Raw genomic sequence first — 57671 nt, forward strand, 5'->3', positions numbered from 1 at the left:
AGTTTTCAAAGGTCTACATTGTTTGTCGCGTTGTTTCAGCAACTTTTATATCTTAACAGGTTACTGAGTGAATGTCAACAACTTTTTTGAAGTTTTTTTCGAAGAAGTTGTCGCCATCGCTTTATGCGACTTTGATAGAATAACTGAAAGACCGTTATCTGTCAACAACAATTTTAGGTGTTCCGAAATATTTTTTTCTGTTTCAGAACATAAAATAATATAGCAGTTTTAAAGGATTTGGTCAACGAAAAAATGACGATTTGATCTACTTTTTTTAAACCCGATGGATAAAACTAATTATCTCGTTTTCGTTCGTTTTTTTGTTTTCAAAAATCCAATTACTACCTATCTTGAAATATTAACTTTCGTCATTTTATTTTTGATTTTTCCTTAACTCATAGTTCTGTCTTTCGCCTTCCTTTGATTTCTTTGGTAAAATGAGGATGTAATCATTTTTATGGACGGAGGAACATTTAATGAAAGTATTAGTTGCAGATGATGATAAAGAAATTGTAGAACTATTAAGTATTTATTTGCACAATGAAGGTTATGAAGTCGTAAAAGCATACGATGGTAAAGAAGCATTGAGTAAACTCAGAACTACAAATGATATTGATTTATTACTATTAGATATTATGATGCCTGTTATGGATGGCATGCAGGTTGTAAAAGAATTGAGAAAGGAATCGCAAATACCGATCATCATGTTAACGGCTAAAACAACGGATATGGATAAGATAAAAGGATTGGTTGCTGGTGCTGATGACTATGTCACAAAACCCTTCAATCCTTTAGAAGTGATGGCACGTGTCAAATCACTATTGCGCCGCACTAAGATGCATGTTGCAGAAGATCAGCCTGATATTCTCGAAATTCAGTCTTTGATTATTAACAAGGATTCCCATGAAGTAAAAACTGTTGACGGAAAAGAAATTCAATTAACGGCACTAGAATTCGGTATTCTTTATCTATTAGCAAGTCATCCAAATCGTGTTTTCAGCGCAGACGAAATTTTCGAACGAGTCTGGAAACAAGAAAGTATCGTCTCAGCGAAAACGGTCATGGTTCATGTCAGCCACTTACGTGATAAGATCGAAGAAGCGACTGATGGTGAAAAAGTGATCCAAACCGTTTGGGGTGTGGGTTATAAAATAGATGCAAAATAACTTAGAAAAGAAAAAAAGAATTACTCTTACTTCAAAGGAAGTCAGCGAATTAATTGCTGAAGGAATCGTTACAGTCATTTTATTACTTCTATTGAATGTAGCGATTATGGTCCTTTTCACTCAGATGCTTAGCAACTCACCAGATTTAAGTGATGCTATTTATCGATCAAAAGATATTTTTGCGAACAATTTTGACAGTGATATTTTTTGGAGTGGTCGCAATTTCGTTATTCCATTCTTCATTATTATTGATTTGCTTGTTGTCTTTTGGCGTTTGATTCGTCGTTATCGACAAATGCAGCTGCGTCATATCATTAACGAACTACATTATATCGCTAACGGGAATTATAATTATCGTATCCCTTTTGAGCTGCGTGGAGATCTCAGCAAAGTCGTGGACAGCATCAACGGTTTAGTCGATAGTACCGTTGCGGCTATCGAAGATGAACGTGAGATTGAGAAGTCCAAAGATGAGTTGATTACCAATGTCAGCCATGATATTCGAACACCATTAACCTCGATCATTGGCTATCTTGGTCTAATCGAGGACGGTCAATATCAAAATCCCGATGAAATTCTCAAATATACTAGTATTGCCTATAAAAAGGCCAAACAGATGAAATCCTTGGTAGAGGACCTGTTTGAGTATTCTAAAGTTCGACAACCTTCTGTTCCAGTTAATAATGTTTCATTTGACATGGTACAATTATTAGAGCAATTGGCCGCTGATTTTGAATTGGAAGCAAGGAAGAAAAGCATTCAGATTCAAGTCGATACAAAAGAGAATCAATTGATTATGGATGGAGATACGGAAAAACTTGTACGTGTCTTCAACAATCTGATTACCAATGCACTAAAATACGGAACTGAAGCGGATAAAATAGTTATCGAAATTGAAAAAGCGAAAAACGAAGCTGTTGTTACAGTGAAAAATAATGGGACACCAATTCCTAGAGAAGCTTTGGATCAATTATTTGATCGTTTTTATCGAGTTGATGGATCACGTTCGCAAGAAATCAGCGGGACTGGACTTGGTCTGGCAATCGCTCAAAATATTGTCAATCTTCATGGGGGGTACATCTACGCCCAATCTAATGAAGATTGGACCTCGTTCATTATTCACTTGCCTCTCTATAAGAATCAGGTAAAGACTATCTCGGATAATCATTGACTTTAAATTTTTGATTGCTTATACTGGTGTCAATAAGATATGCAGGAAACCAAGTACTTATGTGTGTTTTTTTAGAGAGTTGATGGCTGGTGAAAATCAACAAAGCAGCTTAAGGAAATCCAGTTTCATGATCTGCGTTTTTTGAAAGAAAAACCGAGTGACGTCGATATCCGTCAAACAAGTGCAGCTTAGGCTGAATTTGGGTGGTACCGCGAAATTCAACATCGTTTCGTCCCTGTTATTGGGATGAAACGGTGTTTTTTTATTTTAAAGGAGGAAAAACAATGCTAGATGTAAAAATGATTCGTAACAACTTTGCTGAAGTTAATGAAAGATTAGCAACTCGAGGCGTAAAAGAAGAAGTTTTGAAACGTTTCTTAGACCTAGATGAACAACGACGCCAATTATTAGTTAAAACAGAAGAGTTAAAAAAATATCGAAATGACGTTTCAACCGAAATTGCTAAACTAAAACGTGAAAAAAATGAGGCCGCTGATAAAATCGCTGAAATGAAAGAAGTTGGCGTAAAAATCAAAGAATTCGATACACAAGTAGCTGACATTGATGCTCAATTAACTGAAATTGCTACAACTCTACCAAACTTACCACATGATTCTGTACCGATCGGTGAAGATGAAGATGACAACGTAGAAGTTCGTCGCTGGAGCGCCCCACGTCAATTTTCTTTTGAACCAAAAAACCATTGGGATATCGCTGAAAATCTAGATATCTTGGACTTCGAACGAGGTGCGAAAGTTGCTGGAAGTCGTTTTGTCTATTACAAAGGCTTAGCTGCTCGTTTGGAGCGCGCTGTCTATAACTTTATGTTAGATGAACATGTCTATGAACAAGGCTATACTGAAATGATTACTCCTTACTTAGTGAACAGTAAAGCAATGTTCGGTACGGGACAATTTCCTAAGTTCAAGGAAGATGTGTTCCAAGTTGAAGATCGTGATCTAACCTTGATCCCAACCGCTGAAGTTCCTTTGACAAATTACTATGCTGACGAAATCTTAGATGGCAAAGATTTGCCGATCTATTTCACTGCTCTATCTCCTTCTTTCAGATCTGAAGCAGGTAGTGCTGGTCGTGACACCCGTGGATTGATCCGTTTGCACCAATTCCATAAAGTAGAAATGGTCAAATTCAGTGATAAAGAAAATTCTTACGATGAACTAGAAAAAATGACTCAAAATGCCGAAATTATTTTACAAAAATTAAACTTGCCATATCGTGTTATTACTTTATGTACTGGTGATATGGGCTTCTCAGCTGCAAAAACTTACGACATTGAAGTTTGGGTTCCTGCTCAAAATACCTATCGTGAAATTAGTTCTTGCTCTAATTGTGAAGATTTCCAAGCTCGACGTGCGATGATTCGTTACCGCGATGAAGATGGTAAAGTCCAATACGCCCATACTTTGAATGGTTCAGGGTTAGCTGTTGGACGGACTGTGACCGCCATTTTAGAAAACTATCAAAATGAAGATGGTTCTGTTACTATCCCAGAAGTTTTGGTTCCGTACATGGGCAATGTGAAGGTCATCAAAAAAGAAAATTAAATACAAAAACAGCGGCTACGCTTATGCGAAGTCGCTGTTTTTATCTATCAAGAAATTTTTTTATTGTTCTACTGAATAGTTTGGTGCTTCTTTGGTGATTTGAACATCATGTGGATGTGATTCTTTCAGTCCATTCCCACTCATTTGAACAAATTGTGCATTCTCACGTAAGTGTTTTAGATCTCCTGCACCGACATATCCCATACCAGCCTTCAGTCCGCCGATCATTTGGAAAATAATATCCGCTGCGGTTCCTTTGTAGGCGACACGCCCTTCGATACCTTCTGGGACTAATTTATTCGCTTCGTTAACACCACTTTGGAAATAGCGATCACTTGAACCCTTCTCCATCGCACCTAATGAACCCATTCCGCGATACGTTTTGAAACGACGACCTTGATAAATTTCAAATTCACCAGGAGATTCGTCTGTTCCGGCCAACATCGAGCCAAGCATCACTGCGTGTCCACCAGCCGCTAATGCTTTTACGATATCGCCAGAATATTTGATTCCACCATCTGCGATGATTGCTTTGCCATATTGACGCGCAACAGAGGCTGCATCATAAATCGCAGTTAGTTGCGGCACACCAACACCAGCGACAACACGAGTTGTACAAATTGAGCCAGGGCCAATTCCGACTTTTACGACATCCACACCAGCATCATATAGTGCTTTTGCCCCTTCAGCAGTTGCGATGTTTCCAGCAATTAAAGTCGCTTCTGGGAATGTTTCACGAATTTCTCGAATTTTGCGTAAGACACCCGCACTATGTCCGTGAGCTGTGTCAATTACAATAGCATCTGCTCCTGCTTTCAATAAAGCTTCAGCACGTTCAAAGGTATCACTTGTTACGCCTACCGCTGCAGCAACCAACAGACGCCCATGTTCATCTTTCGCTGCATTTGGGAATTCGATGACTTTTTCGATGTCTTTAATAGTAATTAGTCCACTTAGACGACCTTCATCATCGACAATTGGTAATTTTTCAATTTTATGTTTTTGCAGTGTTTTTTCTGCATCTTGTAATTTTGTTCCAACGGGAGCAGTCACAAGGCTCTCTTTCGTCATAACATCATTGATCAACATATCATAATCCGTCACAAACCGCATATCCCGATTAGTGATGATACCGACCAACTTGCGATTTTCTAATGTTTCAACGATTGGCACCCCGCTAATACGGTAGCGACTCATTAAATCTTCAGCATCTTGTACTTTGTGTTCTGGTGTTAAGAAAAACGGGTCAATAATTACACCGCTCTCTGAACGTTTTACTTTTCGAACCTCATCTGCTTGGGCAGCAACACTCATATTTTTATGGATAACCCCCAACCCGCCTTGCCGAGCCATAGCGATCGCCATTTTGCTATCTGTCACAGTATCCATACTTGCACTCATTAACGGAATGTTCAATTTAATATTTTTCGCCAATTGTACGCTCATATCCACTTCATTTGGCAATACATGACTCTCCGCCGGAATCAACAAAACATCATCAAAAGTCAGACCTTTTTTTGCAAATTTCGTTTCCCAATTAGACATTGTTCGTTACCACTCCCCAGAATTATTTTTAATAAAAAAACTAACAGAATGAGCGAGTGAAGTCAACAACTAGTGTCAAAATCCTCATCTAACCTTTATTTTTCTCAGTTTCCAAACCATTTTTCTAGTAATTCCGTAGTGATTTCGCTCTCATCCCCGAACATTTGATAAGTCGCTTGGTTCGTATCATTGTCTCGAATCAAATAGAAGCCATTCTTATTGATAAAATCGTCTAAACGTATCACTGTGTAGCGGTCTCCAACCTGTTGAATTCCTTTGAATACATCGCGCAGCAATATTTTTGCTTGATGAATGTTTTCTTGCCGTTCACAAGCCTTATCAACTGCAGCAATCAACGTGTAGCCCTCATCCAAAAAATGTTTGATAATCTCTACTTTGATCACCATCGGCAACTTAAATTTTCGATTACCGCTCTTTTCACCTGTTGATTCAATGTAGCCTTTTTGTTCCCAATAACGAATTTGTCGTGGTGAAACACCGGTTACTTTACTTAATTCACTGATACCTACTAGTAAGTCATCACTTTCTAGGAGCTGCTTGACTGTATTATTCTTCACACCGCATCCCTCTCTTCACCTACTGATTATACTTTCGATAACAATAGTGTCAAGTAAGTTGACAAAGGAATCGAATAGCAGTAAAGTAACAAACGAACATTTATTGTTTCTGAAAATTTTCAAAAAGAGAGAAGGCGTTAGATCGTGAGTAATAATCAAACGATCGATATTTATGGAAAACCCTACAATCGTTCTTTATTAGTCGTTGTACTATTGATAGGAACATTTTGTACGGTGTTAAACCAAACATTATTAACAACAGCTTTTCCAGCACTAATGAAAGCTTTCGATATATCTGCTTCTAGTGTTCAATGGCTAACAACTGGCTTCTTGCTGGTAAATGGGATCATGATCCCCATCAGCGCTTGGCTGATCAATAAATTCAGTTCGAAGAGATTGTACATAACAGCAATGACAATCTTTTTGATCGGTACAATTACTTGTTTTGTCTCACCAAATTTTTCTACATTATTGATCGGACGTTTAGTCCAGGCTGCTGGTGTCGGAATTTCGATGCCATTACTGCAAAACATTATGTTGTCGATTTTCCCACCAGAAAAACGCGGATCCGCAATGGGGATGGCTGGTATAGTTATTGGTCTTGCACCAGCTTTAGGCCCTACCCTTTCCGGTTGGATTATTGATCACTACACTTGGCGAGATCTGTTCGGAATGGTGATTCCGATTGTCGTTTTAGTTTTAGTATTGGCAATCTTCTTAATGAAGAGTGTTATCCAATTATCTAATCCAAGTATCGATGTACTATCAGCTTTATTATCAACTATCGGTTTTGGTAGCTTGCTATACGGCTTCTCTTCCGTTGGTAATGATGGTTGGGGTAGCGCAAAAGTTATTAGCTTTTTAGTCGTCGGAGTAGTCGTTATCGGATTATTCGTTTGGCGCCAACTGCATTTGGAGCATCCATTCCTAGAACTACGGGTATTTAAGTCACCAACTTTTACAATCGCTGCTATCTTGAGTGGTGTAGTAAATATGGCAATGGTAGGAGCCGAAATGGTACTTCCACTATATATTCAAAATATCCGAGGCGAATCAGCCTTCCATTCAGGTTTGATGTTGTTGCCAGGAGCTTTGATTATGGGACTGATGATGCCGATTACAGGGGCGATTTTTGATAAGCATGGAGCGAAACGTTTAGCGATCGGCGGTATGCTGATTCTTACAGCCGCTACTTTACCATTTGCTTTCTTAACGCAAGAAACACCGATAGCAATGATCGTGATCCTATATGCTTTACGAATGTTCGGTATCTCAATGGTTATGATGCCAGTCACAACTTCCGGCATGAACGCATTACCTATGAATCTGATCAGTCATGGTACAGCAGTAAACAATACCTTCCGTCAAGTGGCTAGTTCGATTGGGACAGCTATCTTAATCAGCATCCTAACGAATGTCACAAAAGATAATCTACCATCAGCGCATTTATTAAAAACCTTGCCGTTATCATATAAAAATCAAGCAATCAGCGCTACTTTGTCTGGATACCATGCAGCGTTCTTTGTCGCTGTCGTGTTTGGGTTCGTAGGTTTCATCATTACCTTCTTCCTGAGAGCTAATAAAAAAGTTGAAGGGAGTGCAGCAAAATGATCTTCGTTGTAACCATCATTAGCGTATTAGCATTTGCGTTAACAAATATATTTGCTAAAAAGACTTGGCAAACAATTCTTTCCGTTGCTTTCGCGGCAATCTTCTTAATCAGTCTAGGTTTTATTACTGCCAATGATCATTACCATTATGGTATGAAGAAAGTTACGGAAACAACGACACAAACGTTAACCTCTACAGCTGATAATAAAGCTATGAAGATGTTGATTTACCAACCACTTGGTAATGGGAAAGAGAAAATTTATTTGTATAAAACCAATGAGTCACAGAAAAAGCCAAAACCAACAGGAACAGATCATGTCAGCAATATTGTGAAAAAGGATCAAGCAAAATCTCAATTACAGACAACAAAAACCTATTGGGTTTATAAAAATGACACGATAAAATTCTGGTTTGGACTTTCCAGCAAGAATCACCAATTGATTAAGGAAAAAAACACCTTCGATGTTCAAAAAGATTGGTTGGTTCTGAGTACCGATCAAGCGAAAAAATTAGCGAAATTAGTGCAAGAAAATAAGACGACTATGCAAACTGCTGCTCAGTCTTTCGTTCAAGAAAAAGTCAAAGCTGCCATGATGCAAAACCCATCAATGGATCAAACAGCACAACAAAAAGTCATTCAACAAGCAACTGCTGAATACCAACAACAAGCAATGAAAAAACTAATTGCTGAAGCAACAAAATAAAAAGAAGCAAAGTTCGTCTGAACTTTGCTTCTTTTGTTTTTATCTACGTGGTGCAGTAGCTAAACTGCTGACAATGCCAAAACGTTTTTTTAAGTAGTAACGCAGCGCTAAAGCAAGTCCTGATAGTACGACCATAACCATCGGATCAAGAATAGGATTCAATGCTGGCGGTAATAGTGCCGCTCCATTGAAGACTAAGAACCATACAATCGTAACCGAAACCAACATTAAAATTGTCTTCCAGGTTTTAGGTTTCTTCGATTTATCAGCTCCTGGTTGTTCATATTGATAAACAAATAGATACATCATATAGAATACTAAACCACCGACTGCTGAAGCTACAAGTAACGTTGTTAAACCATAAGTAACCGTTTGTGTTCCACGTGAAACAAACAATCCCATGATTCCGGCAACAATTCCTAAAAGACCGAATAATAGTAAGAAATTATCCAACCACATCAATGAAGCAGTGGTTGATTTTTTCTGTTCAGCAGGTTTATTCACGATCGCGTCTAAACGTTCGGACACAGTTCCGAACAATTGTCGAGCCGTTTTCCCTGTTTTTTGTTCTTCAACTAAAGTTGGCAGCATCTCATTTAAGGCAACGATCGTCTGTTCATCCGTTAAGTTCGCTGCTTTTAAAGCTTTCTTCAAGTCAAAAATGTATTGTTCGTTACGCTTAGTCAACTTTTCTTCAAGTTGAACATTCTCAGTTTGCAACGTTTGCAACTTCTCTGGTTCCATTGTTTCTTTCCTCCCTAAACGTTGAAACGGAACAACATTACATCGCCGTCTTGCACAACATAATCTTTTCCTTCTAATCTAACACGACCCGCTTCTTTTGCCGCATGCATATTGCCATATTTATCTAGGTCTTCAAAAGATACTGTTTCAGCCCGAATGAATCCACGTTCGAAATCAGTATGGATAATACCTGCTGCTTGAGGCGCTTTCGTTCCCTTTTTGAAGGTCCAAGCACGAACTTCTTGTTCACCAGCAGTAAAATACGTTGCTAGACCTAGTAAATCATACGCTGTACGAATCAATTGATCTAACCCAGATTCTTCAACGCCCATTGCTTCTAAGAATTCAGCTTTATCTTCATCGTCCAACTCCGCAATTTGTTCTTCGGCTTCAGCACAAACAACAATCACTTCTGAATGTTCACTGGCAGCAAAATTACGAACGGTTTGTACATATTCATTGTCATCTGGATCGGCCACGGTATCTTCATCGACATTTGCTACATACAGAACTGGTTTACTAGTCAACAAGAATAAACCTTTGACTATCTTTTGTTCTTCTTCGGTAAATTCGATTGTACGAGCAGATTGCCCTTCTTCTAAAACGGGTTTTAATTTATCTAGAACAGCTAATTCTGCTACTGCATTTTTTTCTTTTGTTTTAGCAACTTTTGCCACTCGAGCATAGCGTTTATTAACAGAATCTAAGTCTGCTAAAACCAGTTCCAAGTTGATCGTTTCAATATCCTCTAATGGATCCACTCGACCTTCTACGTGTGTAATGTTTTCATTGTCAAAACAACGTACCACGTGACATATCGCATCGACTTGTCGGATATGACTCAAGAATTGATTTCCCAACCCCTCACCCTTGCTTGCACCTTTGACGATCCCAGCAATGTCAGTGAATTCAAATGTGGTCGGTACTGTTTTTTTCGGATGAACCAATTCAGTCAAACGTTCTAAACGCCAATCAGGTACTTCCACCATCCCTACGTTTGGATCAATTGTTGCAAAAGGATAGTTGGCAGCTTCTGCTCCTGCTTTCGTAATTGCATTAAATAAGGTAGATTTACCAACATTCGGCAAACCTACGATTCCGGCTGTTAAGGCCATGGTCTACTTCACTCTTTCTCTACTAAGGAATTATTCTTGAACTGTATCGCTTTTCTTTTCAAGGATTTTTTTCATTTTCTTTTCAAAATCACGTCGCGTCATCATAACGATATGTCCGCAGTTGACACACTTGATTTTGATATCCGCACCCATCCGAATGATCTCCCAACGATTTGTCTGGCATGCGTGCGGTTTCTTCATTTCAACAATATCACCTAAATCATACATCTGGCAATCCTCCTATTCCATATACATTCTTACGATTCATCAAAATGAATATTCAAAATGTCTAAGATTCGTGTCAGATCAGATGGAGACAGATACTCGATCGATATCTTTCCTTTACCGTCTTTCTCAACGATCTCGACCCCTGTTCCGAATTTGTCCATCAAACGATCTTCACTTTCTCGTAAATAGTATGGTTTTTCTTTGGTCAAACGAGGTCCTTTTTTCTTATCTTTCGCTTTACCTTCATTGTATTCATTAACAATTTGTTCTAATTGACGTACTGTCAAATTCTCTTTTACCGCACGATTTGCTAATTTTAAGATTTGATCCTTTTTCTTTAGACCTAACAAGGTGCGGGCTTGACCCATTGACAAACGCTCATCTTGCACCATTTCCTTAACCAGTTTAGGCAAAGTTAAAAGTCGAAGATAATTCGCGATATATGGGCGGCTCTTTCCAAGACGATTGGCCACATCAGCTTGCGTCAATTTTAGGTTTTTCATCAGCATCTCATAAGCCTCAGCTTCTTCAAGCGGATTTAGGTCTTCACGCTGCAAGTTCTCCAATACCGCGATCTGCATCATCGCTTCTTCATCAAACTCACGAATAATTGCAGGAATCGTTTCTTTTCCAGCTAGTTTAGACGCTCGAAAACGACGCTCGCCAGCAATCAGCTCATAGCCTTTAACAGCTGATTTTCTGACGATAATCGGTTGGAACACACCCGATTGTTCGATCGAATTAGCCAATTCTTGCAAAGTCGTTTCATCAAATGATTTTCGCGGTTGATAAGGGTTGGGACGTAGATCACTCAAGGGAATCTCAATTACTTGATCGTTTTTTATGTCGACCTCCTCGATTTCAGAAAGATCTTGAAATAGGGCATCGATTCCGCGGCCTAATCCTTTATTTTTGCTCACGAACTAACACTTCCTTTGCTAGAGCTTGATACACTTCAGCACCTTTTGAGCGAGGATCATAATCAATGATCGGCTTGCCGTGGCTAGGCGCTTCAGATAAACGGACATTTCTCGGAATAATCGTATCGTAAACTTTCTCTTGGAAATAACGACGGACTTCCTCAACTACTTCAGCACCCAAATTGGTACGAGCGTCATACATCGTCAACAGTACGCCTTCAATCGCTAAACCTGGATTGAAATGTTTTTGAACCAAACGAACTGTATTCAATAGTTGACTCAATCCCTCTAGTGCATAATATTCGCATTGGACGGGGATTAAAATCGCATCACTGGCTGTGAAAGCATTGATTGTCAAATGACCCAATGACGGTGGACAGTCCACCAAAATAAAGTCATACTCATCGCTGACTTCTGCTAAAGCACTCTTTAAACGTGATTCGCGTGCCATCATAGAAGTCAATTCAATCTCTGCACCTGCTAATTGTAAAGTAGCAGGAACAATCGATAAATTTTCACGCGGTGTCTTAATAATTGTTTCTTTGATTGAAACCTCATTGACTAAAACATCATAGATATCTTGTTTCACATCAGGTTTACGCACACCTAAACCGCTTGTAGCATTTCCTTGTGCGTCACTATCAATCAATAAAACTTTCTTGCCATCCTGAGCTAAGCACGCACCCAAATTGACAGTCGTCGTCGTTTTTCCGACTCCGCCTTTTTGGTTTGCAACAGATATGATCCGTGCCATCTAATTTCCTCCTAGTTCATACTAAAGAATTTATTTCCTGCTAAGAAAATAAGTCGAAACATCCCTTTGAAAATAATTATTTCAATGGCTGCTTATTAGGCATACCAGGTTTACGTGGATATTTTTTTGATGTTTCTTTCTTTTTTTGCACTGTAATAATATGTCGTGTATCGCCATTTGGCAATGAAACATCTTCGGCTTGGATCAGCTTACCGCCCAATAAGGCAATTGCTGGTCTTGCTTCCGTCAGTTCTTCCTCGCTTTTCGCTGCTTTTAAGGCAAAGAAGTAGCCGTCCTTTTTCACTAACGGCAGACAAAGCTCCGTCAAAACATTCAATCGCGCCACTGCGCGAGCAGTCACAAAATCAAACGCCTCACGAAATTTAGGATTCTGTCCAAAAGTCTCCGCCCGATCATGATAAAGATACACATTATCTAATTGTAAAGCCTCTACCAGTGTTGTCAAAAAAGTGATTCTTTTGTTCAAAGAATCCACGATCGTAATCTCTAATTCAGGAAAAACAATTTTTAACGGTAAACTAGGAAAACCTGCTCCCGACCCGACATCACATAGCTTCCCTTCTGGTTTGAAAGTGTCCGAGAAAGCCAATGTTATAGAATCATAAAAATGTTTCAAATAAACTTCTTGATGATCGGTAATCGCGGTAAGATTCATCTTTTGGTTCCATTCAACCAATAATTGAAAATAGGTCGCAAATTGATCCATCTGTTTCGTTGATAAATCGATTCCTTGCCTGCTTAATTCCGCTTGAAATTCTTCTGGTGTCATAAAAATTCCTCTCATTTTCGTGAAACAGCAAAATGTTTCACAGACTATCCTCTACTTTAACGCATTCTAGCTTTACATGCAATGGTTTACGCATGTTTCACAGGGAGATTAAGAAAGCTTTAATTCCATTTTTCATTAATGTTTTCCAGACAAAAATCATAGAATTTTTTTAAAACCGGAATTTCTAAATTATTCTTTTTCACTGCCAAATAAATATTGCGATCTTCCAAAATATCTGTGATTGTGATTTTTTTTACTGGAAAAGAATTTATCGATGGGATATTGGGCATGATAGCGATCCCGTATTCCTGCCCAACAAACCCTAAAACACTATGATCTTCTTCCAGCTCACATTGGATTTTCAAAGTTACGCCTAATTTCTTTAATTGACGATCCAAATACGGTCGTAAGCCACTTTGTTTCCCATAATAAACATACGGATAGTTTAATGTTTCTTCAATTTGAATCGTCTTTCGCTTAGCCAAAGGATGGTTTAGCGGAACTACCAATACTAACTCTTCTTGTGTCAAAATCTGAAAAATCAGGTCATTATCTTCGCTAATTTTCGAACAGATACCTATATCAATCGTATCTTCCAACAACATTTGAATAATTTTATTCGAGTTGCCTTGATGGAATGCGAAATGAATCTCCTCATTTTCTTTTTTTTGCTGAAAAGTTTGAGTTAATCGTGGCACAAGTGTTGACCCCATTGTGTAAATGAAACCAAATTCAATTTCACCAGAATTGGGGTTGATTATTTCTTGTAATCTTTGTTGTCCTTGCTCAATTTTCTGCAGCGCAGGCTGGACATACTCATAAAATATTTTACCATGGCGTGTTAATCGAATATTGCGCCCTTTTTTTTCAAACAGCGCTATACCCAATTCTTGTTCTAGAATTGTCATCGAATGACTCACATTTGGTTGGGATGTATTAGCTAACTCGGCCGCTTTAGTCATGTGTTCGCTTTCCGCTAATAAAACGAAAAACTCTAGCTGTCTTAAGTTCATATTTCTCACCTCATTCAATAAACAGATTTTATCAATTTTATTAAAATAAATCATTAGTTTTAATGATACAATTACCATACTATTAATGTATAATCAAGTGAAAACAATCACATAAAGAGGGATTACTTATGAAACCTACAAAATATCGTTTACTGATTGGCAGTCTTTACTTTAATTACATTTTTCAAGGTATGGCCGCCATTATACTTTCACAAAATATGACTGCTTTAAAAAACCAATGGCAAGCTAGTACTACTCAAGTCACCTTAGTAATGAGTGCAATTGGTCTGGGAAGAATAATCAGTCTCTATTTTTCAGGTTATTTTTCAGACACTTTTGGTCGCCGAAAAACAGTGATTATCGCCATTATATCTTATGCACTTTTCTTTTTCGGTGTTTTATATAGTCCGAATTATCAAATAGCCTTTTTCTTTGCCTTATTCGGAGGTGTCAGTAATGCTTTTTTAGATACTAGCACTTACCCTACCTTAGTAGAAGCCTACCCGGATGAGAAAACCAACAGTTCTCTTAGCGTTCTTAATAAAGCGTTTATTTCTCTAGGCCAATTTATTTTGCCATTTATTACGCGTTATCTGCTCAAAGAAGGATTATTTTTTGGTTGGCCGTTTATCTTGTGTGCGGTTTGTTTGTTAGCTAATTTAGGTTATCTTGTTTTTGCTAAATTCCCTCCATTAAGTTCGTTGCCTGTAGAAACAGTTGATGAGCCTGTACACACACCAAAAAAGATCATTAACAAAGGCGATTTTAAAATTGATGGGGTCGCTTTGCTGGTTTTCTCTTTTGTTTCTGTATCAATTTTTAATATCTTTATTCTCTGGATTCCGCAATATACCGAAGCAATGCGAATTGTTTCTCATGAGAATAGCTTGATATTTGTCAGCCTTTATAGTGTCGGTTCTTTTGCATCTGTCTTTTTTACTTCTGGCATTGTGAAAAAAGGTGTAAACATTCCAAAATTAATTAGTTTTTGTGTTGCTATTTCTGGATTATCATTACTTTGGATGCTGCTTTCCCCAAGTTTTATTTCTACAGTCGTTGCAGCATTGATCATCGGAATTTTCGCTGCAGGAGGCATTTGGCAACTAGGATTAGCCTTGATGCTAGAACTGTTTCCAAGCAGAAAAGGAAGATATACCAGTTACTATTCATTAGCTACTTCAACCTCTGTTATGGTAACCCCTTATATCACGGGCATTATAAGCAAAAATGGAATGGAATATGTTTTTTGGTTTGATGTTTTCTTAATTTTATTAGGCTTTATCGCTTCTTTAGTCATTCAGCAGCGTTACAAAAAACACCTCCCCGCAAAAATCATTGAAAGCTAAAAGATAAATTATATTTATGTTTTATATCAAAATAAAGCATTAGATTTTATAGTTATCCTTTCGTAGAATAAGAGATGAAATATTGTGAATGTTCTCATTATCTGTGAAAGGATGAACTTAATGAAAAAATATCAAATGCTTTTTGAACCCCTGACAATTAAACGACTAACTCTTAAAAACAGAGTAATCATGCCGCCAATGGGAACAAATTTTGCAAATCAAGATGGTACCTTCAACGAACAACACTATTCCTATTATGAACAACGAGCAAAAGGCGGCACAGGGTTGATCACTTTAGAAAATATCTGCATCGATTATCCTTTAGGAACAAATGGAACAACGCAATTAAGGATGGATAATGACCAATTCATTCCTGGCCTATGGCAGTTTAATGAACGTATGCATGCCTATGGCGCGGCTACTTCTGTCCAAATTAATCATGCAGGTGCATCTGCCTACCAACAACGCTTACAAGGCATGCAAGCAGTTTCTTCATCAGATGTCCCTAGTAAAACTGGAAATCCGGCACCTCGCCCTTTAGAAAAAGCAGAAATAGAACAAATTGTTCAAAAATATGCAGATGGAGCGGCAAGAGCTCAAAAAGCTGGATTTGATTGTGTTGAAATACACGCAGGACACTCTTATTTGATCAGTCAGTTTTTATCTCCTATTTACAATAAACGTACTGATGAGTTTGGAGGAACGCCTGAAAATCGTGCGCGCTTTGCTCGCATGGTAATCCAAGCAGTGCGTCAAGCAGTAGGCCCATTTTTTCCAATCTCTTTACGTATTAGCGCAGATGAACTTCTACAGGATGGTAATACATTAGATGATACCTTGAATCTTCTTTCTTATTTTGTGGATGAAGTGGATATTCTTAACGTTTCTTCTGCTCTAAATGATAATTTACAATATCAAATCGATAAAATGAATTTAAAAGATGGCTGGCGCAGTTACATGGCAAAATCAGTCAAAAATAAATATCCTGAAAAAGTAATCGTGACTTCTGGAAATATTCGTAGTCCTCAGCGTGCCGAAGAGATTTTACTAAATGGAGATGCTGATCTACTTGCTATGGGACGTGGTCTAATCGCAGAACCAAATTGGGTTAATAAAGTCGCCAATGGACAAGAAGAACTTTTGCGTAAGTGTATCTCCTGTAATATTGGCTGTGCTGATCATCGCATCGCTAAATCGCGTCCTATTCGCTGTACAGTTAATCCTGATCTTTACTACGAAGATTCCCATAAAAAAACACCGGTCATCACACCATTAAAAATGGTCGTAATCGGAGGTGGAACAGCTGGACTAGAAGCGGCAGCTAGTGCTGCAGAAATGGGTGTAGATGTTACACTTTACGAAGAAAAGTCGTATCTTGGTGGTTTAGCTCATGAGATTGCTCGGTTTCCTGATAAACGTCGAATCGACGATCTTGTTACCTATTTAACTAACAGATCAGAAAAAATTCAGAACTTAACTATTAAATTAAATCATCGTTTCACAATATCAGATTTAAAAGAAACACCTGACTTAATTGTAAACACTACAGGAGCAACTCCCTTATTACCACCGATAAAAGGATTGCATGATGAGTTAGCAAAATCTGAACGACAAGTGTTTTCCATTTTTGATCTTTTAGAAAACATGGAGAAGTTTAAAGATTTCGTCGGCAAAGAAGTCGTAGTTATCGGCGGTGGCGCAGTCGGTTTAGACGTTGTTGAATACTATGCCGAAAACGGAGCCAAAAAAGTCCATATTGTTGAGATGGTCGATCAATTAGGAAAAGACTTAGATGTCATTACTAAATTAGGAATGATGGAGATTGTCCGCGATTATAATGTTGAGGTTCATACTTCTACCAAATTAATGGAAGTCCAAAAAGATCATTTTATTGTAGAAAATTCTGAAGGAAAACAATTGGAATTACCTTTTGATTTAGGTTTTATTTGTTTAGGAATGAGAGCTAATGCCCCGTTAATCGCAAAACTAACCGCCTATGCTAATCATCACGACGTAGCACTGCTTAATATTGGTGATAGCAAAGTAGCTAGAAGGATCATGGAAGGCACCCGAGAAGCACGTGATGTGACAAAAGTCATTAATAATTTGACTGCTCATCGAAAAGCATCTTTCACTGCTTACGCTTGATCTTAAATCCACAATAAAAAATAAACAATAAGTGAGGAATTGAACAATGACAGAAAGATTAAATGGACACACTTTATTAATCAGCTTAATCGCTACCCCTATTCGTCACAGCATGTCTCCTACAATGCATAACGAAGCCTTTGCTAAACTAGGTTTAGATTATGCTTACTTGGCATTTGAAGTGGACAATTCGACATTGAAGGACGCAGTAGAAGGGATACGCGCTTTAGGCATTCGTGGCTCTAATGTTTCTATGCCCAATAAGCAAGCGATCATCCCCTACTTAGATGAAATTTCTCACGAGGCTCAATTGATCGGAGCTGTAAATACCGTTACAAACAAGGACGGTCAAGGTCATTTAGTTGGTTATAACACTGATGGGATCGGAGCAATGAAAGCCTTGATGGATGAAGGTGTTTCAGTAAAAGATCAAATTGTTACTTTAACTGGTGCAGGTGGTGCAGGAACAGCTATTGCTATCCAAGCTGCTTTCGATGGTGCCAAAGAATTGCGCATTTTCAATATCAAAGACGACGTATATGAAAATGCGGTAGAAACAGTTAAAAAAATCAATGAGCATACTAGCTGTCAAGCGACTTTAACCGATTTGGCAGATCAAGAGGCGTTTAAACAATCTGTTCAGGAGAGCAGTATTTACATCGATGCAACAGGGGTTGGTATGAAACCTTTACAAGATCAAAGCTTAATTAACGATCCTGAAATGATTCGTCCTGACTTAGTCGTCTTTGACGTAGTCTATGCACCACGGGAAACGAAACTCTTACGTTTCGCAAAAGAACACGGGGCAAAAAAAGCCATTAACGGATTAGGTATGATGCTTTATCAAGGGGCTGCAGCCTTCAAACTTTTTACTGGCGAGGAGATGCCAGTCACATATATTAAAGAATTACTATTTGATGAATAGGCGGAGTGTTAGAGATGAAAAATAAATACTTACCAACAGCGATCGGTCTTTATATTAACTACATTATTCACGGGATGGGTGTCATCATCATCTCACAAAATCAAAAGGCTCTGATGGGGCAATGGGATACCGATTTAATGGGTGTGGCAAAAGTTATCTCCATGTTAGGTATTGGTCGGTTGATTGCTATTCTAATTTCTGGTCGGTTATCCGATAAGTTTGGAAGGAAGCCTTTTATTTATCTGGGAATCGTTACTTATTCTCTGTATTTTTTCGGTATTTTGTATAGTCAGAGTGTTACGATGGCCATGATCTTTGCAGTGATTGCCGGAGTTTCAAATTCCTTCTTAGACTCCGGTACGTATCCAGCATTGATGGAATCTTTTCCAAAAAAAGCTGGTACAGCAAACGTCTTAATCAAGGCTTTTGTGCAGATTGGACAATTCACATTACCAATTATGTTAAAGATTATTAATACCAATCAGTTATGGTACGGCTGGTCGTTTATCATTCCAGTTATCGTTTTTGTCTTAAATGGCTTATTCTTGTTGAAACGACCATTTCCTGACCAAGATGCAAAAGAAAATGATCAGACTGAGATCCAAGCAGTTACTTTTAAAAGCCAACCGAAAATCGCCATTGAAGGAGTCTGCTTCATTATTTACGGCTTTATTTCTCAAACGACCTTCTATTTGATTTCTCAATTTATCGGTATTTATGGGGAAGAAGTCGCTCGCATGACGACTGACAATGCAAACTTATTGATTTCCTATTATTCTACCGGTTCTCTAGTTTGTGTCGCCGTTACAGCTGTTCTGGCAACAAAGATACGCCCTGTTTACTTAGTAGTACTCTATACGTTGGTCTCTTTTGTGACGATTTTAGTGATGTGGTTATTCCCAACACCAACCGTCATGATGATAGGTGCAGCATTCGTCGGTTTCTTTGCAGCTGGTGGTGTGATGCAGCTAGGATTAACAGTGATGGGAGAGATGTTTCCTGCTGGTAAAGGTACCATCACAGGCATCTTTTATACCTTTGGTAGTATTGCATCTTTCCTTATTCCGATTATTGCAGCAGCCATCGCTAAAACCAACGTTCGTGGTATTATGCTATTTGATACCATTATCGCAGGAATCGGCTTCTTATTAGCGGTAATTATTTTCATTCGTTATCGCAGAACAGTCGACTTGTCAGCTTAAGGAGGAAACTATATGAAAAATGTAATGATTGATCAAATTATAATCGGTGAGGGCAAGCCTAAAATAATCGTTCCTCTGGTAGACAGAACTGAATCAGCGTTATTGGCTTCGGCTGAACATATTCAACAGCTTGATTGTGACATCGTTGAATGGCGGATTGATTTTTTTCAAGATGTAGAGCAGACAAAAATAGTGGCTGATCTTTCGCATAAATTAAGAAAAGTACTCAATAAACCGCTACTCATTACTTTTCGTACCTACAAAGAAGGTGGCGAACTATCTTTGAGCGATGAAAAATACTTTGAAATTTATGATACGTTGATCGAGCATGGCCGTCTTGATTTGATTGATTTAGAGTTATTTATGCCTGAAGAACGTGTTACACAGACGTTAGAAGCTGCCCAAAAAAAGGGAATTAAAGTAATTATGTGTAATCATGATTTTGATAAAACACCGCCTAAGGAAGAAATTCTTTCCCGGTTGCAGCAGATGCAGAAAAAAGGCGCTGATATATGCAAAATTGCCGTGATGCCGCAAAATAGCGAAGATGTTTTAACTTTACTAGAGGCAACACGTGAGATGTACGAAAATTATTCCGATCAACCGTTAATCACCATGTCAATGGGAGCATTAGGTATGATCAGCCGAATCTCAGGTCAGGTATTTGGATCGGCAGCAACTTTCGGCTCTGCGGGAACAGCCTCAGCCCCTGGACAAATCTCCGTGACTGAGTTACGTAAAATCATTGATACTTTACAAGTTTAAAGCGACGATTCTGTCGCTTTTTTTATTTCTTAAAATGAGTTATTCAAGTGTTTTTTATCATCTGTATGGTGGAGAAAATAAAAAGACAGCTTAAAACTAAGCTGTCTCATTTCCTACTTTGGCAATCTTGCCTTGTTCTACGTATACCATCAAGATACTAATATCAGCGGGATTTACACCACTGATGCGGCTAGCTTGGGCAATCGTTTCTGGTTGAATCTTTTGCAATTTTTGTTTTGCTTCAGTAGCTAAACCGTTAATGGCTTCATAATCGATCCGATCTGGAATATGTTTGGCTTCCATTCGCTTCAATTTCTCTACTTTTTCCATCGCTTTTTTAATATAGCCTTCATACTTGATTTGAATCTCAACTTGTTCGATTTCTTTTTCGGTTAATTCATCGTTAGCTGGGATGAATTGCAAGATCTCATGATAAGAAATCTCAGGACGTTTCAAGAAATCACTCGCCAAAACCCCATCTTTCAATTCTGCGCTTTTTTTAGCCCGTAAGAAGCTTTGAACCTCGTCGTTGGGTTTTAGTCGAATAGATTGTAAACGATCCATCTCCGCTTCGATATGCGCCTTCTTAACTAAATAAGCTTGAAAGACTTCTTCATCCACCAAACCTATCTCATGTCCGATCTCCGTCAAGCGCAAATCAGCATTGTCGTGGCGTAAAATCAAGCGATATTCTGCTCGCGAAGTCAATAACCGGTATGGCTCATTCGTTCCCTTAGTTACTAAGTCATCAATCATAACACCGATATATCCATCGCTGCGTTTCATGATGAAAGGTTCTTTTCCCTGGATCTTCAAAGCAGCATTGATTCCAGCCATTAATCCTTGACCAGCTGCTTCTTCATAGCCGCTGGTTCCATTGGTTTGTCCAGCAGTATATAGATTTTCGATTACTTTCGTTTCTAGGGTTGGGCGAAGCTGATGAGGTGCCACCATGTCGTATTCAATAGCATATCCAGTCCGCATCATTTCCGCATTTTCTAAACCTTCGATTGAGTGTAGCACTTCATTTTGAACATCCTCTGGTAATGACGTGGACAACCCTTGAACATAAACTTCTTCAGTATTCCGTCCCTCTGGTTCTAAAAATAATTGATGGCGTTCCTTGTCCGCAAAACGGACAATTTTATCCTCGATTGACGGGCAATAGCGTGCCCCTACTCCATCCACAATCCCTGTAAACATTGGCGCACGATGAAGGTTAGTTTGGATGATTTTATGACTTTTTAGATTCGTATAGGTCAACCAGCAAGGGATTTGTTCCGTTAAATATTGGCTATCTGGTGTTTGATAACTAAAGTGATTCGGTTTTTCATCACCTGGTTGAATTTCTGTTTTACTGTAATCAATGGAGCCTGATTTCACTCGTGGCGGAGTTCCTGTTTTGAAGCGATGGATCTCTAAACCTAATTCTTGTAAATGATCCGCTAACTTGATTGATGGTTGTGAATTATTAGGGCCTGACGAATACTTTAATTCGCCGATAATAATTTCGCCCCGTAAAGCTGTACCCGCTGTAATGATTACTGCTTTTGCTGAATAAACAGCACCAGTTGAGGTCACAACACCTTTGCATATACCATTTTCAACAACTAAACGATCAACTACACCTTGCTTTAAGGTCAGATTTTCTTCTTTTTCAATCGTATGCTTCATTTCTTCCGCATACGTATGTTTGTCCGCTTGAGCCCGCAAAGCACGCACTGCTGGACCTTTTCCTGTGTTTAACATTCGCATTTGAATGTATGTCTTATCAATATTACGTCCCATCTCTCCACCGAGTGCGTCGATTTCTCGTACGACAACGCCTTTAGCGGGGCCGCCGATAGATGGATTACATGGCATAAATGCCACCATATCTAAATTGATCGTAATCAATAAGGTCTTTTGGCCCATGCGAGCTGCTGCTAAAGCTGCTTCAGAACCGGCGTGTCCCGCGCCAACGACGATCACATCATAATTTCCTGCTTGATATTCCATGTAGTTGCTCCTTCTCTATTTTCCTAAACAAAATTGGCTAAATAATTGTGTAATTAATTCATCCTGTACGCTATCGCCAACAATCTCACCTAAATAATCCCAACAACGCGTCATATCGATTTGGACTAGATCTACTGGCATGCCCGCCATAATCCCATTACGAACCTCACTCAGTGATTGTCCCGCTTTTTCTAACAAAGCAATGTGACGAGTGTTTGAGACATAAGTAGCATCTTTTTCTCCAGTTTGACCTCCGAAAAAGAGCTTCGCGATGGCTTCTTCTAGTTGATCCAATCCAGCTTTTTCTAAAACTGAAATTGAAAAAACTTCCTCTTCACTTAGATAGGTTTCAATATCCGCTTGCGTTAACTGACTAGGCAAATCCGTTTTATTCAATAGAATAATCCGTTTTAACCCTTGTGTTGCTTCTAGTAATTCCTTGTCCTCCGCAGTTAGCATTTCACTTTGATTCAAAACTAATAGAATCAAATCTGCCTCGCCTAAAGCTTTACGGCTACGTTCTACTCCAATGCGTTCTACCACGTCATCCGTTTCACGAATCCCGGCTGTATCAATCAATTTCAATGGAACTCCACGAACATTGACGTATTCTTCTATCACATCACGCGTCGTTCCAGCAATTTCTGTTACGATAGCTTTTTCTTCATGTAATAAATAGTTCAATAAACTTGATTTTCCAACATTAGGACGACCGATGATTGCCGTACTTAGTCCTTCTCGTAGTATCTTTCCCTGCTTGGCATTCAGTAATAATGCATCAATTTGCTGCCCAACTTGTTGTGCTTTTTCTAACAGTAATTGCGTTGTTAATTCCTCAACATCATCGTATTCCGGATAGTCAATATTCACTTCAACCTGCGCCAATGTTTCCAAAATTTCCTGACGCAATTGGCGAATCAAATGAGACAAATTACCATCTAATTGATTGATCGCGACATTCATTGCCCGATCCGTTTTTGCGCGAATCAGATCCATCACTGCTTCAGCTTGAGAGAGGTCCACTCGTCCATTCAAAAAGGCTCTTTTGGTGAACTCGCCCGGTTCTGCTAACCGTGCCCCTGAACGTAAAATTAGTTGTAGTAGTTGATTGACCACCACGATACCGCCATGACAATTGATTTCAACAATGTCTTCTCGTGTAAATGTTTTTGGCGCGCGCATTACGCTAACCATCACTTCATCGACTACCTGTTGTTTTTCCGGATCGATGATATGCCCGTAATGAATCGTATGTGACGGTACATCCAGTAAACACTTCTTCCCGCTACGATAGACCTTGTCTGCAATCGTTACTGCTTGATCGCCGCTTAAACGTACAATACTGATCGCACCTTCACCTGGCGGGGTCGAAATCGCTGCAATCGTGTCAAATTCTAAGGTAATCTCTGCCACTTTTTTTCCTCCTATTAATTAAGAACATAAAAAAAGTGCCTACTCCACCCCTTGATAAAGGAGTAGATTGAGCACTTTGACTGCTTTTTTCTACAAAAATTCTGGTGCTAGATTAGCATATATCTTTCAACAATTCAAGCTTTCGCATTAAAAACAAACGGTTTCTCAATTTTTGTAAAAAAGTTCGCCACACTAAACAGAGTTAAACAAGTAACCGGTCACGTTTCTTATCCCAATCGCGATCTCTTCAATATCGATATCACAAAATTAAATCGTTGAGATTCCTCTGTCTTTGAATTTCTTCAGTTTGACTAAATACGACAAGAAAAAAGTGTTAAGCAAACAGGCTGCTTAACACTTTTTCAAAGATTTAAAAATATTTTTTTGCTGGTTCAACAACTAAATAGCGATAAGGATCTTCCCCTTCAGAATGCGTTTTGATGTATTCATCTTTACTTAAAGCTGAATGAATCATTTTGCGTTCAAAAGCCGGCATCGGTTCTAAAAAGACCGGACGCCCCGTTTCTTTTACTTTCTCTGCAGTACGTTGCGCCAAACGAGTTAAGACCTCTTCACGCTTTTGGCGATAGTTGCCGACATTTACGACTACCGACAATTTTTCTTTCGCGACACGATGCAGGAAGACCTGTGCAAGATATTGCAAGGCATTCAATATCTTACCGTGCTTGCCAATCAGCATTCCTTGTTTACTGGTCTCTAGATTCATAACAATCAGTCCGTTCGTTTCATGCTGAATCTTGACTAACGCTGGCACACCCATATCACTCGTAATATTAGTTAAGTAAAGTGCCAATTCTTTGATAGCTTCATCTTCATCCAATTCAACTAATTGACTAGCGGAATCAACTGGGTCAGCAGCTTCCTTTGCTTTTGCTTCTAGTTCTGGTTTGACTGGCTGTTCTTTAGCTGGTTCTTTTACCGGTTCAGGAGTAGCTTCGGCTTCTTCAACCTTGATTGGTTCGATGGAAACACGAGCATCTTTTTTCCCCATTCCTAGGAAACCTTTTTTCGCATCCATTAAAATTTCAATTTCGACAGCTTCTTTTTTCAACCCTAAAGCGTGCAATCCGTTTGAGATTGCTTCGTCGATGGTTGGACCTTCATAAACAGGCATTTTCTAAACCTCCTTATTTTGCATTTAATTTTTAAAAGAAAATAGAAATCTCTATTTTTTACGTTTTTTCTTAGGGTGCTTAGCTTTTTCAAGTGCGCGTTCTCGTTCACGAATCTGGCGTGCTACTTCTTCTCGTTCACGACGAATCTTGAACGGATTATTGATCAACAATGTTTGAAGTACTTGGAAAGCATTTGAGATTACCCAGTACAATGATAACCCACTAGCTAAATTCAAAGCCATAACAAAGATCATCACGGGCATTGCGAAGTTCATTATTTTCAATGAAGCATTAGATTCAAGCTGACTCATACTTGATAGATAGCTACTTGCAAAAGTAAAGACTGCAGCAAGGATCGGTAAGATAAAGTATGGATCGGATTGACTTAAGTTCAACCATAGAAAATGTCCGGACCGCAACTCAGGAATTCGTAAAATCGCTTGATACAAAGCCATCATCACGGGCATTTGTACTAACAACGGCAAACAGCCGGCGTAAGGGCTCACATTATTTTCTGCATAAAGCTTTTTCGTTTCCTCTTGTAGCTTTTGTTGTGTTTCCTGATCACGACTACTGTATTTTTCTTGAAGCGCTTTGATCTTAGGCTGTAAATCTTGCGTCTTCCGCATGCTTTTCGTTTGATAGTGCATCAACGGCAACAAGATAATCCGAATCACGATTGTGAATAAAATGATCCCAATCCCGACATTGCCAAAAGATAACCCTTTGATCGCTTGTCCGAAATAATAGACGACATAACGATCCCACACGCCGCTACTGTTTGCACTGACTTCTCCAGTTCCACAGGCAGATAACAAGAATACCAGACTCAATAATCCTGTCATTAATAGTATTTTTTTATATTTCTTCACTTACATCTGTTTCCTTCCTAACTTAATATTTTTGCTAACTTTAAGACGTGTATAAGATTCGAACGCATTTCATCATGAGGCAGATCTTTTGTAGCTGGCCGCGCGATCACGATAAAGTCTATAGGAGGCAATTCTGTCTTCAATTCTTGCAAAACTGCTCGAATTTGTCTTTTCACTTGATTTCGTGCCACAGCGTTCCCAACTTTTTTACCGACTGATAAGCCTACTCGAAAATGTTTTTGGTCAGAAGGCTCTAGACGATAAACTACGAATTTTCGATTCGCAAAAGAAGCACCTTCTTCAAACACTTTTTGAAATTCTCGTTCTTTTTTGACCCGATATTTTTTCTGCATCTAGTTTCCTTCGTTTCTTTTAAATCTATACCTGACAATAATACCATACTTCAAATTAAGGAATCATCCCTATTTACCACAAAAATTCCTTAAGAAGCTCATTTTAGGTACAAAAAAAACCACTGACCGGCAGTGGCTTAAGCAGCAAGTACTTTTCTTCCTTTACGACGACGGCTTGCTAATACGCGACGGCCGTTTTTAGTGCTCATGCGTTTACGGAATCCATGAACTTTTTGACGTTTACGTTTATTTGGTTGATAAGTTCTTTTCATTTAAATACACCTCCATAGCTAACATTACATAGACATACCCGAATATTATAACGACTCAGCCCCTAGTTTGTCAATCATGAAATGAAAAACACCGAAAAACTCTGTTTACTTTTTTCTTTTATCAAACTTTTCTGAATATCTACATGCTAAAAAATCTATTCTAATCCACAGAACGAATCTAAACTTTTCAGAGATATTCTATTAGTTACTAGTAGTTGCCAGTTAGCTGAGCGACATTTCAGACAAGATTTTTAGTAATAAGTCTTTTTCAATAATTCACATTAATTTATTTTCCACTCACAAATGATTAAGCAAAAAGTTTATCCACAAAATCTGGGGATAATTTCACTCCAACTGTGCAAAACATTTTTTCGTTAAAAAACTTGCATAGATTTTTCAAACGATTTTTCCACAAGATTTTCACTTTTTGATAACTTATCCACAAGGTGGATAAGTGCTGTGAATAACTCTCCTATCACCTGTGTTATCAAGTGCCATATTTTACCAGAAATGTGAAAGTTTTCGTGGATAAAGAGAAATTTCCACAATTTTCAAGAGAAATGTGCATATGTTTTTGCCTATCAGTGGATAACGATTTTGTATTTTTATACATTTTGTGGAAAAAGATAAAAAGCCTGTTAATTCATCTCTGGTTGTGGAAAACTTTTGAAAAAAATGCTAAAGTAAGTCTATCTGAATTTTATTAAAATAGGAGGCGACTTATTTGACCTCATTGGACACTTTCTGGCAGGAATTGAAGGACAGTTACAAAAATGACCTCAATCCTGCCAGTTATGATGCCTGGGTAGGGACAGCTAAACCCTTAGCTTTAACACACAATCAACTAACGATCGAAGTCACGAGTGATTTGCATAAGCGCTATTGGGAGAAACATTTGGCCGCAAAAATCGTCGAGATCGGTTTTAAAGTGACAGGGGATGAGATCATGCCGCTGTTCGTTACACCAGACGAAGCACCGCCTGTCAGCATTGTCGAAAAAGAGGAAACACCCAAAGTAGGCACAACAAAACGTGCGATGCTCAATCCAAAATATACTTTTGATACGTTTGTTATCGGGAAGGGTAACCAAATGGCGCACGCAGCTGCTTTAGTTGTAGCTGAAGAACCTGGATCAATCTACAACCCGCTCTTCTTTTATGGAGGCGTTGGTCTAGGGAAAACTCACTTGATGCACGCTATTGGGCATCAAATGCTGGCAATCAATCCGCAAGCGAAAGTCAAATATGTATCTAGTGAAACGTTCGCAAACGACTTTATCAACTCAATCAAGAATAAGACCTCTGAAGAATTTCGGCAGGAGTATCGAAAAGTAGACTTGCTGTTAGTTGATGATATTCAGTTTTTTGCTGATAAAGAAGCGACTCAAGAAGAATTTTTCCACACTTTTGAGAATCTTTATAATGATAATAAGCAAATTGTTCTAACCAGTGACCGTCTGCCAAACGAGATTCCAAAGCTGCAAGAACGCCTTGTTTCACGCTTTGCTTGGGGCTTATCAGTGGATATAACTCCACCCGATCTTGAAACGAGAACAGCAATTTTACGTAAAAAGGCACAAGCAGAAAACCTAGAGATTCCTGATGATACCTTAAGTTATATCGCAGGGCAGATCGATTCGAATATTCGTGAATTGGAAGGGGCTCTAGTACGCGTTCAAGCATTCGCTACTATGAACAGCGCGGATATTACAACTAGCATTGCAGCTGATGCCTTAAAAAGTTTGAAGGGAACCAGCAACTCGCAGCTATCCATCAGCAAGATCCAGGATGAAGTCGCAAAATTCTATCATATCCAAATAAAAGACTTAAAAGGGAAGAAACGAGTGAAAACAATTGTGGTCCCGCGTCAGATCGCTATGTATCTAGCTCGAGAAATGACGGAAAGCTCCTTGCCAAAAATTGGTGCTGAGTTTGGTGGAAAAGATCACACAACTGTTATCCATGCTCATGAAAAGATCAGTCAATTAATGAAGAATGACAGCAGCATTCAACAAGAAATAGCAGAAATTAAAAATCTACTGTTAGGTTAGACTGTGGACAACGGTTGAAAAACCAGCTTATTTATCCACACCTTTTCCACAAGTGGAAAACTTGCTGTTTCAAGCTTTTGTCTTGTTTTTCCACATGATCAACAGGCCCTACTACTTTTATTACTTAATTACTTAAATAAATAAAAAAAGTCTTACAGCTAACAACACTTCAGAACAAACTTAGCAAAAAAGACAATAGCCATCTTCGTTAAAAAAATCAAAATGAAAAAAGGAGTTCCATTATGAAATTTACGATTAATCGCGCCCGTTTCATCCAAGAATTACAAACTGTTCAACGTGCGATCTCAACTAAAACAACGATCCCAATCTTAACAGGTGTAAAAATCGAGTTGAACAATGAAGGATTAACCTTAACAGGTAGCAATGCTGATATCTCGATTGAAACTTTTTTGGCTGCAGATGATGAAAAGGCTGAGTTACTGATCACTGAGACAGGAACAATCGTTTTACAAGCACGTTTCTTCAGTGAGATTATTCGTCGGTTACCAGAAACGACCTTTACTTTGGAAGTACAAGAAAACCACCAAGTACTGATTACATCTGGAGCGGCTCATTTTACAGTCAATGGTTTAGATGCAGATAATTATCCACACTTACCAGTAGTAGAGGAGCAAAATCAATTAAACTTACCTGTCCACATGTTGACAAAATTGATTGGTGAGACAGTTTTCTCTGTTTCTCAGCACGAAAGCCGGCCGATACTTACAGGGGTTCATTTTACAATGTCGAATGGACAGCTATTAGCAGTTGCGACGGATTCTCATCGTCTCAGCCAACGAATTGTTCCTGTGGAAAACGCAGATAAAGACTTTGATATCGTTATTCCTGGTAAAAGCTTGGTTGAACTTTCTCGTTCATTATCTGATGAAGAAGCGGAAGTCGAAATTAGCATCATGGAGAATCAAGTTTTATTTAAAACACCAACGATGTATTTCTACTCTCGGTTGCTGGAAGGAAATTACCCTGATACCAATCGCTTAATCCCAACTAGCTTCAATACGGAGATTACTTTTTCTGTACCAACATTCTTAGCAGCGATTGAGCGGGCATCTCTACTTTCACATGAAGGGCGGAATAATATCGTTCGTTTAGCAATTGCCGATAATTCAGTCATTCTTTATGGAAACTCACCAGAAATCGGTAAAGTAGAAGAAGAATTAGTCTATGAACAAGTCAGCGGTGATCCTTTAGAAATTTCTTTCAACCCAGACTATATGAAGGATGCTTTGCGTGCTTTTGGTGATATGAGCATTAAGATTCAATTTATCTCAGCGATTCGTCCCTTTACTTTGGAACCAAGCGAAGGGGATGTATCCTTTATTCAATTGATCACGCCAGTGCGGACAAACTAGGATAATTTCAACGAGTTTCACAAGTTTTTTGAAAAATATGAAAATATTTCGTAAAATATGCGATTCCAGTAAAAGGTCTTAAAATCGATTTTAAGACCTTTTACTTTTTTTTGAGTGAATTAATTAAAACGGCTTAGAACTTCTTAAATCGAAAAATACAACGAGTTAATTTGTTTTATCTATTAAAAAAGGGTATAATAAAGAGGTGTTTCTAGCATGAAAATGAGGGATGAATGTGAAACAAAAAATTTTTTTAGAAACAGAGTTCATGACGCTTGGTCAGTTATTGAAAGAGATCAATTTGATCTCTAGCGGTGGACAAGCCAAGTGGTTTCTAGCAGAAGAAACAGTATTTGTAGATGGCGAGTTGGAGAACCGCCGCGGCCGAAAGCTCTATCCGGGAATGATGATCGAGATTCCTGAGGTAGGAACTTTTTTTATGGTCAAAAATAAGGAAGAACAAGATGCGGCTGAATAAGCTTGAGTTGAGAAATTATCGAAATTATCAAGAGCTGATCTTGGAATTTCCTAACCGATTGAATATTTTTTTAGGAGAAAATGCTCAAGGAAAAACCAATCTTTTGGAAAGTATCTATGTTTTAGCGCTAACTCGCAGCCACCGAACCAGCAGTGAGCAGGAATTGATTGGCTGGAGAGAAGATTTCGCTCAAATCAAAGGTCGGATTGAACGAGGAACGAGTGAGTTGGAGTTGGAATTATTGCTGACCAAAAAAGGTCGCAAGTCCAAAGTCAATCATATCGAACAAAAAAAATTGAGCAGCTACATCGGTCAATTGAATGTCATTTTGTTTGCGCCGGAGGATCTTTCGTTAGTAAAAGGAAGTCCGCAAACCAGACGACGCTTCATTGATATGGAATTAGGGCAGATCAACCCGGTTTATCTCTATGACCTAGCACAGTATCAGCAGACCTTAAAACAGCGAAATCTTTATTTGAAACAGTTATCTGAGAAGAAGCAGACAGATGAGATATATCTCGACATTCTTACGGAGCAGCTAGTAGATTTTGGCAGCAAAGTCTTAGCAAACCGTTTGAAGTTCGTTAAAAAGCTGGAATATTGGTCCAATGATCTGCATGGCAAGATCACCAATCAAAAAGAAGTCTTGGCGATCGAATACGATGCCAGTTTACCACTAGAAAGTGAAAGTGTTGAAGAAATCCGTACGGTTTTTCTGAATGAATTGCAGAAGAACCGCAAACGGGAGATTTTCAAAGGCAATACATTTTTAGGCCCTCATCGAGATGACCTGATCTTTAAGGTCAATCAGCAAAACGTGCAGACATATGGGTCACAAGGGCAACAACGAACCACTGCATTAAGCGTCAAATTGGCAGAAATCGATTTGATGAAAGAAGAAACAGGGGAATATCCGATTTTACTTTTAGATGACGTCATGAGTGAGCTTGATGACAATCGTCAGATTCATTTATTAGAGACGATCGAAAACAAAGTTCAGACGTTTTTAACAACGACGACCTTGAATCATGTTAAAGGTAAAATGACGGTCCATCCGGATATTTTTTATGTCCATCAAGGGCAGATAGAAAGGAAAGAAACGTAGATGACAGAAGAGGAAAAGAGTTTACTAGAACGTGCTCAAGAGTACGATGCCAGTCAAATCCAGGTTTTAGAAGGATTAGAAGCTGTTCGAAAACGTCCTGGAATGTATATTGGTTCCACTAGCACGGAAGGTTTGCACCACCTTGTTTGGGAGATCGTGGATAATTCCATCGATGAAGCCTTAGCAGGATTTGCAACACACATCCATGTGGTGGTTGAAGAAGATAATAGTATCACCGTTAGCGATGATGGACGTGGTATTCCTGTTGGGATTCAAGCGAAAACGGGCCGTCCAGCTGTTGAAACGGTCTTTACGATTCTACATGCCGGTGGAAAGTTCGGCGGCGGTGGATACAAAGTATCTGGTGGACTTCACGGTGTGGGAGCTTCTGTTGTTAACGCTTTGTCTACAAGTTTAGATGTTCGAGTTTTCAAAGAAGGAAAAGTCTACTTCCAAGACTATCGACGTGGGGCTGTTGTAGATGATCTAAAGATAATTGGTGAGACAGAAAAGCACGGAACCACCGTCCATTTTGTACCCGATCCTGAGATTTTTACGGAATCAACGGTCTTTAATTTTGAAAAATTAGCGACGCGCGTTCGAGAATTAGCTTTCTTGAATCGTGGTTTGAAGTTATCAATTGAAGATAAAAGGGAAGAAAAACCTGTTTTACGTGAGTATCACTATGAAGGCGGGATCAAGAGCTACGTTGAACATTTAAATCATAGTAAAGCAGTAATTTTTGATGAACCTGTCTATGTAGAAGGGGAACAACAAGATATTACTGTTGAAGTAGCGATGCAGTATACGGATGGCTACCATACCAATATTTTAAGTTTTGCTAATAATATCCATACCTATGAAGGTGGAACTCATGAGTTCGGATTCAAAACAGCTTTGACACGGGTAATCAATGATTATGCACGTAAACAAAAAATCATGAAAGACAATGATGAAAATCTTTCTGGTGAAGACGTGCGTGAAGGTTTGACAGCTGTTATCTCCATCAAACATCCAGAACCTCAGTTTGAAGGGCAAACGAAAACTAAACTTGGTAACTCTGAAGTTCGTACAGTTACAGATCGTTTATTCTCAGAGAATTTCATGAAATTCTTGATGGAAAATCCGTCAGTTGGCCGGCGAATCGTAGAAAAAGGGATGTTAGCTGCCAAAGCTCGTTTAGCAGCTAAGCGAGCTCGTGAAGTGACTCGTCGTAAAGGGGCACTTGAGATAAGCAACTTACCTGGTAAGCTAGCCGATTGCTCGAGTAACGATCCAGAGAAATGCGAATTGTTCATCGTCGAAGGGGATTCCGCCGGTGGTTCAGCGAAACAGGGACGTAGTCGTGAGTTCCAAGCGATTTTACCGATTCGCGGGAAAATCTTAAACGTTGAAAAAGCCTCAATGGATAAAATTTTAGCCAATGAAGAAATTCGTTCATTGTTTACAGCGATGGGAACTGGATTTGGAGCCGATTTTGATGTGTCGAAAGCTCGCTATCATAAATTGGTCATCATGACCGATGCCGATGTCGATGGTGCACATATTCGGACACTGCTACTAACATTATTCTATCGTTATATGCGACCAATCGTGGAGGCTGGCTATGTCTATATTGCGCAGCCGCCATTATACGGAATCAAACAAGGTAAAAATATCACTTATATCCAACCAGGGAAAAACGCTGAAGAAGAATTGGCACAAAAAATGTCAGAATTACCAGCGACGCCGAAACCAAACGTTCAACGATACAAAGGTTTAGGTGAAATGGATGATCATCAATTGTGGGAAACAACGATGGATCCAGAAAATCGTCTAATGCTGCGTGTTAGTGTTGATGACGCGATCGAGGCCGATCAAGTCTTTGAAATGCTGATGGGGGATCGAGTAGAACCACGCCGGGCATTCATCGAGGAAAACGCGCATTATGTTAAAAACTTGGATATTTAGTGAGGATGTCAGTTTATCTTCGCGCTTTAGCGTGATTAGAGAAATGATATACGTGGTGAAGATCAGATTTATTTTTAGTTAAAAATAAATTCACTAATACGAACTAGGAGGATCATTTTGGAAGATCGTAGAGAGAATATACATGACGTCAATCTAACCAGTGAAATGCGAGAATCCTTCATTGATTATGCAATGAGCGTTATTGTGGCACGTGCTTTACCAGATGTACGGGATGGGTTGAAACCCGTTCATCGTCGAATTTTATATGGAATGAACGAACTAGGGGTTACACCAGATAAACCTCATAAAAAATCGGCTCGTATCGTTGGGGATGTAATGGGTAAGTACCATCCTCACGGTGATAGTGCCATTTATGAATCAATGGTACGGATGGCTCAATCATTCAGTTATCGCAACATGTTGGTGGATGGCCACGGAAACTTCGGATCTGTCGATGGTGACGGTGCAGCGGCGATGCGTTATACCGAAGCACGTCTAAGCAAGATTGCGATGGAAATGTTGCGGGATATCAATAAAGATACTGTTGATTTCCAAGGAAATTATGATGACAGTGAACAAGAACCCGTTGTATTGCCAGCTCGTTTTCCGAATCTATTAGTCAATGGAGCGACAGGTATCGCAGTCGGGATGGCAACCAATATTCCACCGCATAACTTGAGGGAAGTAACTGCTGGGATCGAACTTTTGATGAAAAACCCAGAAGCTACGACACAAGAATTGATGGAATGTATCCCAGGACCAGACTTTCCGACAGGTGGTCTGGTGATGGGGAAATCCGGTATTCGTCGTGCTTATGAAACAGGTAAAGGATCAATCACTGTTCGGGCGAAAATCGAGATTGAAGAACAAAAGAATGGCAAGGAACGAATTCTTGTATCTGAATTGCCATACATGGTCAACAAAGCGAAATTGATTGAACGTATTTCTGAATTACATCGTGATAAGCGTATCGAAGGCATTACTGATTTGCGTGATGAAACGTCTCGTGAAGGGATGCGGATCGTGATTGAAGTCCGCCGTGATGTCAGTGCATCCGTTATTCTGAATAACTTGTACAAGATGACCTCATTGCAGACATCATTTAGTTTCAACATGCTGGCGATCGAAAAAGGTGTTCCAAAAATCTTGAACTTGAAACAAATTTTGGAAAACTACATCGAACATCAGAAAAATGTCATTACTCGCCGGACAATCTTCGACAAGAAAAAGGCAGAAGCTAGAGCTCATATCTTAGAAGGCTTACGTATCGCATTGGATCATATCGACGAGATCATTGCAACGATCCGTAACTCAGCATCAGATGATATCGCGAAAGCGACCTTGATCGAACGTTTTGAATTATCCGATCGACAAGCACAAGCAATCTTAGACATGCGTCTACGTCGTTTAACGGGCTTAGAACGCGAGAAAATTGAAAATGAATATCAAGAGCTGTTGAAGACGATCAGCGACTTAGAAGACATTTTAGCGCGTCCTGAGCGTGTTGAAGAAATCATTCGTACAGAATTAGCAGAAGTTGCTGCAAAATTCGGTGATGATCGTCGGACTGAGTTATTAGTTGGTGAAGTGTTAAGTCTTGAAGATGAAGATTTGATTGAAGAAGAAGATGTTGTGATTACGTTGACCAACAATGGTTACATCAAACGTGTTGCCTCAACGGAATTCCGTGCACAACGACGTGGTGGTCGTGGTGTTCAAGGCATGGGTATTCACGATGATGACTTCGTAAAAACGTTGATCTCTTGTTCGACCCATGATACATTGCTATTCTTCACAAATAGCGGTCGGGTTTATCGGGCGAAGGGTTACGAAGTGCCAGAATATGGCCGGACAGCCAAGGGTATTCCGATCATTAACCTGCTAGGGATCGATTCAAGTGAAACGATCCAAGCCGTGATTTCTGTGAATGGACAAGCAGAAGACGGACATTTCTTATTCTTTGTCACGAAGCAGGGGACGGTCAAACGAACGACGGTTACCGCCTTTTCAAACATTCGTGCGAATGGCTTGATTGCGATCGGCTTGCGTGAAGGTGATGAACTAGTGAACGTAATGTCAACCGAAGGTGATGAAACGATTATTATCGGTACTCATGATGGCTATTCTGTAACGTTCAAAGAAAAAGCAGTTCGTGATATGGGTAGAACCGCCAGCGGTGTACGTGGTATTCGCTTACGTGATGAAGACTACGTGATCGGTTCAGCAGTGCTGAAAGAAGATCAAGAAGTCTTGGTTCTTACCGAAAAAGGTTACGGTAAACGGACTAAAGCCTCTGAATACCCAATCAAAGGCCGCGGTGGTAAAGGGATCAAGACAGCAAATGTCAAAGAGAAAAATGGTCCTCTTGCTGGCTTGACTGTCGTGAACGGTGATGAAGACATTCTTTTGATCACTGACAAAGGTGTTATCATTCGCTTCAATGTTGGCGGTGTTTCACAAACCGGTCGTGCTACCTTAGGTGTTCGTCTAATGAAGATGGAAGAAAACACGAAGGTTGTAACTATGGCAATCGTTGATACAGAAGACGAAGAAGTTGAAGAGAACGAAGTAAGCGAAACTAACGAGACGACTGAAACTTCAGAAGAAACACCAAACGATATAGAAGAATAAAAAAAAGTAAAAAGACTGGGAGCGATCTCAGTCTTTTTTCGTAACTTAAAGTAAAGAAACATTTGATTTTTGCAGGACGATTATGTATAATGATTATTTGTGAGTAGTCTAGATAAAATTTAGATCGCTCTCCTTGCTCTTAATAAAGTTAAGAGCCTTATAGTCCATAGGGAGGTGAAAATCAATGAGTCAAAGCACGAAGTATGAAATCACATACATCATTCGTCCGAACATTGATGAAGAAGCAAAAACTGCTTTAGTAGAACGTTTCGATACAATCTTGAAAGATAATGGCGCTGAAATTATCGATTCTAAAGATTGGGAAAAACGCCGTTTCGCATACGAAATGAACGGATTCCGTGAAGGCATCTACCATATCGTCAATGCAACTGCGCCAACAACAGCTAGTGCAGTTAACGAATTCGATCGTCTTGCAAAAATCAATGACGATATTATTCGTCACATGATCGTTAAGATTGAAGAATAATTGTTTCACGTGAAACAATTGACGAGAAGGGAGCTGGCTTTACTTTGATTAATAATGTTGTACTAGTTGGTCGTTTAACAAAGGATCCTGATTTACGCTATACAGCAAATGGTACAGGTGTTGCAACGTTTACTTTGGCGGTGAATCGTAATTTTACGAACCAAAGCGGTAATCGTGAAGCGGACTTTATCAACTGTGTGATTTGGCGAAAATCAGCAGAAACTTTAGCTAATTATGCGCGTAAGGGAACTCTTTTAGGGGTGACTGGTCGTATCCAAACAAGAAATTATGAAAATCAGCAAGGGCAACGTGTCTATGTGACTGAAGTTGTTGCTGAAAATTTCCAATTATTGGAATCTCGTACTGCAAGTGAACAACGTCAACAGAACCCAAGTTCTGATGATAGCTTCCAAAGCCAAGGCGGGGGAAATAATTTTAACAACAATTATAATCAATCCTCTCAGTCAGCTAAGAACACTATGCCTGACTTCGATCGAGATTCAGATCCATTCAGTGGATCCTCAATCGACATTTCAGATGATGATTTACCATTCTAACAATTGAATAGGAGGGAAACGGAATGGCACAACAAAGAAGAGGTCGCAAACGTCGTAAAGTAGACTATATTGCTGCTAATCATATCGAGTATATCGATTATAAAGATATCGAATTACTAAAACGTTTCATCAGCGAACGTGGTAAAATTTTACCTCGTCGTGTAACTGGAACAAGCGCTAAAAACCAACGTAAATTAACGATCGCTATCAAACGCGCGCGTATTATGGGCTTATTAGCATTCGTTTCTGAAGAATAAGATGCATTTTATAAAGAGACTTCATTTTGGAGTCTCTTTTTTTATGTTTCACGTGAAACATTCAAGAGAGTCGCTTGCCAGGATAGATTGTGCTAAAATTACACTGTTGGCTGTCGAGTGGCTATCGTTGATTTTTAGAAAACGGATGACAGCATAACAGATATGCAATATGAATTGAGGAGGTTATAGATGAAAACAAATCCTCGAATTAAATGGTCCTTTTTCTTACTTTGTTTACTATTGATACAATTAGCTGCAATTTTTTTGCTGCCCTTTAATATTTTGACAGCAATGATTGTTATATTAATCGATCTCTTATTATGGATTTATACGATTGTTTTACGTAATCGTATTGAGATAACGAATCAACAAAAAATTCAATACGCTTCACGACTTGCGCAAGAAGCTTTAGAGTATGTATCGAATGATATGCCCGTGGGAATCATTACTTGGGATGATGACAATACTTTTGCTTGGATGAACCCAGTAATAACAGAGAAGATTCAACATTTAACAAAAGATGATCAGCAAGATATGGTCAATGAGTTGTTGCAGCGAGCAAGTAAAGGAAAGAATATATATAAAATAGGGGAAGTTCTCTATCATTTTGTATTAGACGAAGAAAAACATATCGTGTATTTAACTGATATTACGAAGGAATATGCACTAGAAAATAAAGAGAAACAACAGCAAGCTGTTGTTGGGATTCTTTCGGTCGATAACTATGATGACGTGATTGATCGCCGAGATGACAAAGAAATTTCTAATTTGAATTCTTTCATTACAACGATTATTTCTGATTGGATGGACTCTTATCGAATTTTTTATAAACGAGTAAATGAGGAACGCTTTTTTCTATTTGCGCGCTATGATGATCTAGAAAAAATGATTGAGAATAATTTTGATTTATTGGAGCACATCCGTGTATCAGCTGAGAAACAAGATATGTTGATTACCGTCAGCATAGGAATCAGTTACGGTACAGAATCTTTGGAAGTGATTGGCGATGAAGCCCAAAACAACTTGGATATTGCTTTAGTTCGCGGCGGGGATCAAGTAGTGGTAAAAAATGCGGCGAAAGGACAAAAACCGGTTTTTTATGGCGGAAATTCTGCTAGCGCAGCAAAACGGACGAGAGTACGTTCACGGGCAATGTCCACAGCAGTGAAAAATGTTTTCAATCAAACGGGCAATGTTTATGTAATGGGGCATCGTTTTCCAGATATGGATGCGATTGGTTCAGCATTTGGAGTCGCTTGTTTAGCTCGTTATCACGATAAAAAAGTTCGAATCATAATCAATGAAGAAGAGACGATTCCTGATGTAGAACGCTGTTTGACTGAGATTCATAAAAATGATGATTTAGAGGACTTGTTGATTTCTCCAGAGGCTGCTAAAAGACAGCGTAAAGCGGGTGATTTATTAGTAATGGTAGATTACCATCGACCATCTTTGTCGATTGATCAAGAATTATATGAGCAGTTTGAAAATATCGTCATCATTGATCATCATCGAAGAGGAGAAGAGTTTCCTGAAAAGTCTTTACTGACGTATATCGAATCTTCCGCATCTTCAGCGTCAGAGCTAGTAACGGAATTGATTCAATTTGAAAGTAACGAGGGTCAAAGAATGAGTAAGATGACGGCGACACTTCTGCTTGCAGGTATCACGGTTGATACGAAGAATTTTGCTGTTCGAACAACAGCTCGAACTTTTGATGTCGCTAGTTATTTAAAGACTTGTGGAGCGGATGCTTCTTTAGTACAATATTTATTGAGTACCGATATACAATCTTACTTGGAGATCAGCAAACTAGTCGGTGAGAGTGATTACGTCAGAGATGATATCGTTGTTGCTACTGGAACGGATGATCAAGAATATGATAGCGTGACGGCGGCAAAGACGGCGGATACTTTGTTATCAATGGTGGATATCAACGCAGCTTTTGTAATCATTAAGCGAACCGACGGAGTAATCGCTATCAGTGCTCGAAGTTCTGGGACGATTAATGTCCAAACGGTGATGGAAGCATTAGGTGGCGGCGGTCATTTCACTAATGCTGCGACCCAATTATCTAATAGTACGATTGCTGAAGCGAAGCAACAATTATTGGAAGCTATAAATAAACAGTTAACGGAGGGGACAGAGGAATGAAAGTAATTTTTTTACAAGATGTTAAAGGTAAAGGAAAAAAGGGCGATATCAAGGAAGTCCCAACAGGTTACGCACAAAACTACTTATTGAAAAATAAACTAGCAAAAGAAGCTACAAAAAGCAGTATTTCTGAATTAAGTGGACAGAAGAAAGCTCAAGATAAAAAGGCGGCAGAAGTTTTAGCAGAGGCCAAGAAATTGGCAGACTTTTTAGCGAAAGAAGAAACAGTTGTAGAAATCAAAGCTAAAGGCGGCGAAGATGGCCGTTTGTTTGGTTCGATCCCTTCAAAACAGATTGCTGAAGGTTTAAAGAAACAATATGATTTGAAGATTGACAAACGCAAGATCGAACTGGAAAATCCGATCCGCACGCTGGGCTATACTAAGGTTCCTGTGAAACTCCATACAGAAGTAGAAGGAATCATCAAAGTTCATGTAGTGGAAGAATAATCTATTTAAATGAATAATGACAAGAGAGTATGAGAGTTCTTGAAATTAAAAGAATCCCTCATACTCTTTGTTGTATTTAGCAAGCAGATTTTGTAAAATAGATGGACGAAGAGGAGCGTAAACAGACATGAGCGAAATGTTACAAGATCGTGTGCCGCCACAAAGCATTGAAGCCGAACAAGCAACTTTAGGCTCTATTTTTTTGGATACTGATGCTTTGATCACGGCCATGGAGTACATAGTTCCAGAAGACTTTTATCGTCGCGGGCATCAATTGATTTTCCGTGCAATGATCCAGTTAAATGACCGCAATGAAGCGATCGATGTAGTAACGGTCAAGGAATTACTAGAACAGCAAAACCAGCTGGAAGATGCTGGTGGCTTAAGCTATTTATCTGAACTTGCCTTGAGCGTTCCCACCGCAGCGAACGTAGGCTATTATGCCAAGATCGTGGAAGAGAAATCTTTATTGCGTAATTTAATCCAAACGGCTACGAATATTGTGACCGAGGGTTTTGAGCAAGGAGAAGACGTACAGACGATTTTAGATGCTGCCGAACGCAATATCATGGAAGTATCGGAACGACGCAATAAGAGCGGTTTTTTGACCATCAGTGAGGTGTTGAATACCGCGATTGAAAATATTGACCAATTGGCACGAAACGATGAAGAAATTACAGGACTGCCGACGGGATATGCCGCCTTAGATAAAATGACTGCGGGTTTGCAGTCAGAAGAGTTGATCATCCTGGCAGCTCGACCAGCGGTAGGTAAAACAGCTTTTGCCTTGAACATAGCCCAAAATGTTGGGACTAAGACGGATAAATCGGTTGCTATTTTCAGTTTGGAAATGGGGGCGGAATCCTTAGTAAACCGGATGCTGTGTGCGGAAGGCTCAATCGAAGCAAGTCATTTGCGAACAGGTCAGTTGTCTGAAGAAGAATGGCAGAACTTGATTGTCGCAATGGGAAGCTTGTCACGAGCAAATATATTTATTGATGATACTCCGGGGATCAAAGTCTCTGAGATTCGAGCGAAATGTCATAAATTAGCCAAGGAGAAAGGAAATCTTGGCTTAATTCTAATTGACTACCTGCAGTTGATTGAAGGAACCGGTCGAGAAAATCGCCAACAAGAAGTCTCCGAAATTTCGCGGCAATTGAAGAAACTGGCAAAAGAGCTGAAAGTACCAATCATTGCTTTGTCACAGCTTTCTCGTGGGGTTGAACAACGTCAGGACAAGCGGCCTGTACTAAGTGATATCCGTGAATCAGGATCAATCGAGCAAGATGCTGACATCGTAGCTTTCTTATATCGTGATGACTATTATGATCGTGAAGGTGAAGAAGAGGAAGAATCATTAGCCAATCGTAACGTGATTGAAGTAATCATTGAGAAAAACCGGAGCGGAGCACGAGGAACCGTTGAGCTGCTCTTTATTAAGGAATACAATAAATTTTCTTCCTTATCACCGAGAGAAGATTTCTAGCGTAAGTTTTGAACTTGCGCTTTTTTTGTTAGTTTTTCTATCCGTTTTAGCTTAGCGTGACTAGAAAAATAATATGAGTGGTGAGGATTAATCATTTTTTTGACGTTTGAAAAGTAACTTTTGTACGAAATTGCTACAAGTTAAATTTTTCAGTATACGAAGTTTGTCTCGTTTTTCCAATTATTCGAAAATAATGTTCGTGATTTAGCCGCATTTTATAATCTTTGTTTTGTAATATTCGAATTTTCATTGAAGTATAGCGCTATTCTTGATACAATAGTTCAGGATTAAATAAAATAAAATGAGGTGTTCAGATGTCATCTGTAGTAGTTGTAGGGACGCAGTGGGGCGATGAAGGTAAAGGAAAGATCACGGATTTTTTAAGTGAGAATGCGGAAGTCATTGCTCGTTACCAAGGTGGAGACAATGCAGGTCATACAATCAAATTTGACAATGAAACATATAAATTACACTTGATTCCTTCTGGTATTTTCTACAAAGAAAAAATCAGTGTTATCGGAAACGGTGTGGTAGTCAATCCGAAGTCATTAGTTACGGAATTGGCTTATTTACATGAACGTGGCGTTACAACTGAGAACTTACGTATTTCAGATCGTGCGCATGTAATCTTGCCATATCATATCAAATTGGACCAATTGCAGGAAGATGCAAAAGGTGAAAATAAAATCGGTACGACCATTAAAGGGATCGGACCAGCCTACATGGATAAAGCTGCACGTGTCGGTATTCGGGTCGCTGATTTATTGGATAAAGAAATTTTTGAAGAACGCTTGAAGATCAACTTAGAAGAAAAGAACCGTCAATTCGTAAAAATGTTTGATGATGAAGCGATGGACTTTGCTGATATTTTTGAAGAGTATTACGAGTATGGGCAACAAATCAAACAATATGTCACGGACACATCAGTAATCTTGAACGATGCGCTGGATCAAGGCAAACGTGTATTATTTGAAGGTGCACAAGGCGTGATGCTGGATATCGATCAAGGAACTTATCCATTTGTGACATCTTCTAATCCGGTTGCAGGTGGAGTAACCATTGGTAGTGGTGTTGGACCATCTAAGATCGATAAAGTTGTCGGTGTATGTAAAGCCTATACTTCGCGTGTCGGTGATGGACCTTTCCCAACGGAATTATTTGATGAAGTGGGCGATCAAATTCGTGAAGTTGGTCGTGAATATGGAACAACAACTGGACGACCACGTCGGGTTGGCTGGTTTGATTCTGTTGTGATGCGTCATTCAAAACGCGTTTCAGGGATTACCAATCTATCGTTAAATTCAATTGATGTTTTGAGCGGCTTAGAAACGGTTAAGATTTGTACTGCGTACGAATTGGACGGCGAGCTGATCTATCATTACCCAGCAAGCTTGAAGGAACTAAATCGCTGCAAACCAGTTTATGAAGAGTTACCTGGTTGGAGTGAAGACATTACAGGTTGCCGTGATTTAGCAGATTTGCCTGAAAATGCTCGGAATTACGTCCGTCGTGTTTCTGAACTTGTCGGTGTACGGATTTCGACCTTCTCGGTTGGACCAGATCGGACACAAACCAACATTATGGAGAGTGTTTGGGCTCAAATCTAACTTATTGTGAGACAAGGAACCAAATATCTAGTAAAATGGATTTACTATTAAGTGGGTGTTTGGAGGATTTTAAAAATGTATCAGATTCTGACAGATTCATGTTGCGATTTGCCATATGAGTTACTAGAAGAAAACAACGTTGATTTCATTTCAATGTATGTTTCAATAGATGGAACGGAATTCGCTGATGATTTGGGTCGCAGTTTTAAGATCGCTGATTTTTATCAACAGATCAAAGACGGTGCGATGCCAACCACATCACAAGTCAATGTAGGGCGTTATGTGGAATTTTTCCGCAACTATGCAGAGAAGCATATTCCGATTTTGTATATTTGCTTCACCTCTGGGATGAGTGGTTCTTATCAGAGTGCGATGCAGGCTGTCGAGCTCTTAAAAGAGGATTTACCAGACGCTGAGGTCTATGTGGTAGATTCTTTAGCTGCCAGCGGCGGTGAGGGGCTGATGGTCTATGAAGCAGCTCAGAAGCAACAAGCGGGGATGTCGCTAGAAGATTTACATGATTGGTTAGAAGAAAACAAGCTGACTTATCATCACTGGGTGACTGTTGATGATTTGAATCATTTGCAACGCGGTGGACGTATCTCAAAAACCAGTGCTGCAATCGGTGGCTTAATGAATATCAAACCAATTATCACTGTCGATGTCGAAGGCAAGCTGCAAAATGTCGAGAAAATTCGAGGACGCAAAAAAGCCTTACAGCTAGTTGCTGACAAGATCAGCGAAGCGACGACTGACCCGGCAAATCAAACGATTTTTATCACTACTAGTGCCGATCAAGAAGGTGCTGAAGAGGTGAAACGCCACCTAGAGGAAAGCATTCATCCAAAAGAGGTTCGAATCTTTCCGTTGGGAACGACAATCGCCAGCCACACTGGTCTTGGCTGTATCGCGGTCTTTACACGCGGTGAAAAACGAAAATAAGTATTCAAAAAAACGAGGAAATCAAATCGATTTCCTCGTTTTTTATTGCTCTTTTTGCTGACTGAAGTCACGGATCAATTCAATCAGCTGCCCTCGGATTGTTGAATCTAAGATTTGCTCTCTTTGTACTAGAGAGATCATGAAGGTCGGCTGAGGTTCGTCAGTGATAGGGATTGTTACCAAATGATCATCAGGTGAAACCGCTAATTCGGCTAAAAAACCAATACCGATCTGTTCGCGGATCATTCCCTTCAAAATATTCAAATTACTGTTTTGATAAATGATCTGCGGTTCAAAATGGGCTTGTTGCGCCATTTTTTTGAAAGCGGTGGGATGAACGTAATGCTCATTCAAAAGGACAAACGGTTCTTCTTTCAGTTCAGAGAAGGCTAGCTCTTTTCGACTAGCCAATGGGTGGTCCGGACTAACGACAATCATAAATTTCTTTTCAATCAGAAGTTCGCTAATCAATTCATCATCACGGATCGGCTCTGTGGAACCTAATAGAGCAAGATCGATTTTTCCCCGGCGCAAAAGTCCGTAGAGATCTCGGGAGCCGCCATCTACCAAATGTATGTGTTGCATTAAATTATTTTTGAAAAGGTAAGAAGAGAGCTTTGGAAAATAGAAATTGCCAATGATTGGCGGCAATCCAAAATCTAAGGTTTCTTCCTTCAAACGATCGATTTCGGTAACAGCAATCGTTACTTCTTTTAAAATATTAGAGATGTGACGAGACAGAATCAGTCCAGATTGGGTGATAATTAATTGTTTGTGAGACTGATCACGGTAGACAAGCTCGGTCCCTAATTCATCTTCCAGCCGCTTGACTGCGTAAGTAATGGTCGGTTGACTGACATGAAAGGCATTTGCGACTTTCGTAAAATTCTTTTCACGGACTAAGCGTTGGAAATATTCTAGGTCTTTAAAGTTCATAATAATCTCCTCTTGTGAAATTAGACTATCATATAAATAAAATTTATCCTAAGCTTTTGTTTTGACTATAGTTTGTCTATGCGCGTATTCTCCTAAGTATACAAACAAGGGGGAAACGAAAATGAGAGGAAACGAAATTTTAACTAACCCATTTTTAAATAAAGGAACTGCTTTTACTAAAGAAGAACGGAAACAATATGGACTGACCGGAATGATGCCAGCTAAGGTTCAAACTTTGGAAGAACAAGCAGAACAAACGTATGGACAATATCAAAGTAAAACTACGAATTTAGAAAAACGGCTATTTTTAATGAATATTTTCAATACGAACCGGACGCTTTTTTACAAATTGATGGGTCAGCATGTCGTTGAATTCATGCCGATCGTGTATGATCCAACCGTAGCAGATTCAATTGAACAATACAACGAACTCTTTGTTGAACCGCAAGATGCTGTGTTCATCTCAATTGATGATCCAGAAAGCATCAAAGACAGCTTAAAAAATGCCGCTGCCGGCCGTGATATTCGCTTAATCGTCGTAACGGATGCAGAAGGTATTTTAGGAATCGGCGACTGGGGCGTTAATGGTGTGGATATTGCCATTGGTAAATTGATGGTTTATACAGCTGCTGCCGGGATCAATCCTACACAAGTCCTGCCAGTATCCATCGATGCCGGTACAAACAATCAAGAATTATTGAATGACCCATTGTACTTAGGAAATAAACATGAACGTATTTATGGTGACAAGTATTATGAAGTGATTGATCAATTTGTTGAAGCCGTTGAAGACTTATTCCCTGAAGTTTTGTTGCACTGGGAAGACTTTGGCCGTTCAAATGCTGCAAATATCTTAGAAAAATATCAAGACAAGATCACAACCTTTAATGATGACATTCAAGGAACAGGAATCGTCGTCTTGGCTGGTGTCTTAGGCGCTTTGAATATTTCACAGGAAGACTTAACAAAACAAACAATCATGACTTTTGGTGCCGGAACGGCTGGTGTTGGGATCGCCAACCAATTGCTAGATGAAATGAAACGTCAAGGGTTATCTGAAGAGGAAGCACGGAAACACTTTTACATGGTAGACAAACAAGGAGTCTTGTTTGAAGATACAGAAGACTTAACACCTGGTCAAAAAGACTTCGTCCGTCAACGCAGCGAATTTTCAAATGTGGATGAACTGACGAACTTGACGGCCGCTGTTAAAGCGATTCATCCGACGATTATTATCGGCACATCAACTCAACCGGGGGCGTTTACTGAAGAAATCGTGCGAGAATTGGCAGCCAATACCGAACGTCCGATCATTTTCCCATTATCAAATCCAACAAAATTAGCAGAAGCAACTGCGGAAGATCTAATTAAGTGGACAGATGGAAAAGCATTGATTGGAACAGGGATTCCAGCTGATGATGTGAAATACAATGGCGTGACTTATCAAATTGGTCAAGCGAACAATGCTTTGATGTATCCAGGTCTAGGTCTAGGAATTATTGCTTCGACAGCCAAACGTGTCAATGGTGAAGTGTTATCACAAGCTAGTCATGCATTGGGAGGAATCGTTGATACAAGCAAACCAGGGGCAGCAGTCCTACCACCTGTTTCGAAATTAACAGAATTCTCGCAAACAATTGCAGAAGTTGTTGTGAAAAGTGTTGTCGATCAAAAATTGAATAAAGAAGAAATCACAGACATCAAAAAAGCAGTAGAGGATATGAAATGGTATCCAGAATACCAACCGCTTGATGTTGATTAAGAGGATGTCAGTTCAACTTTTCGCAGGATACGTAATCAGAAGGGTATCTAGCAAGGCCGGTAAAATAATTGGTCAAGCACTTTAGTTGAATGATATACGGCGTTCGAATCGAATTAATTTTTTCTTTTGAAAAAATTATTACTTTAAAAACGAATAAGGAGGAAAAAAGATGATTTTCTTTCAATCGATCCAAAGTGTTTTAAGTATCATTATTATGATTGCTTTAGGATATATCTTGAAACGCCAAGGCTGGTTTGATGAAAGCTTTGGCAAAAGTGTTTCGTCACTGATCACACGAGTGGCGCTGCCAGCTTCTATCTTTGTCTCAGTGTTAAAAAATCTGACCAAAGAAAGCTTGTTCCAACTATCGGGCAGTTTGATCTACCCGGTTGGGGCAGTCATAATTTCTTATATCTTGGCCTATGTATTAGTTAAACTTTTGAAAATTCGTCCAGGACGTCGCGGAATCTTTATGAATGCCGTGGTAAATGCGAATACGATCTTCATTGGTTTGCCTTTGAATATTGCCTTGTTCGGCGAAAAAGCTTTGCCTTATTTCTTGGTTTACTATGTGACGAATACCGTTTCAACGTGGGCTTTTGGGGTCTTCTTGATTTCAAACGATGATCCAACCAAAGTTAAAGGCGAGAACAAAGCCAAGTTAAATTGGAAGAAACTATTGCCGCCACCATTACTAGGATTTATCGTAGCGATTATCTTTCTATTAGTAGGGATTCCTGTACCAGGCTTTATCAATGCAACGCTTGGGTATGTTGGCAGTATCGTTACTCCACTATCCTTGTTGTATATCGGAATTGTTTTGTATGATGCTGGTTTGAAGAGTATCCGTTTTGATCGTGATACAGTCGTTGCGTTATTAGGACGTTTTGTCCTAGCACCAGCTGTGTTGATCGCCTTGATTGCGCTTGGATCAAATGTTTTTGGGGCAAGCCTTGCACCGCTATTGAAACAAACCTTGATTGTTCAATCGGCTACACCGATGTTGGCGGTATTACCGATTTTAGCAAACGAAGCACACGGGGACGTTAAGTATGCGACAAACTTAGTCACGACAAGTACAATCTTGTTTGTAGTGGTCGTTCCGATCTTGATGCAACTCGTTCAATTTATTTAATTTGCATCCCAATCAAAAAAGCATTCGCGAATTGCGAATGCTTTTTCTTTTAATATAAATGACTTAATTGTTTCTGAACTTCTGGATTTTCCAAGAATTCATCATAGGTTGTTTCCGCACGGTCAACGACTCCATTTTCAGAAATAGCGATAATGCGGTTCGCAATCGTTTGGATGAACTGATGGTCATGAGAAGCGAATAAAAGCGAACCCTTATAAGCAATCAAGCCATCATTTAATGCTGAGATTGATTCTAGGTCTAAGTGATTGGTTGGATCATCCAAGACTAAGACGTTTGATTTCGATAGCATTAGTTTTGATAGCATACAACGGACTTTTTCCCCACCGGATAAAACATTGACTGGCTTCATCACTTCGTCACCAGAGAAAAGCATACGTCCTAAGAAGCTGCGCAAGAAGGTATTGTCGTCCTCTTCTTTGCTGGCGTATTGACGCAGCCAATCAAGGATCGGCATAGAGCTGTCAAACTCCTTCGTCGTGTCTTTTGGCAAGTAGGCCTGACTTGTTGTAACACCCCAGCGAATCGTGCCTGTATCAGGCTCTAGATCGCCCATAATGACCTTGAACAGTGTTGTCGTTACTAAGTCGTTTTCAGCGATGAAAGCCACCTTGTCGTCACGATTCAGCGTAAAGGAGATATTGTCTAAAACCTTCTTGCCATCGATCGTCACACTAACATTATCGACCTGCAGCAAGTCATTCCCGATTTCCCGTTCTGGTTTGAACTGTACAAATGGGTAACGACGGGACGAAGGCGGGATATCATCAAGCGTGATTTTATCCAACATTTTCTTCCGGGAAGTTGCTTGTTTTGATTTCGACGCGTTGGCGCTGAAACGAGCGATAAAGTCTTGCAGCTCTTTGATTTGTTCTTCTTTTTTGGCATTTTGTTGTGACTGTAATTTTGCTGCTAGTTGGCTTGATTCCAACCAGAAGTCGTAGTTTCCGACATACAATTTGATTTTACCGAAATCTAGGTCTGCCATGTGGGTACACACTTTGTTTAAGAAGTGGCGGTCATGGGATACGACGATCACGGTGTTGTCAAAGTTAATTAAGAATTCTTCCAACCAGTTGATTGATTGGATATCTAATCCATTCGTGGGCTCATCTAGTAAAAGAACATCGGGTTTGCCGAAGAGTGATTGAGCCAATAGGACTTTGATTTTTTGTCCGGCAGTCAGTTCACTCATCTTTTGCTGGTGCAAGTCTTCTGGAATATTCAATCCTTGCAATAGGACTGCTGCTTCGGGCTCAGCTTCCCAACCGTCTAGTTCGGCGAATTCGCCTTCCAGTTCTGCTGCGCGAATACCGTCTTCATCTGAAAAATCTTCCTTCATGTAAATGGCGTCTTTTTCCTGCATGACTTGGTATAAGCGTTCGTGGCCCATGATGACTGTTTCAAGAACGGTATATTCTTCATAGTCAAAATGATTTTGCTTCAAGACAGCCATTCGTTCGTTGGGACCTAAAGTAACGGAGCCAGTAGAAGGCTGGATATCGCCTGCTAAAATCTTAAGAAAGGTTGATTTGCCGGCACCATTTGCACCGATCAACCCGTAACAATTGCCGGGAGTGAATTTAATATTTACGTCATCAAAAAGTTTACGATCAGGAAACTGTAAACTAACGTCACTTACTGTAATCAATGATTTTCCTCGCTTTATCAGTATTGGCGCAAGGCCTCTTTGCATTATATCGGGGAACATCTGAAGTTTCAAGCTTCCTAAAGAATTTACTTAGGAATTAAAATAGGATAGACTTGGCAGTGAAGGGATGTGTCAGTATGATCGGGATAATTATCGCGACCCACGACCATTTAGCGGACAGTCTGTTAAAAACAGCTGAGTCCATTTTGGGTGAACAGAGCTGTGTGGAAACATTGAATATCGAACCCGGAGCTACAGGTCTGCAAGAAAAAATAGAGGATTTTGCTAAGGATTTATTAACGAAAGTTGATGAACTTGTTTGGCTGGTGGATATGTTTGGCGGGACGCCGTTTCGTTATGCCAGTTATTGCGTCGTGAACGATTCGCGACAGTCCTTAGTGACCGGAGTTAATTTGCCGATGGTTTTGCAAGCATTAGTAAATCGAGAGTTGCCGGTAGATGAATTGACGAAGCAATTGGAAGTAGAAGCGAAACAAACGATTCGCAGAATGTAAAAAAGGTTGTGCCCAAAATTTTGGGCGCAACCTTTTTGCTCTATTTCAAGAGTTCACGTAATGTTGGCATGTCGTGAACTTGATATTTTTCTTTGAAGGCATTGATTTGTTCTGCTGAGAATTTCTCAGGTTCTAATTCTAGAGCTTCCACTGGTAAAGGGCGTTCGTCTTTGATCTTCACATCGATCACGACAGGACGTTTGCTGGCTTTTGCCGCAGTGAAGGCAGGTTCTAGTTGACTGTATTCAGTGATCGTAAAGCCATCTGCACCAAGCGCTTCACCAACTTTGCCGAAGTCTGCTCCTTCTAGGAAAACGCCGAATTTTTGTTGTTCGGTATCTTCTTGTTCCGCTTCAATGAAGCCAAAGGCATTATTTGAGAAGACCACGTTGATGATCGGCAAATTGTATTTTACTTGTGTGATGATATCTTGCATTTGCATCGCAAAGCCACCGTCACCACTGAAGGTAAAGACTTGTTTGTCTGGATATGTCAATTGTGCGGCGATCCCGCCTGGAACGCCATTACCCATAGTAGCAAACCAGCCAGAAGTGGTGAATTGTTGTTCACCATTCATTTCCAAATGACGGATCGCATTCAGGGTAACATTGCCGACATCAGCAACATAAACAGCATCTTGTTCAGCGATGCGATTGACTTCTTTAAAGACTGGTTCAGCACGTAATGGTGTTGAATCGTCATTATAGAAGCTCTTACGCCAAGCATGCCAGTTACGGATATTTTCTTGGTTAGCCTTGAACCATGCATCAGCCGGGCGTGCTTTACCTAGTTCGACCCAGCGGCGAAGCGCAGTTGCGCCATCACCTAGAACGGATTGATCAACATTGTGACGACGACCAAATTTTGCAGCATCGATATCGACTTGGATGAATTTCGCGTCTGGATTGAAGAAATAGCGACCAAATGGGAAATCACTGCCGACAAAGACGATCAAATCAGCATCAGCTAACGCTTCATTCGCTGGTTTGGTGGCGACACGAGCAGCAAAGCCTAAGAAGTTTTCGTATAAATCAGGAATAATCCCTTTAGCTAAGACAGCGGCAGCAACAGGCATTGAAAAATGTTCTGAGAAAGCTTTGATTGCATCGAAGCCACCACGCACACCTTGCCCAATGTAAAGAACAGGTTGTTTCGCAGCTTCGATCAGAGGCAATGCTGCTTTCAAATCTGCTTCATCAGGAAGAACGACACCTGTTTTATGGTTTTTCGCAGTTGCGATTTCTGTTTCCTCGATTTCTGCAAAACCGAAATCAACCGGGATCGTAACAACAGCTACACCATTTTGTTGATAAGCAGTTTTGATGGCTTCATCAATTACGTGAGGTAAACTTTCTGGTGTCATGACTGTCCGATTATAAACACTGACATCCGCAAACATTGGATTTTCATTTAACTCTTGGAAAGAGTTGTAATTCATAGCGGTGGAAGCAACTTGCCCTAGTAAAGCTAAAACGGGTACATGATCCATTTGCGCATCATAAAGTCCATTGATCAAGTGACTGGCACCTGGTCCGGCTGAACCAAAGACAGCACCTACTTTACCAGTTAGTTTTGCATCCGCTGCAGCAGCTAGTGCACCGGCTTCTTCATGGCGGACTTGAATATATTTTACGGCTTCGCGTTCGTGATACAACGCATCCATCGTGGAGTTGAATGAACCGCCAGGAATCCCATAAATATGATCGATTCCCCAAGCTTCTAAAACGTTGATCATCGCAACGCCTGCATTAATTTTTGACATCTTCTTCACTCACTTTCTTTTTGTAAGTTCCTACCTGAAAAGTATAACGCGTCTTGAAAAAAGCATCAAAGAAAGTGTCTTCAAAGAAGTTTACAGGTATACCTAAAATATGATAAAGTGAATACGAATAAACGTTTTCAGGCAGCCATTTTAACTAAATCGTTTCGATTAAGTATTTTAGCTACATGAATGAAATTGGATGTAAGGTTAAGGATATACGTAGCAAGATAGATATATGAATAAAACAATAAGGAGGTTCTTATGATTGATTGGCTATTGAGCTTAGCCGCTTGGCAACAAGCATTAGTGGGAACACTGTTTACTTGGGGAATGACGGCACTAGGAGCCGCATTAGTTTTCTTCTTTAAAAATATCAACCGTAATGTACTGAATTTGATGTTGGGTTTTGCTTCTGGCGTGATGATCGCTGCTAGCTTTTGGTCGTTGCTGGATCCGGCGATTGCAGCGGCGGAGGAGAATGGTTCGATTCCCTGGTTAGTAGTAAGCATCGGTTTTGGTCTCGGCGGATTATTTCTTTATATCGCAGATAAAACGATCCCACACATGCACTTCGGTCCGAACAAAGAAAAAGAAGGATTTCCCAGCCATTTAAAACGAACGATTTTACTCGTATTTTCAATCACCCTGCATAATATTCCAGAAGGGTTGGCAGTTGGTGTCGCTTTTGGAGCAGCAAATGAAGCGGCAAATCCAGCAGCGGCAGTCTTAGCAGCAATTTCGGTATCATTAGGGATAGGGATTCAAAACTTTCCTGAGGGCGCAGCTGTTTCGATTCCTTTACGACAAGAAGGGTTGAGTCGAACGAGATCATTCCTGTATGGACAGGCATCAGGTCTGGTAGAACCGATCGCAGCTGTGATCGGAGCACTTTTAGTAACGAGTGTCCAGCCTTTGTTGCCATATGCGCTTTCTTTTGCGGCTGGAGCGATGATTTATGTTGTAGTGGAAGAATTGATCCCTGAAGCTCAGGCAACGACCGACAGTAAACATCATTTTGGCGTTTTTGGTGCCATGCTTGGTTTTATTATTATGATGATTTTGGATGTCGCTTTAGGATAAGAAAACCGTCGAAAGCTCAGCTTTCGACGGTTTTGTGTTTTAATAGGTTCTGCGGCCGCGACGTTTGGTCAACCATGTGACTAAGAAGTAAGCAATTGCTAATGGGATCGCGATTCTAAAGAATAAGCCGATCAGGCCTGAAAGAAGCGGGCCAACAATACTTAAAATCAAACTAGCAACTAAGAAAAAGCCGACAACAGCTAAAATTCGTACAACCATAGGATATTCTTTCATCATTTTAAATTCCTTCTTTCCATTTGTTTTAACTTAAACATAGTTTAGCAAAATATATTCTTGCTTACGTCCAACTTAAGACGTATTTATTGGCAAATTAGCGTATTTTTTGTTTAATAGGAGTCGGAGCAGCTAATTTTTTGTAAGCAACGAATGGAGTTAAGGAAAATGCCAAAGTCACGAATTGAAGCTTTTACAGATGCGGTCATCGCCATCATCATGACCCTGTTAGTGTTAGAATTACATGAGCCAAATGGTCCCACTTGGTCAGCTTTTTTACATATGGAACACAAATTTATCGTTTATCTGATCAGTTTTATCAGCTTAGCAATCTATTGGAATAATCATCATCACCTTTTTCAATTGGTTCGAAAAGTAGATGGCTGGGTCTTATGGGCCAATAACTTTTTGATTTTAATGATGACACTATTCCCATATGTTACTGCTTGGGTAGGGGATTATCCTTTCTCCTGGGCACCTCAAGCGTTGTATGGTTTGGTGACGCTGGGAACTGATTTTGCCTATTATCTGTTGGTTCGAGCATTAGTCAGAGCAAACGGAAAAGATTCAAAGATCGGCCAATTATTCAGACATTATCCAAAATTATATCTATCGATTGGTCTAGCGATTGTAGCGCTGATTTTAGGAAAATTGATTGCACCGATCGCTGTGTTGATCGTGAATACGCTGATTTTATTAATGTGGTTCATTCCGGAAAAATCTATTGAAAAAACCTTATGAAAGTGCAGCCAAGTGCTGTGCTTTTCATTTTTTTGTACATAGAAATGCTCTGTAAAATACCATAATAGCCAATTTTATTGAACGTTTTAAGCCAGTGAGATATTCGGGCACACCAAATAAACTAAGGCTCATGCTTATTTTTGCTCAGTTTACTCGTTTAAGGAACCTTCAAATCAACGCAAGACATCACTTCTTCTTTTTTTTCCTTCTCTTGGCTATTTCCTTATCTATTCTCCGTTTCTTACTTCTAGCTTCACGGTTTTGCTTGATTTCTTCTTCGGTTTTTCCGTAGCGCAAATAGGAGGAATCTATCTTTTGAGGACTTGTGCTAGATTTCTTGGCAGGTGGTTTCTCTGTTGTTTCGGGATTTGGCGCGGCAGAGCAGCCCTTTGCCTCGATTGGCGGAGCCGCTTGCGACAGTTGGTACATCGCTTCATTTTTATCCATGAGCTTCTCATAGGACAGGGTGTTTTTGCCTTCCTTGCTTGTAGCAGGCTTGTTTGGTTTTGGTGGTGTTTTACTACTATTATTAGAAGAAGCTGATTTTTCTTGCTTTTGAGTTGTTTGTGGTTCGTCTGTTTGTTTGACGTCTGAAGCTGGAACGGGCGCTTCTGCCTGTGGCACCTTGTAGCTCACGGTGATACTGGCTTTTGGGGTATAATATTCTATTAATTCTGCAAAGCGCCTTACGCCTTTCGTGGACTTGAAGATTGTCAACGTCGTCAAAATTTGCAATACACCCGCTGTTTCAGCGATCTGACTTTCTGAATCAACCGGGATTTCTTTCGTATCGCGCAATGTCCACGTATATTTTTTCCCGTCGGCATCTCTAAAAATGGCGACAGTATTGAATTTTTCACCGGATACTTGCGGTGTTCTACGGGTCTTTTTCTCTAGAAATTCATTATATAAACAAGATTCCTTGGTAAATGCATGGTATTCTGCTTCATTAAGAAATAACCGATCAATGACCGTCTGCCAGTCTTCTTTCAGAAACTTTTTGAAGTAGACGACATGGCGGCGCAGGGTATCATTGGGTTCAGCGGTCAGGAAAATTTGACGGATGAGGTCCGTTAACGACTCCAGAGCATAGTCTCCAGCACACAAAGCATCCCGCAAAAGAATCGTCACAAGGTACTCTACGACTTCTGCAGCATTGTTGGTTTGTTCAAAGTATTGGCTCACTCGTTTCATGAGATTGTCCTTTTTCATAAAAAACAACTGGCGGCCCTGTAGTGCTTTAACTAATTTCATCCTGATCATCCTTCCGCTTGTCAATAATTTTTATCAAATTTTCCTATAGTCCTTGTTAAGTAATCATTTGTAGAGATATCTTTCACAAATATGATAGCTCTAAATAACGAGTAAGTACATAGTTGGAGATAAACATTTTTATTTATTATTTTCTAAAAAATCTTTGGGTATAGTGTTTTTTGACTTTCTATTTGAACTCATCGGTTGAATTATATTGATTTAAAATAACTTGTTGTTAAATATTAGAACTTAAGAATGCATGAATGTACAGATTATTCTATTTTTTCAAATCTAGATTATCTGCCTAGCTAGATTGGTTGTTAAAAATATTGAAAAAATCACTTAAAACCAATTCTGAACAAACTAAATAAACTCTCCAGCAACTTTGAATCAGAACAACTCGCTGCTTGTATCTTTTTTCGGTAATGGCTACACTCATTTCTTTTTCTATGGTAGAGTTTAAGCAAACGTTTTGATGGAGGGTATTTATGCTAGAAGCAATCATTTTTGATATGGATGGTGTGTTAGTCGATTCAGAATATACGTATTTTCAGAGTAAGTCACAGATCTTAAAAGAAGCGGGACACGAAGTAGAAGAAAGCTATCATTTTCAATTTATGGGGACTACTAGTGAATATATGTGGGAGCAAATGAAGCAAGAATTTTCACTGCCTTTATCAGTGCAGGAGTATGTTCAGGAAATGACCGCTTTACGACAAGCGATGATCAAGCGAGATGGCGTTCGGGTGATTCCTCATGTCCAAGCTTTTGTGAAAAGACTGTCTGCAGCCGGGCTGAAGCTAGCGGTAGCATCTTCCTCGTCATTAGCAGAAATCAAAGTAAATCTAGCGGAAATCGGATTAGCTGAGTATTTTTCAGAAGTCGTCAGTACGGAAGAAGTGAAGCATTCAAAGCCTGCGCCAGATGTGTATTTGGCTGCGGCTGAGCGGATTGGTGTGAAGCCGGAAAATTGTTTAGGGATTGAGGATACAAAAAACGGTGCGGGTGCCGTTCATAATGCAGGAATGGTTTGTGTCGGTTTTGCGAATCCAGTGTTTCCGCCACAAGACCTAGCTGCTGCCGATAGAGTCGTATCTTCTTTTGCAGAACTAGATGGGGATTCACTAACTAAAATTTATCAGGAAGTGAGGGAATCGAATGCCTAGAGCAGCTATTTCCAGCAAAGCTTTTTTGATTGAAGGCGGCTGTAATGCTTGCGGAATGCAAAATACGGAGACGTTTACCATTCATTTTGAAGATCAACGATCTGCTGTGTTGGATCATTTTGATGTGCCTTCGCTCGTCCAAACGATTGCTCAAAAGAATGGTTGGCGCGAGACTGCGATTCCTGTTGGTATTGGTGAGGAAGAGATCGTCTTGAAGAGAGCAGATGCAGTTGTCAAACCAAGATTTCTTGGTGATCAAATTATCTATCAAGCAGGGGATCAGCGATTCCAAACAAAGCAACTGTTTGATGATAATAATGAATTGTTTGAACAGGTAAACAATATTTTAGTTCAATTGTTTAAAATCGAACCTTATGAGATCAGAATAGCGATTGATTAGATCCTAGAGAAATCTAGGATTTTTTTTGCGCAAAGCTTTATTATCATGAAAATAAGCTTTAGGATAGTGAGGGGAAAAATGAAACGAGGACTGATGATAGGGCTAGGTTTGCTTTTGTTTGCAGGCTGTTCCGATCAAACAAAAGAAGAAATCACAGTAACAACAAATGATCCTGTGGAGGTCAGCAAGATTTTAAAAGAGGACCAGACAGAAAACTCGCGCGAGAATTTTATTAACGAAACTTATTTGAAAGAATATTCAGTCACAATCAACCCACAGCAGTCTTTGTCGGCATTGTTACTTAACTATTCTTGGTTCAATGGTTCTCAAATCTTAACTTTTGATAGCGATTTGCAAATCACAGGCAGTCTATTTCAGGGTACCAAGGAGAAGCGGATGGATAGTGATTACGCCACCTATGAGATTCTTGATGATGCCACCCTTAAGATTCATATCATTGGAAATTATGGTCCTAATGTTATCCAGGATTATACGTATACGGTTAATAGGAGTGAAAAAGCGCTCCAACTGGAAGATTCGACGATTAACCTGCCAGATCGTGAGACACTGCAACCAGTTAAAAAGTTGATTGAAGCGAACGAAACAAATGATTGATCATCAATCAAAATAGCGGATTTCCAACAGACGGATCGAAAACAGATCCGTCTTTTTGAGCCGCATTTTTGCCTTTTCATGAAAACGTATTCTATGATGGAAAGATAATAAGAAAGGTGGATTATATGGAAAAACAGTTCGACAAACAATTTATTGGCGGAGAATGGAAACAAGGCAAGGACTCAGAGCATGTGAATGAGGATAAAAATCCCTACACGCAAGAGACGATCCTGAAGATCCAGGGGGCGAATACAGAGGATGTCGATGAAGCCTATCAAGCAGCCCAAAGAGCACAAAAAGAGTGGATGGATAAAACACCTCAAGAACGAAGTGAGGTCGTAAAAAAAGCGGCTTTGCTGATGGAAGAGAAGCAAGCGGAGATTACAGAATGGCTGATCAAAGAAGGGGGAGCCACGAAAATCAAGGCTGGGCTCGAAGTTAGTTTGGCAAAAGGAATCACTGAAGAGGCGGCTAGTTTTCCGATGCGGGTAGAAGGCAAACTTTTACCTACAAATACCCCAGGAGAAGAAAGCTTTGTG

At 39.7% G+C, this 57671-nt stretch carries 53 protein-coding genes and 1 other annotated feature (1 of these 54 running past the window's edge); of the genes, 33 read left to right on the forward strand and 20 right to left on the reverse strand.

Annotated features, from left to right (window positions below; all coding sequences use genetic code 11):
- Positions 1–476: 476 nt before the first annotated feature.
- The 3 genes from E6139_RS06185 (at position 477) to serS (ending at position 3902) form a co-directional block, all read left to right on the forward strand.
- Complete coding sequence (locus E6139_RS06185) at positions 477–1166, forward strand: response regulator transcription factor (protein ID WP_010742532.1); 690 nt, start codon at positions 477–479, stop codon at positions 1164–1166.
- Positions 1156–2337 (forward strand): HAMP domain-containing sensor histidine kinase, encoded by a 1182-nt coding sequence (locus tag E6139_RS06190; RefSeq protein ID WP_316402190.1) that lies wholly within the window; start codon positions 1156–1158, stop codon positions 2335–2337. Before E6139_RS06185 ends, E6139_RS06190 begins: the two co-directional genes overlap by 11 nt.
- A 30-nt stretch (positions 2338–2367) precedes the next feature.
- Positions 2368–2577, forward strand: a binding site (T-box leader).
- 44 nt (positions 2578–2621) lie between these two features.
- Entirely contained in the window at positions 2622–3902 is a 1281-nt protein-coding gene (gene serS / locus E6139_RS06195) for a serine--tRNA ligase (RefSeq protein WP_316402191.1), read from the forward strand.
- Between the two features lie 60 nt (positions 3903–3962).
- Here the strand turns inward: serS and guaB are convergent, their stop codons facing one another.
- Entirely contained in the window at positions 3963–5447 is a 1485-nt protein-coding gene (gene guaB / locus E6139_RS06200) for an IMP dehydrogenase (RefSeq protein WP_316402192.1), read from the reverse strand.
- A gap of 104 nt (positions 5448–5551) precedes the next feature.
- On the reverse strand, positions 5552–6025 hold the full coding sequence (locus E6139_RS06205; RefSeq protein WP_316402193.1) for a MerR family transcriptional regulator: 474 nt from the start codon (positions 6023–6025) through the stop codon (positions 5552–5554).
- 144 nt (positions 6026–6169) lie between these two features.
- On the opposite strand from E6139_RS06205, the gene E6139_RS06210 reads away from it, so the two are divergent.
- Both E6139_RS06210 and E6139_RS06215 read left to right on the forward strand, forming a co-directional pair.
- The gene (locus E6139_RS06210) at positions 6170–7636 is read left to right on the forward strand and encodes an MDR family MFS transporter (protein ID WP_316402194.1); all 1467 of its coding nucleotides are present in this window, start codon (positions 6170–6172) and stop codon (positions 7634–7636) included.
- Positions 7633–8340, forward strand: coding sequence for a DUF4811 domain-containing protein (locus E6139_RS06215; protein WP_316402195.1), 708 nt, complete (start codon positions 7633–7635; stop codon positions 8338–8340). Before E6139_RS06210 ends, E6139_RS06215 begins: the two co-directional genes overlap by 4 nt.
- Before the next feature lie 39 nt (positions 8341–8379).
- Here E6139_RS06215 and E6139_RS06220 read toward each other — a convergent pair whose 3' ends face one another.
- The 7 genes from E6139_RS06220 to E6139_RS06250 all read right to left on the reverse strand — a co-directional run bounded on the left by E6139_RS06220 (position 8380) and on the right by E6139_RS06250 (position 13904).
- The gene (locus E6139_RS06220; RefSeq protein ID WP_316402196.1) at positions 8380–9084 is read right to left on the reverse strand and encodes a DUF1129 domain-containing protein; all 705 of its coding nucleotides are present in this window, start codon (positions 9082–9084) and stop codon (positions 8380–8382) included.
- A gap of 14 nt (positions 9085–9098) precedes the next feature.
- The gene (gene ychF / locus E6139_RS06225) at positions 9099–10199 is read right to left on the reverse strand and encodes a redox-regulated ATPase YchF (RefSeq protein WP_316402197.1); all 1101 of its coding nucleotides are present in this window, start codon (positions 10197–10199) and stop codon (positions 9099–9101) included.
- Positions 10200–10229: 30 nt separating this feature from the next.
- Positions 10230–10427, reverse strand: a complete 198-nt coding sequence (locus E6139_RS06230) for a DUF951 domain-containing protein (RefSeq protein WP_316402198.1) — start codon at positions 10425–10427, stop codon at positions 10230–10232.
- 29 nt (positions 10428–10456) lie between these two features.
- The gene (locus tag E6139_RS06235; RefSeq protein WP_316402199.1) at positions 10457–11347 is read right to left on the reverse strand and encodes a ParB/RepB/Spo0J family partition protein; all 891 of its coding nucleotides are present in this window, start codon (positions 11345–11347) and stop codon (positions 10457–10459) included.
- Positions 11334–12101 (reverse strand): AAA family ATPase, encoded by a 768-nt coding sequence (locus tag E6139_RS06240; protein ID WP_316402200.1) that lies wholly within the window; start codon positions 12099–12101, stop codon positions 11334–11336. Before E6139_RS06240 ends, E6139_RS06235 begins: the two co-directional genes overlap by 14 nt.
- Before the next feature lie 76 nt (positions 12102–12177).
- A complete protein-coding gene (gene rsmG, locus E6139_RS06245) occupies positions 12178–12891 on the reverse strand; it encodes a 16S rRNA (guanine(527)-N(7))-methyltransferase RsmG (protein WP_316402201.1) in 714 nt (237 codons plus the stop codon).
- A 119-nt stretch (positions 12892–13010) separates the two neighbouring features.
- A complete protein-coding gene (locus E6139_RS06250; RefSeq protein ID WP_316402202.1) occupies positions 13011–13904 on the reverse strand; it encodes a LysR family transcriptional regulator in 894 nt (297 codons plus the stop codon).
- 128 nt (positions 13905–14032) lie between these two features.
- Between E6139_RS06250 and E6139_RS06255 the strand changes: the two genes are divergently transcribed.
- The 5 genes from E6139_RS06255 to aroD all read left to right on the forward strand — a co-directional run bounded on the left by E6139_RS06255 (position 14033) and on the right by aroD (position 20290).
- Entirely contained in the window at positions 14033–15250 is a 1218-nt protein-coding gene (locus tag E6139_RS06255) for an MFS transporter (protein ID WP_316402203.1), read from the forward strand.
- A gap of 120 nt (positions 15251–15370) precedes the next feature.
- Positions 15371–17398: an FAD-dependent oxidoreductase gene (locus E6139_RS06260; protein WP_316402204.1), complete on the forward strand. Its 2028-nt coding sequence runs from the start codon at positions 15371–15373 to the stop codon at positions 17396–17398.
- 46 nt (positions 17399–17444) lie between these two features.
- On the forward strand, positions 17445–18323 hold the full coding sequence (locus E6139_RS06265) for a shikimate dehydrogenase (protein ID WP_316402205.1): 879 nt from the start codon (positions 17445–17447) through the stop codon (positions 18321–18323).
- A gap of 14 nt (positions 18324–18337) precedes the next feature.
- Positions 18338–19525, forward strand: coding sequence for an MFS transporter (locus E6139_RS06270; protein ID WP_316402206.1), 1188 nt, complete (start codon positions 18338–18340; stop codon positions 19523–19525).
- Between the two features lie 12 nt (positions 19526–19537).
- Entirely contained in the window at positions 19538–20290 is a 753-nt protein-coding gene (aroD, locus tag E6139_RS06275; protein ID WP_316402207.1) for a type I 3-dehydroquinate dehydratase, read from the forward strand.
- 96 nt (positions 20291–20386) lie between these two features.
- On the opposite strand, the gene mnmG is transcribed toward aroD, so the two are convergent.
- The 6 genes from mnmG to rpmH form a co-directional block, all read right to left on the reverse strand.
- Positions 20387–22288: a tRNA uridine-5-carboxymethylaminomethyl(34) synthesis enzyme MnmG gene (gene mnmG / locus E6139_RS06280; RefSeq protein ID WP_316402208.1), complete on the reverse strand. Its 1902-nt coding sequence runs from the start codon at positions 22286–22288 to the stop codon at positions 20387–20389.
- A 15-nt stretch (positions 22289–22303) separates the two neighbouring features.
- Positions 22304–23701: a tRNA uridine-5-carboxymethylaminomethyl(34) synthesis GTPase MnmE gene (gene mnmE / locus E6139_RS06285; protein ID WP_316402209.1), complete on the reverse strand. Its 1398-nt coding sequence runs from the start codon at positions 23699–23701 to the stop codon at positions 22304–22306.
- A gap of 370 nt (positions 23702–24071) precedes the next feature.
- Positions 24072–24836 (reverse strand): RNA-binding cell elongation regulator Jag/EloR, encoded by a 765-nt coding sequence (jag, locus tag E6139_RS06290; RefSeq protein WP_316402210.1) that lies wholly within the window; start codon positions 24834–24836, stop codon positions 24072–24074.
- Between the two features lie 51 nt (positions 24837–24887).
- Positions 24888–25709, reverse strand: a complete 822-nt coding sequence (locus E6139_RS06295; RefSeq protein WP_316402211.1) for a YidC/Oxa1 family membrane protein insertase — start codon at positions 25707–25709, stop codon at positions 24888–24890.
- Between the two features lie 17 nt (positions 25710–25726).
- The gene (gene rnpA / locus E6139_RS06300) at positions 25727–26062 is read right to left on the reverse strand and encodes a ribonuclease P protein component (protein ID WP_316402212.1); all 336 of its coding nucleotides are present in this window, start codon (positions 26060–26062) and stop codon (positions 25727–25729) included.
- A 137-nt stretch (positions 26063–26199) separates the two neighbouring features.
- A complete protein-coding gene (gene rpmH / locus E6139_RS06305; protein WP_006703104.1) occupies positions 26200–26334 on the reverse strand; it encodes a 50S ribosomal protein L34 in 135 nt (44 codons plus the stop codon).
- Between the two features lie 724 nt (positions 26335–27058).
- Between rpmH and dnaA the strand changes: the two genes are divergently transcribed.
- The 14 genes from dnaA (at position 27059) to E6139_RS06375 (ending at position 43863) form a co-directional block, all read left to right on the forward strand.
- Complete coding sequence (gene dnaA / locus E6139_RS06310; protein ID WP_316402213.1) at positions 27059–28384, forward strand: chromosomal replication initiator protein DnaA; 1326 nt, start codon at positions 27059–27061, stop codon at positions 28382–28384.
- Positions 28385–28626: 242 nt separating this feature from the next.
- Positions 28627–29757, forward strand: coding sequence for a DNA polymerase III subunit beta (gene dnaN, locus E6139_RS06315; protein ID WP_316402214.1), 1131 nt, complete (start codon positions 28627–28629; stop codon positions 29755–29757).
- 235 nt (positions 29758–29992) lie between these two features.
- Positions 29993–30235, forward strand: a complete 243-nt coding sequence (gene yaaA / locus E6139_RS06320) for a S4 domain-containing protein YaaA (RefSeq protein ID WP_010747417.1) — start codon at positions 29993–29995, stop codon at positions 30233–30235.
- Positions 30222–31340, forward strand: coding sequence for a DNA replication/repair protein RecF (gene recF / locus E6139_RS06325; protein WP_316402215.1), 1119 nt, complete (start codon positions 30222–30224; stop codon positions 31338–31340). The genes yaaA and recF overlap by 14 nt, the downstream gene beginning before the upstream one ends.
- Complete coding sequence (gyrB, locus tag E6139_RS06330; protein WP_316402216.1) at positions 31341–33290, forward strand: DNA topoisomerase (ATP-hydrolyzing) subunit B; 1950 nt, start codon at positions 31341–31343, stop codon at positions 33288–33290.
- 114 nt (positions 33291–33404) lie between these two features.
- A complete protein-coding gene (gene gyrA, locus E6139_RS06335) occupies positions 33405–35921 on the forward strand; it encodes a DNA gyrase subunit A (RefSeq protein WP_316402328.1) in 2517 nt (838 codons plus the stop codon).
- Between the two features lie 184 nt (positions 35922–36105).
- Positions 36106–36408: a 30S ribosomal protein S6 gene (rpsF, locus tag E6139_RS06340; protein ID WP_316402217.1), complete on the forward strand. Its 303-nt coding sequence runs from the start codon at positions 36106–36108 to the stop codon at positions 36406–36408.
- Positions 36409–36452: 44 nt separating this feature from the next.
- Positions 36453–36965, forward strand: coding sequence for a single-stranded DNA-binding protein (gene ssb, locus E6139_RS06345; RefSeq protein ID WP_316402218.1), 513 nt, complete (start codon positions 36453–36455; stop codon positions 36963–36965).
- 23 nt (positions 36966–36988) lie between these two features.
- Positions 36989–37222 carry a 30S ribosomal protein S18 gene (gene rpsR / locus E6139_RS06350; protein WP_010742563.1) on the forward strand — a complete coding sequence of 78 codons (234 nt, stop codon included), beginning with the start codon at positions 36989–36991 and terminating at the stop codon, positions 37220–37222.
- Positions 37223–37411: 189 nt separating this feature from the next.
- Positions 37412–39376 (forward strand): DHH family phosphoesterase, encoded by a 1965-nt coding sequence (locus E6139_RS06355; RefSeq protein ID WP_316402219.1) that lies wholly within the window; start codon positions 37412–37414, stop codon positions 39374–39376.
- On the forward strand, positions 39373–39825 hold the full coding sequence (gene rplI, locus E6139_RS06360) for a 50S ribosomal protein L9 (protein ID WP_016179293.1): 453 nt from the start codon (positions 39373–39375) through the stop codon (positions 39823–39825). Before E6139_RS06355 ends, rplI begins: the two co-directional genes overlap by 4 nt.
- 127 nt (positions 39826–39952) lie before the next feature.
- Complete coding sequence (gene dnaB / locus E6139_RS06365) at positions 39953–41314, forward strand: replicative DNA helicase (RefSeq protein ID WP_316402220.1); 1362 nt, start codon at positions 39953–39955, stop codon at positions 41312–41314.
- Positions 41315–41628: 314 nt separating this feature from the next.
- On the forward strand, positions 41629–42921 hold the full coding sequence (locus tag E6139_RS06370; RefSeq protein WP_316402221.1) for an adenylosuccinate synthase: 1293 nt from the start codon (positions 41629–41631) through the stop codon (positions 42919–42921).
- Between the two features lie 75 nt (positions 42922–42996).
- Complete coding sequence (locus E6139_RS06375; protein ID WP_316402222.1) at positions 42997–43863, forward strand: DegV family protein; 867 nt, start codon at positions 42997–42999, stop codon at positions 43861–43863.
- 42 nt (positions 43864–43905) lie between these two features.
- Here E6139_RS06375 and E6139_RS06380 read toward each other — a convergent pair whose 3' ends face one another.
- On the reverse strand, positions 43906–44799 hold the full coding sequence (locus E6139_RS06380) for a LysR family transcriptional regulator (RefSeq protein WP_316402223.1): 894 nt from the start codon (positions 44797–44799) through the stop codon (positions 43906–43908).
- A gap of 67 nt (positions 44800–44866) precedes the next feature.
- On the opposite strand from E6139_RS06380, the gene E6139_RS06385 reads away from it, so the two are divergent.
- Positions 44867–46561, forward strand: a complete 1695-nt coding sequence (locus E6139_RS06385; RefSeq protein ID WP_410470513.1) for a malolactic enzyme — start codon at positions 44867–44869, stop codon at positions 46559–46561.
- Between the two features lie 169 nt (positions 46562–46730).
- Entirely contained in the window at positions 46731–47696 is a 966-nt protein-coding gene (locus E6139_RS06390) for an AEC family transporter (RefSeq protein ID WP_316402225.1), read from the forward strand.
- Positions 47697–47745: 49 nt separating this feature from the next.
- Here the strand turns inward: E6139_RS06390 and E6139_RS06395 are convergent, their stop codons facing one another.
- Positions 47746–49365 (reverse strand): ABC-F family ATP-binding cassette domain-containing protein, encoded by a 1620-nt coding sequence (locus E6139_RS06395; RefSeq protein ID WP_316402226.1) that lies wholly within the window; start codon positions 49363–49365, stop codon positions 47746–47748.
- 137 nt (positions 49366–49502) lie between these two features.
- Between E6139_RS06395 and E6139_RS06400 the strand changes: the two genes are divergently transcribed.
- On the forward strand, positions 49503–49880 hold the full coding sequence (locus E6139_RS06400) for a PTS mannose/fructose/sorbose family IIA subunit (protein ID WP_316402227.1): 378 nt from the start codon (positions 49503–49505) through the stop codon (positions 49878–49880).
- A 40-nt stretch (positions 49881–49920) separates the two neighbouring features.
- Here the strand turns inward: E6139_RS06400 and spxB are convergent, their stop codons facing one another.
- The gene (gene spxB / locus E6139_RS06405) at positions 49921–51642 is read right to left on the reverse strand and encodes a pyruvate oxidase (protein WP_316402228.1); all 1722 of its coding nucleotides are present in this window, start codon (positions 51640–51642) and stop codon (positions 49921–49923) included.
- Between the two features lie 261 nt (positions 51643–51903).
- On the opposite strand from spxB, the gene E6139_RS06410 reads away from it, so the two are divergent.
- Positions 51904–52722: a ZIP family metal transporter gene (locus tag E6139_RS06410; RefSeq protein ID WP_316402229.1), complete on the forward strand. Its 819-nt coding sequence runs from the start codon at positions 51904–51906 to the stop codon at positions 52720–52722.
- Positions 52723–52761: 39 nt separating this feature from the next.
- Here E6139_RS06410 and E6139_RS06415 read toward each other — a convergent pair whose 3' ends face one another.
- Complete coding sequence (locus tag E6139_RS06415) at positions 52762–52959, reverse strand: hypothetical protein (protein WP_316402230.1); 198 nt, start codon at positions 52957–52959, stop codon at positions 52762–52764.
- Between the two features lie 165 nt (positions 52960–53124).
- On the opposite strand from E6139_RS06415, the gene E6139_RS06420 reads away from it, so the two are divergent.
- Positions 53125–53697, forward strand: coding sequence for a TMEM175 family protein (locus tag E6139_RS06420; RefSeq protein ID WP_316402231.1), 573 nt, complete (start codon positions 53125–53127; stop codon positions 53695–53697).
- 186 nt (positions 53698–53883) lie between these two features.
- Here E6139_RS06420 and E6139_RS06425 read toward each other — a convergent pair whose 3' ends face one another.
- Positions 53884–54951, reverse strand: coding sequence for a hypothetical protein (locus E6139_RS06425; protein ID WP_316402232.1), 1068 nt, complete (start codon positions 54949–54951; stop codon positions 53884–53886).
- Between the two features lie 488 nt (positions 54952–55439).
- On the opposite strand from E6139_RS06425, the gene E6139_RS06430 reads away from it, so the two are divergent.
- The 4 genes from E6139_RS06430 to E6139_RS06445 form a co-directional block, all read left to right on the forward strand.
- Positions 55440–56117 carry an HAD family hydrolase gene (locus E6139_RS06430; protein ID WP_316402233.1) on the forward strand — a complete coding sequence of 226 codons (678 nt, stop codon included), beginning with the start codon at positions 55440–55442 and terminating at the stop codon, positions 56115–56117.
- Positions 56110–56517 (forward strand): DUF4809 family protein, encoded by a 408-nt coding sequence (locus E6139_RS06435; RefSeq protein ID WP_316402234.1) that lies wholly within the window; start codon positions 56110–56112, stop codon positions 56515–56517. Before E6139_RS06430 ends, E6139_RS06435 begins: the two co-directional genes overlap by 8 nt.
- Before the next feature lie 78 nt (positions 56518–56595).
- Positions 56596–57132: a hypothetical protein gene (locus E6139_RS06440; RefSeq protein ID WP_316402235.1), complete on the forward strand. Its 537-nt coding sequence runs from the start codon at positions 56596–56598 to the stop codon at positions 57130–57132.
- 125 nt (positions 57133–57257) lie between these two features.
- Positions 57258–57671, forward strand: partial view of an aldehyde dehydrogenase family protein gene (locus tag E6139_RS06445; RefSeq protein ID WP_316402236.1) — the 5' portion only. Its footprint extends 1047 nt past the window's final position; only the first 414 of its 1461 coding nucleotides appear in the window; the start codon lies at positions 57258–57260; its stop codon lies off the right edge, out of view.

Origin of the sequence: Enterococcus sp., assembly GCF_032555305.1 — a bacterium.
Classification (GTDB): domain Bacteria; phylum Bacillota; class Bacilli; order Lactobacillales; family Enterococcaceae; genus Enterococcus_A.

Coding starts and splice junctions, on each gene's coding strand:
- E6139_RS06400 (WP_316402227.1), top strand. CDS start 49,503: ATGATCGGGATAATTATCGCGACCCACGACCATTTAGCGGACAGTCTG.
- mnmG (WP_316402208.1), bottom strand. CDS start 22,288: ATGGAATATCAAGCAGGAAATTATGATGTGATCGTCGTTGGCGCGGGA.
- E6139_RS06255 (WP_316402203.1), top strand. CDS start 14,033: ATGAAACCTACAAAATATCGTTTACTGATTGGCAGTCTTTACTTTAAT.
- E6139_RS06190 (WP_316402190.1), top strand. CDS start 1,156: ATGCAAAATAACTTAGAAAAGAAAAAAAGAATTACTCTTACTTCAAAG.
- guaB (WP_316402192.1), bottom strand. CDS start 5,447: ATGTCTAATTGGGAAACGAAATTTGCAAAAAAAGGTCTGACTTTTGAT.
- dnaB (WP_316402220.1), top strand. CDS start 39,953: ATGAGCGAAATGTTACAAGATCGTGTGCCGCCACAAAGCATTGAAGCC.
- E6139_RS06390 (WP_316402225.1), top strand. CDS start 46,731: ATGATTTTCTTTCAATCGATCCAAAGTGTTTTAAGTATCATTATTATG.
- E6139_RS06370 (WP_316402221.1), top strand. CDS start 41,629: ATGTCATCTGTAGTAGTTGTAGGGACGCAGTGGGGCGATGAAGGTAAA.
- rpsR (WP_010742563.1), top strand. CDS start 36,989: ATGGCACAACAAAGAAGAGGTCGCAAACGTCGTAAAGTAGACTATATT.
- E6139_RS06410 (WP_316402229.1), top strand. CDS start 51,904: ATGATTGATTGGCTATTGAGCTTAGCCGCTTGGCAACAAGCATTAGTG.
- jag (WP_316402210.1), bottom strand. CDS start 24,836: ATGCCTGTTTATGAAGGTCCAACCATCGACGAAGCAATCTCAAACGGA.
- rnpA (WP_316402212.1), bottom strand. CDS start 26,062: ATGCAGAAAAAATATCGGGTCAAAAAAGAACGAGAATTTCAAAAAGTG.
- E6139_RS06250 (WP_316402202.1), bottom strand. CDS start 13,904: ATGAACTTAAGACAGCTAGAGTTTTTCGTTTTATTAGCGGAAAGCGAA.
- rplI (WP_016179293.1), top strand. CDS start 39,373: ATGAAAGTAATTTTTTTACAAGATGTTAAAGGTAAAGGAAAAAAGGGC.
- E6139_RS06380 (WP_316402223.1), bottom strand. CDS start 44,799: ATGAACTTTAAAGACCTAGAATATTTCCAACGCTTAGTCCGTGAAAAG.
- E6139_RS06265 (WP_316402205.1), top strand. CDS start 17,445: ATGACAGAAAGATTAAATGGACACACTTTATTAATCAGCTTAATCGCT.
- E6139_RS06355 (WP_316402219.1), top strand. CDS start 37,412: ATGAAAACAAATCCTCGAATTAAATGGTCCTTTTTCTTACTTTGTTTA.
- E6139_RS06415 (WP_316402230.1), bottom strand. CDS start 52,959: ATGATGAAAGAATATCCTATGGTTGTACGAATTTTAGCTGTTGTCGGC.
- spxB (WP_316402228.1), bottom strand. CDS start 51,642: ATGTCAAAAATTAATGCAGGCGTTGCGATGATCAACGTTTTAGAAGCT.
- rsmG (WP_316402201.1), bottom strand. CDS start 12,891: ATGACACCAGAAGAATTTCAAGCGGAATTAAGCAGGCAAGGAATCGAT.
- E6139_RS06375 (WP_316402222.1), top strand. CDS start 42,997: ATGTATCAGATTCTGACAGATTCATGTTGCGATTTGCCATATGAGTTA.
- E6139_RS06435 (WP_316402234.1), top strand. CDS start 56,110: ATGCCTAGAGCAGCTATTTCCAGCAAAGCTTTTTTGATTGAAGGCGGC.
- E6139_RS06185 (WP_010742532.1), top strand. CDS start 477: ATGAAAGTATTAGTTGCAGATGATGATAAAGAAATTGTAGAACTATTA.
- E6139_RS06440 (WP_316402235.1), top strand. CDS start 56,596: ATGAAACGAGGACTGATGATAGGGCTAGGTTTGCTTTTGTTTGCAGGC.
- recF (WP_316402215.1), top strand. CDS start 30,222: ATGCGGCTGAATAAGCTTGAGTTGAGAAATTATCGAAATTATCAAGAG.
- E6139_RS06230 (WP_316402198.1), bottom strand. CDS start 10,427: ATGTATGATTTAGGTGATATTGTTGAAATGAAGAAACCGCACGCATGC.
- E6139_RS06420 (WP_316402231.1), top strand. CDS start 53,125: ATGCCAAAGTCACGAATTGAAGCTTTTACAGATGCGGTCATCGCCATC.
- E6139_RS06425 (WP_316402232.1), bottom strand. CDS start 54,951: ATGAAATTAGTTAAAGCACTACAGGGCCGCCAGTTGTTTTTTATGAAA.
- ychF (WP_316402197.1), bottom strand. CDS start 10,199: ATGGCCTTAACAGCCGGAATCGTAGGTTTGCCGAATGTTGGTAAATCT.
- E6139_RS06215 (WP_316402195.1), top strand. CDS start 7,633: ATGATCTTCGTTGTAACCATCATTAGCGTATTAGCATTTGCGTTAACA.
- rpmH (WP_006703104.1), bottom strand. CDS start 26,334: ATGAAAAGAACTTATCAACCAAATAAACGTAAACGTCAAAAAGTTCAT.
- E6139_RS06260 (WP_316402204.1), top strand. CDS start 15,371: ATGAAAAAATATCAAATGCTTTTTGAACCCCTGACAATTAAACGACTA.
- gyrB (WP_316402216.1), top strand. CDS start 31,341: ATGACAGAAGAGGAAAAGAGTTTACTAGAACGTGCTCAAGAGTACGAT.
- dnaN (WP_316402214.1), top strand. CDS start 28,627: ATGAAATTTACGATTAATCGCGCCCGTTTCATCCAAGAATTACAAACT.
- E6139_RS06240 (WP_316402200.1), bottom strand. CDS start 12,101: ATGGCACGGATCATATCTGTTGCAAACCAAAAAGGCGGAGTCGGAAAA.
- serS (WP_316402191.1), top strand. CDS start 2,622: ATGCTAGATGTAAAAATGATTCGTAACAACTTTGCTGAAGTTAATGAA.
- E6139_RS06430 (WP_316402233.1), top strand. CDS start 55,440: ATGCTAGAAGCAATCATTTTTGATATGGATGGTGTGTTAGTCGATTCA.
- E6139_RS06220 (WP_316402196.1), bottom strand. CDS start 9,084: ATGGAACCAGAGAAGTTGCAAACGTTGCAAACTGAGAATGTTCAACTT.
- E6139_RS06270 (WP_316402206.1), top strand. CDS start 18,338: ATGAAAAATAAATACTTACCAACAGCGATCGGTCTTTATATTAACTAC.
- aroD (WP_316402207.1), top strand. CDS start 19,538: ATGAAAAATGTAATGATTGATCAAATTATAATCGGTGAGGGCAAGCCT.
- rpsF (WP_316402217.1), top strand. CDS start 36,106: ATGAGTCAAAGCACGAAGTATGAAATCACATACATCATTCGTCCGAAC.